The 49,749-nt window shown below is 41.4% G+C and carries 27 protein-coding genes; 15 read left to right on the top strand and 12 right to left on the bottom strand.

Annotation, left to right across the window (positions count from 1 at the left end; translation table 11 throughout):
* Nucleotides 1-209: 209 nt before the first annotated feature.
* A complete protein-coding gene (locus tag HMPREF0106_RS09615) occupies nt 210-2,273 on the bottom strand; it encodes an alpha-L-arabinofuranosidase C-terminal domain-containing protein (RefSeq protein WP_009040307.1) in 2,064 nt (687 codons plus the stop codon).
* 208 nt (nt 2,274-2,481) lie between these two features.
* Between HMPREF0106_RS09615 and HMPREF0106_RS09620 the strand changes: the two genes are divergently transcribed.
* Nucleotides 2,482-6,492 (top strand): two-component regulator propeller domain-containing protein, encoded by a 4,011-nt coding sequence (locus tag HMPREF0106_RS09620; protein WP_009040306.1) that lies wholly within the window; start codon nt 2,482-2,484, stop codon nt 6,490-6,492.
* Nucleotides 6,493-6,932: 440 nt separating this feature from the next.
* On the opposite strand, the gene HMPREF0106_RS09625 is transcribed toward HMPREF0106_RS09620, so the two are convergent.
* The 10 genes from HMPREF0106_RS09625 to HMPREF0106_RS09670 form a co-directional block, all read right to left on the bottom strand.
* Complete coding sequence (locus HMPREF0106_RS09625) at nt 6,933-7,835, bottom strand: BT_3987 domain-containing protein (RefSeq protein ID WP_009040305.1); 903 nt, start codon at nt 7,833-7,835, stop codon at nt 6,933-6,935.
* Between the two features lie 29 nt (nt 7,836-7,864).
* Nucleotides 7,865-9,661, bottom strand: coding sequence for a RagB/SusD family nutrient uptake outer membrane protein (locus HMPREF0106_RS09630; protein ID WP_009040304.1), 1,797 nt, complete (start codon nt 9,659-9,661; stop codon nt 7,865-7,867).
* 25 nt (nt 9,662-9,686) lie between these two features.
* Nucleotides 9,687-12,770, bottom strand: coding sequence for a SusC/RagA family TonB-linked outer membrane protein (locus tag HMPREF0106_RS09635; RefSeq protein ID WP_009040303.1), 3,084 nt, complete (start codon nt 12,768-12,770; stop codon nt 9,687-9,689).
* 22 nt (nt 12,771-12,792) lie between these two features.
* Nucleotides 12,793-14,679, bottom strand: a complete 1,887-nt coding sequence (locus HMPREF0106_RS09640) for a RagB/SusD family nutrient uptake outer membrane protein (RefSeq protein ID WP_032851445.1) — start codon at nt 14,677-14,679, stop codon at nt 12,793-12,795.
* A 20-nt stretch (nt 14,680-14,699) separates the two neighbouring features.
* Nucleotides 14,700-17,888 carry a SusC/RagA family TonB-linked outer membrane protein gene (locus HMPREF0106_RS09645; RefSeq protein ID WP_008023524.1) on the bottom strand — a complete coding sequence of 1,063 codons (3,189 nt, stop codon included), beginning with the start codon at nt 17,886-17,888 and terminating at the stop codon, nt 14,700-14,702.
* 140 nt (nt 17,889-18,028) lie between these two features.
* The gene (locus tag HMPREF0106_RS09650) at nt 18,029-19,018 is read right to left on the bottom strand and encodes a glycoside hydrolase family 43 protein (RefSeq protein ID WP_009040301.1); all 990 of its coding nucleotides are present in this window, start codon (nt 19,016-19,018) and stop codon (nt 18,029-18,031) included.
* Nucleotides 19,019-19,062: 44 nt separating this feature from the next.
* The gene (locus HMPREF0106_RS09655; protein ID WP_009040300.1) at nt 19,063-20,688 is read right to left on the bottom strand and encodes a DUF1735 domain-containing protein; all 1,626 of its coding nucleotides are present in this window, start codon (nt 20,686-20,688) and stop codon (nt 19,063-19,065) included.
* Nucleotides 20,689-20,700: 12 nt separating this feature from the next.
* Nucleotides 20,701-21,111, bottom strand: coding sequence for a hypothetical protein (locus tag HMPREF0106_RS09660; protein WP_004307741.1), 411 nt, complete (start codon nt 21,109-21,111; stop codon nt 20,701-20,703).
* Nucleotides 21,112-21,132: 21 nt separating this feature from the next.
* Nucleotides 21,133-22,791: a hypothetical protein gene (locus tag HMPREF0106_RS09665; RefSeq protein WP_009040299.1), complete on the bottom strand. Its 1,659-nt coding sequence runs from the start codon at nt 22,789-22,791 to the stop codon at nt 21,133-21,135.
* Between the two features lie 113 nt (nt 22,792-22,904).
* Nucleotides 22,905-24,431, bottom strand: a complete 1,527-nt coding sequence (locus tag HMPREF0106_RS09670; RefSeq protein ID WP_009040298.1) for a sulfatase-like hydrolase/transferase — start codon at nt 24,429-24,431, stop codon at nt 22,905-22,907.
* A gap of 875 nt (nt 24,432-25,306) precedes the next feature.
* Between HMPREF0106_RS09670 and HMPREF0106_RS09675 the strand changes: the two genes are divergently transcribed.
* From HMPREF0106_RS09675 to HMPREF0106_RS09730, 12 genes are all read left to right on the top strand, one after another.
* Nucleotides 25,307-26,713, top strand: a complete 1,407-nt coding sequence (locus HMPREF0106_RS09675) for an alpha/beta hydrolase family protein (protein WP_004307738.1) — start codon at nt 25,307-25,309, stop codon at nt 26,711-26,713.
* Nucleotides 26,714-27,014: 301 nt separating this feature from the next.
* Nucleotides 27,015-28,157, top strand: a complete 1,143-nt coding sequence (gene araJ / locus HMPREF0106_RS09680; protein ID WP_009040297.1) for an MFS transporter AraJ — start codon at nt 27,015-27,017, stop codon at nt 28,155-28,157.
* Nucleotides 28,158-28,273: 116 nt separating this feature from the next.
* The gene (locus tag HMPREF0106_RS09685; protein ID WP_004324097.1) at nt 28,274-29,896 is read left to right on the top strand and encodes a hypothetical protein; all 1,623 of its coding nucleotides are present in this window, start codon (nt 28,274-28,276) and stop codon (nt 29,894-29,896) included.
* A gap of 284 nt (nt 29,897-30,180) precedes the next feature.
* Complete coding sequence (locus tag HMPREF0106_RS09690; RefSeq protein ID WP_004324098.1) at nt 30,181-32,307, top strand: DUF4906 domain-containing protein; 2,127 nt, start codon at nt 30,181-30,183, stop codon at nt 32,305-32,307.
* A gap of 21 nt (nt 32,308-32,328) precedes the next feature.
* A complete protein-coding gene (locus HMPREF0106_RS09695; protein WP_009040296.1) occupies nt 32,329-35,649 on the top strand; it encodes a SusC/RagA family TonB-linked outer membrane protein in 3,321 nt (1,106 codons plus the stop codon).
* Between the two features lie 14 nt (nt 35,650-35,663).
* Nucleotides 35,664-37,346 carry a RagB/SusD family nutrient uptake outer membrane protein gene (locus HMPREF0106_RS09700; RefSeq protein WP_032851443.1) on the top strand — a complete coding sequence of 561 codons (1,683 nt, stop codon included), beginning with the start codon at nt 35,664-35,666 and terminating at the stop codon, nt 37,344-37,346.
* A gap of 1 nt (nt 37,347) precedes the next feature.
* On the top strand, nt 37,348-38,346 hold the full coding sequence (locus HMPREF0106_RS09705) for a putative zinc-binding metallopeptidase (RefSeq protein ID WP_004317346.1): 999 nt from the start codon (nt 37,348-37,350) through the stop codon (nt 38,344-38,346).
* Nucleotides 38,347-38,352: 6 nt separating this feature from the next.
* On the top strand, nt 38,353-39,714 hold the full coding sequence (locus tag HMPREF0106_RS09710; protein ID WP_255344239.1) for a DUF4302 domain-containing protein: 1,362 nt from the start codon (nt 38,353-38,355) through the stop codon (nt 39,712-39,714).
* A 159-nt stretch (nt 39,715-39,873) separates the two neighbouring features.
* On the top strand, nt 39,874-40,977 hold the full coding sequence (gene ychF / locus HMPREF0106_RS09715; protein WP_004298673.1) for a redox-regulated ATPase YchF: 1,104 nt from the start codon (nt 39,874-39,876) through the stop codon (nt 40,975-40,977).
* A 47-nt stretch (nt 40,978-41,024) separates the two neighbouring features.
* Nucleotides 41,025-41,942, top strand: coding sequence for a ketopantoate reductase family protein (locus HMPREF0106_RS09720; protein WP_009040293.1), 918 nt, complete (start codon nt 41,025-41,027; stop codon nt 41,940-41,942).
* A gap of 17 nt (nt 41,943-41,959) precedes the next feature.
* Nucleotides 41,960-42,796, top strand: a complete 837-nt coding sequence (lgt, locus tag HMPREF0106_RS09725) for a prolipoprotein diacylglyceryl transferase (RefSeq protein WP_009040292.1) — start codon at nt 41,960-41,962, stop codon at nt 42,794-42,796.
* Complete coding sequence (locus HMPREF0106_RS09730; protein WP_009040291.1) at nt 42,793-43,449, top strand: chloramphenicol acetyltransferase; 657 nt, start codon at nt 42,793-42,795, stop codon at nt 43,447-43,449. The genes lgt and HMPREF0106_RS09730 overlap by 4 nt, the downstream gene beginning before the upstream one ends.
* Here the strand turns inward: HMPREF0106_RS09730 and mutS are convergent, their stop codons facing one another.
* A complete protein-coding gene (gene mutS, locus HMPREF0106_RS09735) occupies nt 43,450-46,038 on the bottom strand; it encodes a DNA mismatch repair protein MutS (RefSeq protein ID WP_032849410.1) in 2,589 nt (862 codons plus the stop codon).
* Between the two features lie 773 nt (nt 46,039-46,811).
* Here mutS and HMPREF0106_RS09740 point away from each other — a divergent pair.
* Nucleotides 46,812-49,070: a GH92 family glycosyl hydrolase gene (locus HMPREF0106_RS09740; protein WP_009040290.1), complete on the top strand. Its 2,259-nt coding sequence runs from the start codon at nt 46,812-46,814 to the stop codon at nt 49,068-49,070.
* Between the two features lie 6 nt (nt 49,071-49,076).
* Nucleotides 49,077-49,541, top strand: coding sequence for a metallophosphoesterase (locus HMPREF0106_RS09745; protein WP_009040289.1), 465 nt, complete (start codon nt 49,077-49,079; stop codon nt 49,539-49,541).
* Nucleotides 49,542-49,749: the final 208 nt, after the last annotated feature.

The following is a 49,749-nucleotide window of genomic DNA, read 5'->3' as shown; positions in this document are numbered from 1 at the left end:
AGCGTAGGGCAACGCCCTACGTAAAAACGACAATCTGAATTTGCGCCCTGAAAGGGCATAATTGTATACAGTTCCGCCCTTTCAGGGCTTGTGGCTGGTGTGTCTTTTTCGTAGGGCGTTGCCCTACGCTATATAATTAAGCCCTTTCAGGGCACCCCAATAAATATATAATTGTAAGGCTTTCAGCCTAACTGCTAAATTCCCATTTATCATTTCAATTTAAAACGGTATACAACCATGGAAGCGGCTTCCAATTCGAACGGCTGATTCAGGTCCAGTCCGACTTCCGTCTCTACCGGTTGGACTTCATTCGGGGTAAACGGGGTGTTTTCTTTTCCCGGAACCAGTATCAGGCTTGTTTTATGTGCCTTGACGGGACGTTTAAAGCCGGAAACTTCCGGTTGTAGAGTGACTTTTTTATCCTGCAGGTTTATCAGTTTCAAGATATATTGTTTGCTGGCCGTATCATATCCCATCGTAACAAAGATGTTCTGCAAACCTTCTATATCCTTGATCGCTGCATCCAGACACACGTCAAACGTGTTATCCCTGAACATCTTTGCCAGGTAGAAGAAGGAAGTCTTTACGCTACTGTCTACTCCATTAATCAACATCGGCAGGAAGATACGGTGTTCCAGAAAGTCCCAATGCCTCATCACCGGACGTTCAGCAAACAAGGGATTCAAATCGCCGTTGCGTTCTATTGACATACGGATGGCTCCGGTAGCCAGCAGGTTATAAGGATATTTTCCGTTGATTCCCAATTCGCCGATAAATAGATCGGCAACACCCCGTTTGTAGTTATCAAAACGATAATGCTGTTCGCAAGCCCATTCGATTGAGTTATAATAATGTTCGTCGAACACTTTCACATTCTTCGGGTTGACAAAATTGGGAATATCCTTCCGTTTGTCATCATTCTCTCTTCCGACTACACGGATGACACTATTGGCTATATAAATCAAGTCAGGATATTTGGCGGACAACGCCTGATAGATTTTCTCATAACGCTCCCAATACACAGGTCCGAAATCTTCATTTCCAATCTCGATATATTTTAGCGGGAAAGGAGCGGGATGACCGTTCTTTGCCCGTTCAGCTCCCCATTTCGTAGTTGTATCACCAATGGCATACTCGATGGCATCCAACGCATCCTGGATATAAGCGTCCAGATCGACATCAATGTGTCTGAAATTCCACTGTGGACTTTGCTTCACCCAACCACTGCAAATCATACCCGTAGGCATCACATACATCGCATCAGCTCCCACATATTCGCACAATTCATAAAACTCATGATAGCCGATTCCGTCGGTACGGTAATAAGGCGCCCATTTGCTCCACTGTCCCGGACGATTTTCAATCGGTCCGAGCGTCTTTTTCCAGTGATACATCGTTTCTTCATTGACTCCGTGCACGATGCATCCGCCCGGGAAACGGATAAAGCTGGGAGAAAACTCTTTCAGGTTCTGAACAATGTCTTTACGGAATACGGATTTTCCATCGTTCCAGGTATCGGACGGGAACAGGGAAACGACATCTATCTGAAATTGCCCTTTCGACATCGGTTGTATGGCAAACATTCCACGCCGGACGTTCTTTTCCGGTTTCAGTTCACCGGTATATTTTGTCCAGTCCCGATTCCCTACATTCACTTCGATCACATTGCTCACCCGTTGTCCCCATTCGTCAACTAGAAATACACGTAACGGAGCGGAATAATTCCTGTTCTTCAGAAACAAGGAAAGACGGTAAGACGTATCTGTCTTCAGGTTCATTCCATAATATCCACGGTTGAGAATCAGGGCATCCGGATGGTTCGCAATATCTTCCGTGACATTAACCAGCATCGAATACTTATTTTCCCCGCTCATCGGATTTTCATCCGTGCGACTGATAAATACAGGAGTATATGATAACGGATAAGTCGTCCATCCAATCAGCGGATCGGCCTGAAACACTTTTTTCTCTTTAACGCGGGGAGCCGGAACATTTTCATAAAGACCGTTCTTCACAGATAATCCGGCAGGCGGTGTAGCTTCTTCAAACGAACGGTTACGTATCAGTTCGGCGTGCAGGGCACCCTCGCCCATCATTCCTATTTCTTCATAATGGAAACCGTACTTTACGGGAGCCACTTTGTGGGTTTTCGATTTATTGATATACAACGTTCCATCGGAAGAAGACGGAGAGGAACTATTCCCATATACCAGAGGTAATGTGAAAAACAGACCGATACCAAACGTAAAGGATTTGAATGTCGAATGATTCATAGCATTTGTTTTTAGAGTTTCACATTGCAAATGTGGTCTTTTCTATCCAAGAAAAACAGAAAAATAATGCTTAATACCTGCAATCATGTATAAAAATCTGTAGCGAAGCGGCAAACTGAACATGAGTGCTGCCCGTTTGAACAATTCTACGACTGTTCAAAACAAAAAAAGACGTATCTTTAGGTCGTGAAAATCAATCAGAAAAGCCATGAGAACCACCTTACTTAAATTCATACTCTTATTTAGTCTCGTGCTCTTAAATACAAGCTTGTCGACGGGACAGATTCAATATAATAATATACGCTTCAAACAGCTAAGTATAGCTGAAGGACTCCCGCATAATACGATCAATGCAATCACCCAGGACAACCACGGGTTCATCTGGTTTGGTACACGCAACGGATTGTGCCGATATGACGGTTATAATATCAACCTGTTCGCACATAATGAAGCCGACAGCACCTCACTCCGCCACAATTTCATCACGCGCTTATATAACGATTCGCTCCGTAACATTCTATGGATCTCTACCGATCAGGGCATCTGCAGCTATAACTACGAGACAGAAGATTTCAGTCGTTACCAGATTAAAGGGAACACTAAGGATGATGTTTGTTTCCTGAATACCAGCGATGGTATGCTTCTGGCAGCTTGTAGCAACGGACTTTATCGCTACAATGAACAAGACAGCTTGTTCGTTCCTTTTCTTCTCGATAAAGAAAAACCTCATGTGAGATACTTTGCGGAGGACGGAGACAAAACCTTATGGATAGACACCAACAAAGGGCTGATGCGATACAGTCTGGACAAGAAACAGTTCGTTTCCCTCCCGACTCTCATCCAGCCTTTTACACTGCAATGCAACAATGCCGTCCTGATCTCGTCCAACCAGCTGTTATTTAATACTAACAACGATTTTTTCGTCTATCATATACAAAGCAATACCCTGTGTAATCTCTCGAAAGACCTGGAAGTAAAACACTTCCGCTGTGCGGCAACCGACCATACGGGGAATATATGGGTAGGCACAGAGTATGGTATCTTTGTCTTCAACAAACTCTACCAACTGATTGCACATTACGAACAATCGGAACGGGATTTAAGTGCGCTGAACGATTCTCCCATTTACAGCCTTTATCAGGACAAGGCTCATAATATGTGGGTAGGAACCTATTTCGGAGGAGTCAACTATTATATATTCGGTTCCGACCAGTTCCAGATATATCCATACGGAGCCAGTTTCAATCATTTGAGCGGAAAGGCTGTCCGCCAGATTATCAATGCTCCGGACAACGGTCTGTACATCGCCACCGAAGATGGCGGATTGAACTACCTGGACAATAAGAAGGAAATCACCCGTGCCGAACGGCTGCACAAGCAAATGCAAATCTACGCCAAGAACATACATTCTTTATGGCTCGACAAAGATAACAGCTTGTGGCTCGGACTGTTCCTGAAAGGAGCTCTTCACTATATACCGCATCTAAACCGCACGGTGGACTATAATCTATTGTCGGATGAGGTTTCTTCCGGCTTCTGCATCATCGAAGACAAGAACGATCATATCTGGTACGGAGGCCCTTCCGGCTTATTCCTGATCAACAGGAAGAAAGCAAACTCCCGCCCGGAAAAAATTTCATCTCTCCGTGTCTTTAACCTGGTACAGTTTAATGACAGTATACTTTGGGCAGGAACCCGAAAAGGCAGTATATTTCAGATCAATACCCATACACTGAAAGTAACCTCGCTCCCTATCCTGCCGCACACCAATCTCTACATCACCTATATCTACCCCGATTCACATCAACGGATATGGATAGGTACAGACAACAACGGGCTTTATGTATCAGACCGCAACGGTAACATTATCGCCTTTTACAGTAAAGAACAGTTGGGATCCAACGCCATCAAAGGTATCATTGAAGATGAGATGAGTAATGTTTGGGTAGGTACCGGAAACGGACTTTGTTGTATCAATTCCCAAACAGGAAGCATTGACCGATATACCACGGCCGACGGATTACCCATCAACCAGTTCAACTACTCCTCCGCCTGCAAGAAGCCTGACGGAGAATTGTATTTCGGAACTATCAACGGTATGATTTCTTTCTACCCGGAACAGGTACGCTCCGTCAATCCCCGTTTCAACATTGCACTGACTGCCATTTGGAGCAACAGCGAATATATGTCACCCAACAATGAGAAAGCATTCATCCCTTCCTCTATCTCCGAACTGACAGAGATCACCCTGACGCACGAACAAGCCCAATCCCTGCGTCTCGAATATTCCGGCCTGAATTATCAATATACCGACAACACTCAATATGCGATGAAAATGGAAGGTATCGACAAGGACTGGCAGTTTGTAGGCAACCAGCATCAGGTACGCTTCTCCAATCTGCCTTCAGGAAGATATATCTTAAAGATCAAAGCCAGCAAAGATGGTATCCACTGGGACGAAACGGGCCAAAAGGACCTTGCCATCAGAGTCCTTCCTCCTTGGTGGCTCTCACCGGGAGCATATTTAGTTTATGCACTACTCTTCCTATTAATCATTTACGCCGCATACAGATATACCAAAACGCGTATCATCCTGCTCATGCGACTGAAAACGGAGCATGAACAACGCGTCAACATAGAGAATATGAATCAACAGAAGATCAATTTCTTCACTTACATCTCCCATGACCTGAAAACACCGCTGACCCTGATTCTATCGCCTCTGCAACGATTGATCCAGCAGCCACAAATCAGCAACAACGATAAAGAGAAACTGGAAGTCATCTACCGAAACGCCAACCGGATGAATTATCTGATTAATGAACTATTGACGTTCAGTAAAATCGAGATGAAACAGATGCGTATCAGCGTCCGGAAGGGAGACATCATGCACTTTCTGGAAGAACTGTCGCACATCTTCGACATTGTAGCCGGGGAACGGGAAATTGACTTCATCGTCAATCTGGAAGACACCGAAGAGGAAGTCTGGTTCTCGCCTTCCAAACTGGAACGGATTCTTTATAACTTGCTCTCAAACGCATTTAAATATACCCAACCCGGCGGATACGTCAAGTTGAGTGCCAAACTAATAAAAGAAGAGAAAGAAACATTTGTGCAAATCTCCGTCAAAGACAATGGCAGGGGGATTCCTAAAGAAGCTCAGGAACAAATATTTGAAAGTTATTACCAGGTTGAGAAGCGCGACCATCGCGAAGGATTCGGACTGGGATTATCGCTTACGCGTTCGCTCATACACATGCACAAAGGGGAAATCCGGGTAGAAAGCGAAATCAACAAAGGTTCGGATTTTATCGTTACCCTGAATGTATCCGAGGATGCTTACAACCCCGATGAACGCTCGTCCGAGAACATCACGACCGAAGAAATACAGAAATATAACCAGCGAATCAAGGAAACCATCGAACTCATTCCTGAAAAGCTGACCAACAAAGAAAAAGATCCTGCCCGGGAATCTATTATGATTGTAGAGGACAATAAAGAAATGAATGATTATCTTGCCAGCATATTCAGCGAGAAATATGATATTATACGGGCGTATAACGGTGCGGAAGCCTGCAAGAAGATAGCCAAACAGCTGCCCAACCTCATTATATCGGATTTAATGATGCCGGTGATGGACGGCCTGGAATTCACGGAACGTGTCAAACAGGACGTAACGACCAGCCATATCCCCGTTATCCTCCTGACTGCAAAGACCGATGAGAACGACCATACGGAAGGTTATCTGCGGGGAGCCGATGCGTATATCACTAAACCTTTCAACGCCAAGAATCTGGAACTGCTGGTACAGAATATCCAAAAGAGCCGGAAACAGAGTATTGAACACTTCAAACAGGCAGAAGAACTGAACATCAAGCAAATAACCAACAACCCGCGGGATGAAATATTCATGAAAGAACTGATGGAACTGATTATGGCGAACCTCACCAAGGAAGACTTCGGAGTAACGGAAATCACAGCCCATCTCCGCATCAGCCGCAGCCTGTTGCACATGAAGCTGAAATCACTCACCGGATGCTCCATCACTCAATTCATACGGACCATCAAAATGAAAGAGGCTAAAACTCATTTACTGAATGGTATGAATGTCTCCGAAGCATCATTTGCCGTCGGTATATCAGATCCGAACTACTTTACAAAGTGTTTCAAGAAAGAATTTAATATCACTCCGACAGAGTTTCTCAAGCAGTTGAAATAGAAAGCAAAAGCAACTGCTTCAGAAATTCAACCTACCCTTAGACAACGTGTCAACTATTAATAGAAAAGTTCTTTTGCTCCCTTTGCAAAGATCTCTTCCCTTCATAGTAAAGTTGTCTTTGCCCTATTTCAAACTATAAACGCAAGTTCCGTTTATATAATTGCAAGCTTTGTTTTTATAAACGGAACTTGCAATTATAAAAACAAAGCTTGCATTTATAGTTTGGAACGAAGGAAGAGAAAGTTATCTAACCGGAGAAAGATAGTTTGGTCTATAGCAAAAGGAAGTTATCTATTAATAGTCAACAGGTCAAGTAGGTATATCTTGTAAATCAACTACGCCCAACAGAAAAAGATATCGCCGGTAATTAATCTACAACATTCACTGATGCAGCTAATTACCGGCGAGCAATAGAAATCTATAATCAACTCATACCTATTCTACCACTCCTGGAAGCGTAAATCGGCTTCCGGATTCTGACGACGAATCAGTTCCTCGTCAACCTGATAAGTGACGCCACCTTTCGTGTACTTATAAGAAAGGGTAAACTTAGGCTGTTTCCCTACAAATTCCAATGATTCGGCAGCAGGATCTAATGTAGCGGATGCATCTGTGATAGCGACACTTCCTCCGGCTTCAATATTGACGCTTCCATCCGGATTGACTGTCAGATTCACCGATTCATTGTTTTCCAATGTGTTTCCGAAACCCGGTCTGCGTACTTTGTTTCTACCTAACGAAACAAAGTCGCGGGTCATATTCTGACTCAAATCCTTGTTACTGTATTCAGTAACCTGCTGGGTGGACAAATTGGTAACTTTTCCTTTCACAAAGTAGGTACCATGATACTGGCTGACAAATTTGACAACTACAATACTGTAATCCTTCAAATTGCCATTCACATCAGTACTTATTTCATCCTGATTATGATCGACCAACCGGAAAGGGATTGCATAGTGCTTGTCCAAGGCAGCATTGTCATTATAGAAAGCATCGGAGAAAGTCACTTTCACATCTGCTATTGCCAGATTCGGATTGCTAATTGTCATCTTATTCGGATTAGCCAACTGATAATAGTTTTCCGGCATCAGTGTCAAGCCCGTACCATCCAGTAAAGACGGATCAATCTCAAACGTAGCCCAATCATCGATATGCACCTCTCTTTTACCGCCAATAGCCACTCCCACCTTTATCGACATATCTGTATCGGCTACCAGTGTCCGCAGAGGTTTTTGCGAAGCAAAGTACACAGAACTCTTATCGTAGTCCTTTTCATAATCGTCATAACAAGCAGTCATCAGAACGCTTATCAGCCCTATCCATAATATATTTAGTCTTTTCATTGTAAATAAGTATTTATATCAACAGCACGTTATTCCCAACCCTGATTATTCATTAGATTCTTATTCTTTTCCAGCTCTGCATACGGTAGCGGCATGAAATAGTTTTTCACTTCATATTTCCGTTGTTCCACTTTCTGTACTTTGAAGCTGAATGTACCATCTTCCTTGCGGGTAACGGCAACACCCTCCACCTCTTCGTTCAACGGCAATACCCAACGACGCATATCAAAATAACGATGATTCTCGAAAGTAAATTCCAAGCGACGTTCGTTCTGAATCAACTTTCTGAACGAGTCCTTACTTTGAGCCATTTCATCCAGATAAAGATCAAAATTGATACCCCCGGCTTGCGAACGGATTGTTTTCAATATTTCGTATGCAGAATACAGGCATCCTTCGACTTTCACCGTCGGGTTGCCCCAAGCCTCATTGGCAGCTTCGGCAAAGTTAAGAAGAACTTCCGATTTTCGTAACAAAGGATTGTAATGAACCGAGTTTAAGGTCTGAATCGGATTCAGCATAGCCGATTTCTTGGAAACGAATTTAGCCAAATAATAACCCGTACGTGTAGCATTCTCACTAAACGAAGGAGAATCTTTTCCACCCTCGGACATATCCAGTGGCTGGCCGGAATCGCCAAATGTAGCACTATGATAGTAGACATTCAGCGCAAAGCGATTATCCAGTACGGCATAAAGCTGCGTCAGATCGAAATCAGGATCAGACAAATCGACGCCGGAACGAACATCGGTTGCCGGATAACCATTCTTCGCATAAAAAGCCTTTACCAGATTATGAGAAGGAGTGGCACGGGCACTTCCATAATAGAACGGCGGGAAATGAAGGCCTTCCAGTAGATTACTATTAAAATATTTGCGGAAAGCATAATCGGAACTTTCGGTCTGAACATCGGCAATGGAGGAAGCTGTAACAGGAACATAAGTTCCGAAACCTTCCATGCCCAGAATCTTATTGATCTCTTTGGCTACCGCTTCCCATTTTGCCTGGTAAACCGTAGGGTTCAGTATTTCGAATTGTCCCATGCCGGTGATCTTCGTCACGTCATCATCCTGCATGGCAGGGCTTGCGCTATATAAAAGCGCACGACTTTTCAAAACAGCTGCCGCCGCTTTCGTGGCACGGCCGATTTGTGTATTACCAAACTCCAAGTCATCTCCCTGATACACGTTCGGTAATAACTCGATGGCATTATCCAAATCGTTTACGATAAAATCGACTGTTGCCTGATAAGTAGGACGAAGAAATTCACCGTTCTGCGCGGCCTCATCCTGCGAAATAAAATGATCTGCCAACGGAATACCCAACGCTTTTCCATTCTTCGCCTTTCCGCCGTACATCTTCAATAGCTCAAAATGCCACCATGCACGCAGGAAATACGATTCACCTTCCAGACGCAGCTTGATTTGCTTGTCCACTTCCGGGTCGGTGCGGTTGTACTGCACCTGGTCGGTCAAGCCGTTTTCGAGGAAAGAGTTTACATAGTTCAGCATGTTGTACGCATTACTCCAGTTTCCGATTGGGTTGTTAAACGCTGTCATCCCACCCATATTTAATTTATAGACAGAAGAGCTGCGCAGATTAGTCACTGCATTATCGGTAGCACAATCCAGAAAGTTATCTTCAAAACAATCCGGACGGTTGGCTATGCCATTATAAGCTTTATATAGTACGCCTTGAGCAAGTTCCGGCACTCTCCAGGTATCAGAGTCTCCGATCTGCCATGTCACCTTTGTATCCAATGTGTCGTCACAAGCACAAAAGAGAAACAGACCTGCTAAAACGCAACTTCCTAATATATGTTTCATATTGCCATCTATTAATTGTTCAAAATTAAAATACAAAAGAGACTCCGCCTGTAAAAGTACGCGTCACCGGGTAGTTTGTCACACCGGCATTCAGCAATTCAGGATCCAAATCTTTCACGGAAGAAAGCACAAACAAATTTGCACCACGAGCGAAAACCTTCATCTTCTTCACGACCGAACTTGGGGAGAACTGATTGAACGTGTAGCTCAATTCAACATTCTTCATACGGAAGAAGCTTGTATTCTTCAACCAGAAAGAAGAATTGCGGAAATTGTTCTCACCGGCAGTGGTTGTCAGGCGCGGATAACTTCCGGTCGGATTGTTTGCCGGATGATAACGATCTAATGCCAGTTTAGAGTATTTACCTTCTCCATTGTTCCAATAATAAGCATTTGTTGCCCAAGTGTGAACGCCCAGTTCGGAATATCCCTGAAGATACAATCCCCAGCCTTTGTAACTTACATTGAAATCGATGCCCAATGTAGTACGTGGGAATGAGTTTCCGAGTTCCTTTACGTCACGACCGTCAATGATCTTATCGCCGTTCAGGTCTTTGTAGGCGATGTCGCCTTCCTGATAATCGGCAAACGTCTGGGGGGCATGTCCGTTGATGGCTACATCTTTGCCAAATAATCCTTCGGCAACCAGTCCCATCATAGCATCGGTAGAACGCCCCACTGTATAACGGTATTCTTCACCATGTTTCACCTGGTTCCATTTCAATACTTTATTCTTAGACCATACGAAATTAGCTCCTACCGAATAAGACCAGTCGTTGATACGGTCGCTCCAAGTGAACATTCCTTCTATACCATGATTCAAGACGGAGCCCATGTTATCCTGGTAGGTAAAGTTGCCTGTATAATCCCCGTAAGAGGCATCGACAGAACCGATGATGTCCGTATGTTTCTCACGGAAATAGTTTATTTCGGTATATAAGCGGTTGTTCAGGAACAGGCCTTCCACACCGATGTTCCATTCTGCTGCCTTTTCCCATTTCAGGTTCGGATTGCCTGCACGGACAAAAGTGGAATAGTAAGCCGTAGCACCGTTGTTCGTTGTTCCGAACCGGAAGCTGCCGTCTTGCGACCAGGCGCGTTCATACAATAAATGTTCCGTGCTTCTGTCATAGCCCAATATACCGGCGCTGGTTTTCAGTTTCAGGAAGTTCACGTATTCATTGTCTTTCAGGAAATCTTCATTGCTTAGAATCCAGGCTAGGCCGCCTGCTGCCGAGAAGAAGTATTTATCTCCCGATTTGAAACGGTTGCTTCCCATCAATGCCATGTCGGCTTCCACAGCATAGCGGTGGTCATACATATAGTTCAGACGCAATGCGTAGTTTGCATTGATGATGTCTTGGGTCACTCCCTGATTCGTTGTTTTCGAGTACATGTAAGTCAGCCGTGCCGATACATCATGCTTTTGGTTGAATGTATTCTCGTATGCGGCAAAGGCATTCCAACCCAATGTCTGCTGCAAGGTAGTCGACTTCCGGCTTTGTGAAGTGGCTACATCTGTTTTCTTCATCTGGGTGTACATGATCTGTTCCTCACCGGCAAAGTCACGATATGTTTTGATGGCATACGTCGGATAGACTTTGCTCAAAGAGAGTTGCAGGTAATCATAGTTGTCGAAAGAAAGGAAAGCACCGGCTTTCAACCCTTTTGTCAGCATATCAAGATCGAATTTCAAACCGATATTGGTCTGGCTGCGTGTATAACGCTCATCCGTATATCCTCCATACATCGTTTCCGCGTATACATTCATCGGACGCAGCAGACTTGCGCCAAACAAAGGAATCCCGTCCGAGCTGGCCAGTCCGGTTTCTTCCGGTGACATAGTCAGCGGGTATTCATTCGGACGATGCGTAGACAGGGCCGTAAATACCTGACCACAGTCCAATTGCCCCCATTTACGCATTTCCATACGTCCGGCAACGTCTGCGGATATAGTCAGGAAATCCGTTACATTGAAGTCGAGGTTTCCGCGAAGAGTCAGGCGGTGCAATTGCGGAGTATAGGTGACGTCTTCAAATCCGCTACCTCCTACATATCCGGCAATCAGGGCATAACGCACTCTGTCGGTACCTCCCGTCATATCGAACGATACTTTCCGATAGTTGGCATTTTTGTTCAACAACTGATCGTACAGATCGACGTTCGGATACAATAGGTCATTGGCTCCTTTGGAGTTTTTATATCCTTCCAGTTGTTTCTGATTATAGTAAGGAGTCAGTCCGTCGTTTGCACGCGCTTCATTATACAGATTAGCATACTGATAAGAATTCAGAAAATCAGGAGTACGCGTCATCTGTACCACACCTGCTTCGGCGGTTGCGTTATAAATGCGGCGGTTGGCCTTTCCTCTGCGGGTAGTCACCCAAAGTACGCCATTCGCAGCACGCGCCCCATAAAGAATCTTGGCAGTGGCATCTTTCAGCAACTCGATACGTTCGATTTCTTCAGGAATCAAATCCGCTGCCGGACGTTCCACACCATCGATGATAACAATAGCTGTATTCTCCGACATGCCATGCTGGCCACGGATAAATAAATCAGGCGTATTATTACCCAATCCGCTGACTGTGGAGCGAACTTGCAGACCTAACATTTTACCTTGCAGCATATTAGTCAGCGTCAAATCAGGGAAGGTTCCAAACTGTCCGTTCTCCAGTACGCTCGTTGCGCCTACTTCATTCCCTTTATATGTCTTGCCACCATCGGCTCTATTCACTAGCGATTCTTCGGTCAGGAACAGAGGCTCTTTCTTCAGGACAATCTTTTCAGGAACGATATTGCTGCCTGTCAGCTTATACACTTTATCTTCATATCCCAAAGCCTCCACCATGACGGTTGCGTCATTCTCGACCTTCGTCTGAAAACGTCCCTTTGCATCTGTATATAGAACGACTGCGCCTTCTCCACAAATGATAGAAACATTCTTCAACGGGCTACCTTTCTCGTCGGTAACAATAGAAACTACTTCCACCAAAGGCTTCTTCGCCGACTTTCTCTTTGATTTATTTTGTGCGAAAGTCAGGCTAGAGCCAACGATAAGGACAAATATGAGCCCTATCAGTCTTATATATCTAATCTTGTTTCTCATATACTTTTCTTTATTTTAGGTATCACCATCCGGGGTTCTGTTGAAGATTATCCAAAGCCGCCACTTCATCCATCGGTAGCGGATACCAATAATTACGCTTGTTAAACGTCCGCACGGCTGTCCTCACCGGAACATACTCGTAAGTAAAGTCGGTCAACTTATAAGTACAGGCTTTTTCCACTTTCAACTGGTCGGCCGTATAAGAATGATTGATCGGGGTTGCTTTGACACCCATGATCGGATATTCACCCTTAAACAGATCTTCAGCAATCATCCAACGGCGGATATCATACCAGCGGTGTCCTTCGAACATCAATTCCACACCACGTTCCCGACGATAAGCTTCTCTAAAGTCCACTCCATCCGGTAGTTCGCCGATTCCGGCTCTTACACGGATTTTATTCAAAGCCTGACGGGCCGACATCGTACAACCCGTAACGACTGCATCCGGATCACCTGTCGCTTCGTATGAAGCCTCTGCCATATCCAGATAAACTTGCGAAACACGAATGTACACAGCCACCAAACGATATAATTGGAAACCAGCTTCGCCAAACAAAGGTACACTTGCTTCCGGCCAAATGAACTTCTTACACATATATCCGGTCTGTTGAGAGCCTCTCGTAAACTGATTGGTAGAAATGAAGTTCTCGGAGTAACCGCCCGAATAAGTAGTCAGATAATAAGGAACACCCTGTAAATTCTTCCCCCATTGCTCACCGGGCACGAGGATATTATTAGTGAAGCGAGGGTCTCTATCCGAGTAAGGATTGGTAGTCTTTACCGCATCATAGCCGGAACGCGGATCAGTGATCGGATAGTAGTTGCCGTCAGCTCCCTTACGTTCGTACATATCTACCGCATTTTGTGTCGGAGCATTATAAGGAGTACCTTCGGCACCGGTTTTATTATCGTATGGTTGTGTCAGCCATTGCGCTCTGACGAAAGCAGACCAGTTGCCATGATGCCAACGCAGGAACCATAAGTATTCCGGCTGTGCGAATTGATTGGAATTAGGCATTAATTGAATACTACGATATTCATCGTGATTCATCAAGCGGTAATATTCGTGGCTTTCAATGGCATTGATTGCCTTTTGCGCACTACGGGCAGCTTCGGCAGCCATCTCTTTTCCATATCCTTTGTTTTCAATAGAATTCAAGTCGTTCTGCATCAAAGGGCTGGCAGCATAAAGCTGTGTCATCGCTTTTAATGCCATGGCGCTTACTCTGTCAGGCCGTCCATGTTCCTCGTCAGGCCAGCTTATAGGTAAATATTCAATGGCTTTATCCAGGTCTGTCTGCATCCAAGCATTGGATTCCTGATAAGTTTTACGGGGAAAGTCAAAGTCGTCCGATGCTCCCCAAAGCTGGTCAAAGATGGGCATTCCGCCATATCGCTTGATAATCTCAAAATAGAAGTAGGCACGCAGGAAATGAGCCTGTCCCAACAGTTTTCTCCTTTGGTCGTCTGTGATGGATTTCACTTGATCTACTCCGCTAATTACACGGTTCACGATACGAAGTCCGGTATAAGCACGAGAAATAGCACTTTTGAAATTCGCTCCATCACTTTTACTTCCGATTTCGAAACGCGTACTGGCATTCTCCAGCCAGTTACCTGCATTGACAAACTTCGACGGATCATTATCGCGGACAGATGCATATTCGTCCGATAAATTACCTACCGTTACGTATGTATTCGAATAAGAGTTGATACCATGTGTAAAGATTAATATATCATCATTTTGAAAGATGCGGTCCATGAACCCTAACAAACTGCTATAATCTTTATAAACATCATCTTCGGAAAGTCCGTCATCGGGAGAGCGGTCCAGATAGTCCTCACAACTTCCTACAAACAACCCCAATAGAATGATCCATATCCAATTCAACTTATGTCTTCTCATATCAGTAAATTTAAAGTGTCTCATAATCCTAATCTAAAACCAATGTTATAACGTCTCACCACCGGATAAACATTCTGTCCCGAATGTTCGGGGTCACGGCGGGAATCACCTTTCGAGAACGTCAACAAATTGGTACCGTTGACATATACTTGCAGTTTTGTCAGACGTAAAGGCTGCAACCAACGCTTCGGAATCTGATAATTCACTTCCAGGTTCTTCAAGCGAAGATAAGCATGGTTGGTATATGTGTATGTACTAGCCACCGAATTATAACTTCTCTGAACATGAATACTGGGGCGAATCGGACCGCCTTGAATCGGAGCATCGGCTGTCCATGTATTCAACGTATTTGGTTGAGCCTTGATATTACCTTCCGGGAAATCCCATAAATAGGAAGGAATCGCTTCTTTATAAACGTCCATAGCACTGTACCACAACATATTGAATCCGATTCCTTTGTAAGAACCTCCCAATGTAAATCCGAGGGTAGTAGTCGGATAGTTCAGGTTTTTCATCGGAACCATATCCTTAGCATCAATCATGCCGTCACCATTATAATCGATGTAATACAAGTCTCCCGGAATCAATGTATTATGTGTACCATTGGCAATAGTGGACTGCGCCGAGTTATAAATATCATCCAATGACTGGAAGTTTCCTGTTGCCAGGTATTTATTCACATATCCGATTGACTTTCCGGCTTTTTTCAAATATTCGCTCTGATTCTTCGGGTCATCAATAAAGACAACACGGTTCTCACTGGTTGCAAAATTAAACTTCGCGTAATAATTAAACTTTCCAATACGGTCGTTCCAAGCAATATCCAGTTCAAGACCGTGATTTTTAGTCTTACCCAGATTCACCTGCGGAAAAGCAATACCACTATCGGCCCATGACGGAATCGTATTACGTGTCATCAAAATGTTATTACGCTTTTCATCGAACAAGTCCACAGTAAAGTTTAGTTTACCCCACAAACCTATTTCGATACCGATATTCTGCTTAATAGATTCTTCCCAGGTAGCATCGGGGTCGGCCAATTTTCCTTCTTTGTATAAAGGTCCCCAGTTACTGGTCTGATATTTACCAAACTGCGCATTGGCAGATAGTTGCTCAAACTTCTGAATATAGTTGAAACGGGTAGCACCTTTATCATTACCAACTACTCCATACGAATAGCGCACTTTCAGGTTGGTCAGTACACCTTTGGTCAATTTCTTTACCCATGGTTCTTCACTGATACGCCAACCAATAGAGGCAGAGGGGAAGAATCCGAAACGGCGTCCCGGAGCAAATTTTTCCGAACCAGTGTAGGCACCGTTAAATTCAGCAAGATAACGCTCTTTGAAGTTGTAAGTGACACGGCCTACCCAGTCTTCTTCGTAAGCCGGGAAGTTCATCACACCCGAATTAGCAGTATTGGTTGATTCGTTCATCTTACGGTTAAACACAAATAAGGCGCTTACATCGTGATCGCCAAACTGGCGACTATAATTCAATGCTAATTCGTAATAAAGTTTACGTCCGTAAGCCTTGAAACCGTCATAAACACCACCAACAGGCAAATCTCCGGGAGCATTTTCATCCGGATAGCGTTTCTCGGTATAATTATAAGTAATTGTTCCGTCAGCATTATAAATAGGATTGGCGTAATCATACACACGATTAATACGAATATGTGTACGTTGGGCAACCAAATCGTCTTTACCTAAAATCTTACCCGGCATGATCTGGGTAGTCCATGAAGAAGAAGTAGTGTAAGACAATGATGCTTTCAATGACAGTCCCTTTGTAATAAAGTCCAGCTTCTGATTCAAGATTACATCGTAGAAACCTTGATGTTGCTTAATATTACGACTACCTCCTTCGTTCATCAGACAGGCTATATTTTGATCGGAGCTTAACCCGTCTCCCCATATTCCATTACTATATTTAATCGGAAATTCATTACTTGGAGCCGTAAAGAACGTTTTAAAAAAACGTTCATCCGGAGAATCGACATTCTCATAATAAGACGGTTGGTTCTGATAACCCATCTTACCGGCCACATTGAATGACAATTTGGTGGTACTTGTGATATTGAAGTCGAAATTACTACGCCAGTTATAACGACGGTAAGAGAAGGAAGGATCGAAATCCTCTTGTTTGGTAGTATTAAAAATATCTCCGTCATGCAAATAACCCAAAGATACGAAATAACTCATTTTCTTCGTACCACCGCGTACATTAAGATTATAAGCCTGTTCATAACCTACATTCTTTACCAGTTCTTTCCACCAGTCCACTTCGGGAAAGACATCGTTATACGGACCATAATTTCCGGTAGCATACGCATTTTCCCATGCGGTAATGGTAGATTCGGGAACCATTGCTCCCCAGTTACCATCATTAGCCTGGGCTCTGTTATACTGTTTCATAGAGGTCACATAGTCAGACCATTCAGGAGCAGCAGAAGGTTGTTTAAAACCGAAGTTAGCTGTGAATGAGATTTCCGGTTTCTGTTCGAGTCCGCGTTTGGTTGTCAACAAGATAACGCCGTTCGCACCTTTCACACCGTAAACCGCAGTTGCCGAAGCGTCTTTCAGTACAGAAATAGATTCGATTTCGTTCACATCGACATCGTTGAAGTCACGTTCGATACCATCCACTAATACCAGTGGCTCCGCTTCTCCCCAAGTAGACTTACCACGAATCAATAAAGAAGCTTTATCGGCTCCCGGCTTTGAAGTGGAATTGATGGCAACCACACCCGGCATCTGACCTTGCAAGGCTTCGGAAACGGAGTTCACGCTACCTATCTTTAATAAATCATCTCCTTTTGCAGTAGCAATGGAACCGACACTGGATACCTTTTTCTGTACACCGTATCCAACCACTACTACTTCTTCCAGTGTCTCCGTATCTTCTCCTAAAGAGATTACTCCTAAAGTCGTTTTATTCTTTAAATCCAGTTCCAGAGTTTTATAACCCACATAAGAAATGACAAGTATGTCTCCTTTCGATGCCTTCACAGTAAAATTACCGTCAAAATCAGTAATCGTACCGCTTCCCGTACCTTTCACGCGAACACTGACGCCAATCATCGGTTCACCAGATACTGCATCCTTCACTTGTCCCTTCCAATAATCTTGTTGTGCCTGCACGTCCAGCGCACAAAACAAAAAGCAACAAAGACATAAGAAAGAAAAATAAAGTCTGTCTCTTTTCATAAACATTATTTTTAACTGTTAACAAATTCTTTATCTCAAGACACAAATTAAGCGGGAAAATCTTCAAATGAAAAGGAAGATTATCCTCAAAACCCGTACAAATGTGCAAAATAGATTTCTCTACTACATTTCTGAACAAATCATTTCCACATTGGCTTTATGACGTGCTCTTTGTCTACGGTGATGTTGTATATGCCATCGTTTCCTTTCTTCAGGATGAGCGGAACAATACGTGTTTTACGAGGGGACACGGTGGAATCTGAACGATGAACGTGGTAAACATAGTAATATTTTCCATCCAGCCCTTTAAATACATCTCCATGTCCTGATCCGTTTTCTCCTACGAGGCTGCGATGAATGATCGGACTGTTCGGGTGCTTCTTCCACGGACCGAAAGGGGAAGAAGCAGTAGCATAGCCTACCGAATAGTCGATATTCATAAAATGATTGGCAGAATAGAAGAGGTAATATACCCCGTCCCACTTCATAACAGTCGGTCCTTCCATCACCGGTGCAGACTTATAGTTCGGAGTCTTTTCCCAAGGCTCCGTACAGTCCATACATTGTTTCAATGTTTCCGGTTTGATACTTCCCTTCTTTATGTCAAACTCGGCTACCCAAAGATAATTGCCTTTATTAAAGCGGACATGATACAGGTAGTATTTTCCATCATCATCCTTAAATAGGAAAGAGTCTATATTCTTAGCGGAAGCGTCTATCGGTTTGACTTCCTTCTGCCGGAAAGGACCGAACACCGATTTGGAAGAAGCGATCACCGTTTGCTCATTGGCGGTATAAGTGAAATAATAAGTTCTTTTATCCTTAAAATATTGAGGTGCCCAGAAGCCTTTTTCACCATACGTTCGATCTCCTTTCCGAAGTATCAGTTGCAGGGAGGTTCCATCAGGCACCGTCCAATGCTCCAGATCGGTCGATTCGAGGATAGCAAAGCCCTGCGGTTCCTGATTGCGTGTGCCGGTGAGGTAATACTTGCCGTTTTCCACATAAATTGTAGGATCGGCATAAGTGATCTCCTTCTCATTAACCGAATCAGCCCGTACCCCAGTGACAGACAAACCAATGATTCCTAATGCGAGAATAAGTCTTTTTGTCATTTTATATTTTTTCATACCTATTTTATTCTATATCTGATCTTTATCTCATCTACAAAATTTCAATCTAACATCCAAACCAAACCGGGTTTCTCCCCTGCGAGATTCCATATTGCTTCATCCCAAGAAAGAGCCTTGGCAGCATCTATCGGGGTACTCATCGTAGAAAGACCATTGTAACGGTCGGCACCAAATGTTTGTGCTCCGTAATCGGGTATTTCTTCGTCTACGATAGCGGGCGTATTGGCAGAGAAACGACATTCCATATTTGGATTCGCATAGCAATTATTAGCCTCATTCTTGTTAAAGCGTCCGCAAATTCTTCCCGACTTAGGTGCACCGTTAGAGAATAATTTCTGGTTCCAAGCCACACAATGTGTTACGGTGATTCCTGTCGCCTTGTTAGCAAATCCCATAATACCGCCTACCTGATTTTGAGCGGAAATCTCGCAATCGGAATAACAATAAGAGATCACAGCTGTCGGACTAGGATCTACAAATCCGGCAATACCACCCGCAGGATTCGCCACTTTCATCGGGAAAGCTTGTGCAAGACCTGAAGAATAACACTGCGTAACGATAGAATATAACATACGTCCAACGATGCCTCCTACACATGATTCAGTCACAATATCCCCAGTGGAAGAGCATTGAGAGATCGTTGCTCCGCCTCTCGTTTCCCCACAAATACCGCCGGCGCACCATACGGCAGTAATATCTGTTGCCGATGTACACTGATGAATTTTACTATCTGCACCATGAAGTCTTGCACAGATACCACCAGCCTGACCGTTATCCCAGGCAGCCGCTCCCGTTCCCGAAGTTAAAGAAATCGTACCGGATACCCGAACATTCTCCACAATACCCGGAGAAGTAGCAGCTCCCACCTGTCCGGCAAGGATGCCTGCCATCTTTGTATTGGCTGTAATCTGCGCATTTTCAAAGTTTATATTGGAACACTTACCAACCAACAATCCAAAGAATCCCTGATTAACAGAAGAGGAAGTATTTACTTTCAGATTACGAATCGTATGTCCGCCTCCATCCAATACAAGTTGTTTGGAAACCGAGGTCTCTATCGGTTGCCAGTCTACACCTTGCAAATCAATATCATTCTCTATCTTGGCATAGATCGTCTTACCATCTTTGAGTTTCTCTCCGAGAGTTATCAAGTCGTTCGTTGTCGCCACGGTATAAGGGTTGTCGATTTCTCCCTGTTTCTGTTGCAGGAAGAAAGTCATTGTACTTTTCTCTTGATTGACTGCAAGATCGTCGGAAACCAGTTTCAAACCGAGAACGTATTTCTTTGATCCGTCAAGCGTACCTAAATCATGGAAGCGCAAATTTACCATACGCAGGACATCGTCCCCCTTAAAATTAAAATTACTTCCATCCAGATCATAATATTCCACAGGTAAGAGGTGATATTCTTCACCAAACTCTTTGGCATCGACAACAGCCAATTTCGCCTTTGCTTCTTTTTCGCAATGGCTTTTCTCCACCATAATGTTATATTGGTATTCCGGCTCATCCAGATATAAATCATATTTGCCTGTCTGATAAAGCGACAAGGTAATATTGGAATAGGTAACTTCAGCCTTTTCCGGCTGTGTCAGATCCATGACTTCATCACATGATATCAACGAAAACACCATTAATGACGCTACAATAGGAATGTATCTTTTCATAATATCTTTCTTTTAATTATTAAAAACAGGGATTACTATACCGACGTTATCTCCTGACAACCAAACTTTATCTCCATCTATACGAACTACTTCCATCTCCATCCCTTCTTTGAGGAAAGAAACTCCTTGGAATGAGAATTCAGTCTTTATCTTTTGACCAACAGCCGTGGGCTTCCCGTCAAACTTCACATGAATGTATTTGCTTTGATCCGAATTTTGCAGGCGATAAGTCAACCGTTTAGGATTAATTGCAGCCTGAAGTTGTTCCTGCTCTGTAAAAGTACAAATTCCATCCAAACTATAAAACCCAACTTCGGTATATCCTGTTATATTCTTCTTATCAACCCCGTTTTCGGCATATTCCGTCTCCGCACAAGAGGTGAAAGTCAACAAACATACCAACACTACATATATTACTTTCATAAGCGAATAAATTTAAGATAATTACTTTCTAATAGTTGTCGACAATATTTCTACCGATCCATCCTTATAAGTCACTTCGGCGGTAAGTATTTGTCCGTTCAGGTTCTTATTCACTATATTGATTTCCTGTCCATCCAGCTTTACTTTATAAGATGAGACATCAGCCGGCAAATTTAATAGTTGTACTAACATATATTCATCCACTTGTTGATATTTCAACAAAGGAAACTTTCCTGTTACAGATTTGGTCTTAACATCATCCTTCCACAACACGGCATCATCCGATTTCAGCAATGCTACATGGTAGGCAGTTCCGGGAACAAGATTTTCAACCAATGTATAGTCATTCTCTGAATCAAGCGACCGACGTACTACCTCTGTTCCATTTTCATCTGTTACTGACAATATACCTGTTTTATCGGCTCCATTTCCCCAACGAATGAACAATTCCCGTTGTCCTCCGACAAGGCTGGAAACTGCCAATCCATCCCGAGCAGCGATGAAATCGGGATACAGCAATGGATTGGGATTGTAGAATCCGTCTGCATCCAGTCCTAAATAACGGGAAAAATAAATTCCTCCAAGTTCCCACATTTCAGTCTTCGCATCGTAAACAGCTCTCGCTCCACCGGGAACCACACTAAAACGTCCGGTAATGGCATACGTATCATATTTCTTGAACACCTCATAAAAAGTTTTATACCAATTCTTCGGATACCAGGAATAACTCTCAAAAAGGCTCTTGAACTCGGTTGCACTGACCGGTGTACCGGCATTAGCTTTTTCAGCTATCAGATTAAGGTATTCGTAAATTTTCATCCCGGCCGTATAACCATGCTTGGTTCCCCATTCTCCCAGTGCGTCGGCTACATGAGGATTTAAAGCACGTACCATAGAGAATTCCGTGCAAATCAGTTTCTTTGTTACACCATATTTATCGCGGATAATACGGAAATCATCTTCCGCCTGGTTGATTTTCAATGCGTGAACGTGTAAGTCGAGCCCTACAACATTAGGATTGTTATTAACCACAGAGACTACCGCAGGTACCGTTTCGCTCTTCGGCAATTCGGATACACGGTTCAATGCTCCGGCATAAATATCAAATGTCCATCCATTAGCCTGTTTCCAGGCAGTCAGCCGATTGGCAAACTCATTCAGAAATGCCCGATAATCCTCACCGTCCGCATGACAAAGATCGGTATCCAATGCATTCTCCCATTCCGGTTCGTTACCCATGACAAGTATTTCAATATTCTTCGCCATATCATAGGTTTTCAGTAATACTTCAGTTGCCTGAAATATGTACTCCATCTCCTTAGTTCCTACTTTGGGAACCGTGTCGGTATATAATTCAAAAGGTATTTTCAGGCTCAATATAAATTTCACACGGTCGCCCAAGGCTTTCTTGGCCTGAATAAATTTCAGTGTAGGAATATGTGTCCTGATGGCATTTTCTTTCACACCAACAATCTTCCCGTTTTCATTCTGAAGAAACAGATTGGGGATATTGACAAATCCTCTCACCCAAGTCACTTTCGACTGTTTCAACATCTCTATTTCCGTAATCGGGTAATCTATATTTTCATTATAGTTCGCCCCCAAATCCTGCGCCTTTGTTCCCATCGAACATAAGAACAGCAATACAAACATTAAAAAAGCTTTCATTTTCATATACATACTTCAAGGTTAATTGTCCGACATCGAACAGAACAAAGGTAGAGAAATAAACTCCGGTAGAATAGAACGATTGTTTTATCAACGGGATTTATGTTCAGAATAAACATTTGACCTTATTTTAATGGTTCTTCTTCTACTTCACTGCGATAATAACCGTCCACTTCAGCAAAGAAATTCTGCTTCAGGGAGTCCAGAAGTTCGGGCTGTTGTGCCGCCACATTCTGTTGTTGAGTCCGGTCGGCTTTTACATTGAATAAACCGTATTCACCCAGATTACCCAATTCATTTCCCGTCAGATTTCGTTCGGAACCTTTATAAGGAGGCATCATAATCCAGTCGCCCGAACGATAAGCCATACGCCCTTGCGCTTCCAGCACTACATCCTTGCGGGCATTCTGCTCTTTTCCGAAGAATGCATCCAGATAGTTCCGACTATCCAAACCTCCCGGCAAATCGGCATGTATCATCGAACCCAAAGAAGCGAGAATATCTACCTGACAAACCAGTGCATCGGACACGACCGGCTGAATCTTTCCTTTCCAATAAACAAACAGAGGAATATGCGTACCACCGTCGAACAAACTATATTTACCTCCGCGCAGACCTCCTGCAGGAAGATGATCGCCTGCCAGTTCGGGAGCACCGTCTTTGTAACCGTCATTCAGAACCGGCCCGTTATCGCTGGAGAAGATAATCAGTGTCTTTTCCAACAAGCCTTCTTTCTTCAAGTGGGCAAGCAGTTCGCCGACACACCAGTCTGCCTCAACGATGGCATCGCCACGAGGCCCCATCGTTGTTTTACCCACAAATCGCTGGTGGGGAGCACGAGGGACGTGAGGTTCGTGCAAGCCATAATACAGGAAGAAAGGAGCATCTTTGTGTTCAGTAACAAAGTTCTTTACCTTATCTACAAAATAGTCGGCCATATCCTCGTCTTTCCAACGGGCTTTCTGTCCGCCTTTCATATATCCGATACGGGGAATTCCGTTTACTATAGAGTTATTGTGTCCGTGTGCCCACTGCATTTTCAGCAGCTCCGGATGAGAGATGGCAGTCGGTTCGCCCTCAAAATTATGCTCGTAACTCACTTCGATAGGGTCGGCCGGATCGAGTCCTACTACATCACCGTTTTCCACGTAAACCGTCGGGACACGGTCGTTGGTTGCCGCAATCAGGCAAGAGTAGTCGAAACCGATTTCTTTGGCACCCGGTTTGACGGTTTCGTTCCAGTTGACATTGCCGTCTCCCATCCCCAAATGCCACTTTCCGATAGCTCCGGTCACATACCCGCATTGCTGCATCATCTTCGGCAAGGTAAACTGATTTTCATTAATGATAAGAGGGGCATCTCCCGGCAGGATTTTTGCATCCTTATTTTTCCACGGATACATTCCGGTCATCAAAGCGTAGCGGCTGGGAGTGGAAGTTGCCGAAGTGGCATATCCGTTCATGAAACAAACTCCGCCATGAGCCAGACTGTCGATATTCGGAGTATGAATCGTAGTAGAGCCGTAAGCGCTGACATCACCAAATCCCAGATCATCGGCAAGAATCACAATCACATTCGGCTTTTCTTCTACGTGCTGTGAGGTACAACCTACTAAAGACAACGTAGGAACTAGATAGATTATCTTTTTCATAATATTATGTAGTTAATAACGATGCAAATTTAGCCACCACTTATTTATTTATGTAGAACAAATGTTTAATAATGGGGAGAAATGTCCATCCTGCAACTATTCCAGAGAAATAAGGTATGAAAATGCGTGTGATGAATTAACTCGAAATGATAGCATAGGCCTGTCAATGTTCTACTTTTAATATTCTACAGGAAAATAGCCAGTTAGAAAGTAGCAAACTAGAAAATAAACTGTATAAATAAACGCATGAGCATACAAAAAACAGTCTAATATTGCATAAAGCCAAACAAGATATACATCTTTCTCTATTCGGGAACCGTTCATTGCCTTAAAACCAACGAAGTGTTCCTCGGTGTGCATCGACTTGTTCCTCACCGAGGAAGCTATCGTTCCCCGGTAAAGAAGATAAAAATGGACTATTAAGAAATATTTTCTCCTTAGTTTATCATAATATATTGGAAAGGAGAAAATAATAAAATGATTGGTTATTCAGGTATCTACTCTCCAAATAACAAAAAGAATCAAGAATCTATCACAATTCGATTAGTATATTCTCAAAACAGCGAAAATAGAGAATCATGTAATTACAAATGCATGGCATTTTCCGGCTTTTCTTTACCAAACTGCGATTTATGTCCTTCTCCGATGATTAAATATTCCTTTTTTAAGAATCATCGTTTTTTAAGGGAGGCTATATAGTTTGGAATAGAGGTTGTGCTTAACAATAAAAACTGTAATAGTATACAGGAACAGCCCAATAAGATATTACCGGATTCTGACAAGATTAGGTAATGTCTTATTTTTATAATGATGAAAATTGTTACCTTTGTATATATCTTATATTTACAATTAAGATTAAACCTAATTTTTCGCTTATGAAAATAGTTAAGGCTACCTACATCGTTATATTCATTACCGGACTATTAGCCGGAGTGTTCTTCTCATCCTCTGTTTCCGCCCAAGATATTTCGGGAACCTGGCACGGAAAACTTTCCATTCCCACCGGTTCGCTGACTATTGTATTCCACATCAGTCAAACGGAACAAGGCGCTTATGTGACCACACTGGACAGTCCCGACCAGGGAGCCAACGGTATCAAGACACAGACCACTTCTTTCAATGATTCTACTTTAATTATCCAGATACCTGTGATTCATGCTTCGTACAAAGGAAAGCTGAACAGTGATAACACAATCAACGGAACATTTACGCAAGGGATGCCCCTTCCGTTGAATTTGAAAAAGGGAGAAGCCAGCCGCCCCAAACGTCCACAGGAGCCTCAACCGCCTTTCCCTTACAGAAGTGAAGAAGTCACCGTGAGGAATGAACGGGATGGAATTAACCTTGCCGGAACATTGACTCTTCCCGAAAAAGGAACTAAATTTCCGGCAGTGGTAATGGTGACGGGAAGCGGTGCGCAGAACCGGGATGAGGAAATCATGGGACACAAACCTTTCTTTGTCATCGCCGATTATCTGACCCGAAACGGAATTGCTGTGCTTAGATGTGATGACAGGGGTACTGCCGCTTCACAAGGTACTCACGCAACAGCTACCAATGAGGATTTTGCCACAGATACGGAAGCAATGGTGAATTATCTGCGCAGCAGAAAAGAAATAAATGCAAAGAAAATCGGAATTATCGGACATAGCGCAGGCGGAATCATTGCATTCATCGTTGCTAAAAAGGACCCATCCATTGCATTTGTCGTTTCATTGGCAGGAGCCGGCGTGAGAGGCGACAGTCTGATGCTGAAGCAGGTAGAGTTAATCTCTAAATCCCAGGGAATGCCGGATGCCGTCTGGCAAGGGATGAAGCCTTCGATACGGAACAGATATGCCATACTGCAACAAACAGACAAAACTCCCGAAGAGTTGCAGAAAGAACTGTATGCAGACGTTACAAAAACAATGTCTCCCGAACAATTGAAAGACCTGAATACCATCCAGCAACTATCCGCACAAATCAGTTCGATGACTTCTCCGTGGTATCTTCATTTTATGAGATATGACCCGGCCCAGGATTTGAAGAAACTAAAATGTCCGGTTCTGGCTCTGAACGGAGAAAAGGATATTCAAGTGGATGCCGCCATGAATCTTGCTGCCATTCAGGAAAGAATCACCGGAAATGGAAACAAAAATGTAACAGTCAAAGCCTATCCGAACTTAAATCATCTGTTTCAGACTTGCGAAAAAGGAACATTGGCTGAATACGGGCAGTTGGAAGAAACAATCAATCCGGAAGTCTTGAAAGATATCATTGAATGGATAAGGAAACAATAAGTCTATTAATGATATTACTTAGCAAGTACACATTTCTCAATATCACATTCTTTTCTTGCTAATTCTTGCAAATTCTTCAAATATTTGCAAGAATTGGAAAGAAAGTAAATGGCTACAATTTACATATACTACATAAATCTCCCGTCATCAGCTTACACCAACATTGTCTAATTTGATTTAAATCAAAATCTATCTCATCGAACTCACCCTGAAAGATTTTGTTTTACCTTTGCAGCCGAAATAAATAAGCGGCAAATAATAGTAAGGTAAAAAGGTAACAGGTATTAAGGTTAAGTTTTGTATGAAAAAGAGTCTTATTGCATTGGCGTTCGGCACACTAGGATTAGGTATTGCCGAATTTGTAATGATGGGAATTTTGCCCGATGTGGCAAAAGATTTAGGTATTAGTATTCCTACCGCAGGGCATTTCATTTCTGCTTATGCATTAGGCGTCTGTGTCGGTGCACCTGTATTAACATTGGCTCGCAAATATCCGCTAAAACATATTCTGTTAGTATTAGTTACCGTAATTATGATAGGTAATATCTGTGCGGCTATGGCTCCCAATTACTGGGTGTTGCTCGCTGCCCGTTTTATCTCCGGCTTGTCTCATGGCGCATACTTCGGAGTAGGCTCTATTGTTGCAGAGAAACTAGCCGACAAGGGTAAAGGTTCGGAAGCCGTCTCCATCATGATTGCAGGAATGACCATTGCCAACCTGTTTGGTGTACCTTTGGGCACTTCCCTAAGTACCATGCTTTCCTGGCGTGCCACTTTCTTGCTGGTCGGTATCTGGGGAATTGTTATCCTATATTACATCTGGCGATGGGTTCCGCATGTAGAAGGCTTAAAGGATACCGGCTTTAAAGGACAATTCCGCTTTCTTAGAACTCCGGCTCCGTGGCTGATTCTCGGTGCTACGGCACTAGGTAATGGCGGTGTATTCTGCTGGTATAGCTACATCAATCCGATGCTTACCAATGTGTCCGGCTTCTCCGCTGAAAGCATTACGCCTTTAATGATCCTTGCCGGCTTCGGTATGGTGATGGGAAACCTGATTAGCGGACGTCTCTCCGACCGCTACACCCCCGGAAAAGTAGGGACTGCCGCACAAGCACTTATCTGTATTATGTTATTGCTCATTTTCTTCCTTTCTCCCTATAAATGGGCAGCAGCCCTGTTGATGTGTCTTTGTACGGCAGGACTGTTCGCAGTATCCAGTCCGGAGCAGATATTAATTATCCGCGTATCAAAGGGAGGAGAAATGCTGGGAGCAGCCTGCGTGCAGGTTGCATTCAATCTCGGAAATGCCATCGGTGCTTATGCAGGCGGACTGGCTGTTAGTGGTGGATACCGTTATCCGGCTCTGGCGGGTGTACCATTTGCTCTAATTGGATTTACTTTATTCTTGATTTTTTATAAGAAATATCAGGCAAAATACTAAATAACTAGTAAAAGCTGCCCTACTTTCTGCTGCAAGATAAAATTCACTTTAAAGTCTTGTAGAATTATATTTTTACTCATACTTTTGTAAGGTCTGTTAAGTCTTGATAAATGGGAATGAGGAAAGATACACTTATCACAATTATTATGGGAGTAATTAGTATATTTACTTCTTGTAATCCGCATCCCAATCTATCAAAGGCTGACCAACTAATAAATTTTTATCCTGATAGTTCCCTGACATATTTGAAAGCTATCCAGCATCCTGAAAATATGTCCCCAAAGGATTATGCAAAATGGTGCCTATTAGTAGCTCAAGCAAAATATAACAATGCTCAAAGCTTAGTTCCGGACTCATTTGTTTTTAAAGCTTTTGATTATTTTTCCAAAGACACATCCGACCCGATACTAACAGCAAGAACATATTTTTATACTGCACTTATCAGTAAAGAAATAAGAAACATAGAAGAAGCTGCTCAATACTTATTAAAAGCAAGAGATTTCGCGGAGAAAGCAAATGACTACAATCTAGCATTCAAAATTTCCCATGACTTGTGCGACATCTACTCTAAACAAGGATTATTTGATTATAAGTTAACAGAGGCATGGAGAGGATATAATTATGCACAGATTTCTAAAGATAGTCTGTCTATTTATTATGCATTGGCAGATCTGGGACATGCTTATTCTACCAAAGAGCAAATCGATAGCGCACTTTATTTTTTCGAAAAGGCATTCCCTATTGCTCAAAAAGTACATCCCAAAGCCACCTCTTCTGCTTTAAACGATATATGTTATGCATATATAAATAAAAAAGATTATATTTCCGCACTAAAAATCTGCAATGAGGCCATTGCATGTGAAAAGGATTCAATTGACCGATATAACAATTACATTATCAAAGGAGTAATCTTTCAAGATATACAACAATATGATTCTGCTATCCATTATTTTACCCTAAGTAGTAAAAACCAATATATATATGCAAAAGCACTCAGTTATAGCTATCTGGGAGAAATTTATGAAAAAAAAGGGAACATTCTTAAAGCGTTAGAATTTATCAAAACCTATGAACTATTAAGAGATTCAATAGAAGATCAAAACCAAAGCGTGGCAATTATTAAAATGCAGAATCTATTTCAAAACGAAAAACTGCAGAAAAACAACAAAGAACTATCTAAAAAGATGGAAGAAATTAGTTCTCTTGTATATAAAATAAGTGCAATTGCAGCTTTCGCGTTACTAATTACAGGATTATGCTACTTCATAACCTACAAAAAGAAGAGTGAACGTATACGAAAACAAGAAAGAGAAATATCTCAAGCCAAAGATAAACTACAACAGCAAGCTATAGAAAATCTTCAAAAAGAAGAAAAACTATCTTCACTACAAGCAGACTTTTTACGCAGATTAGTGGCTATCAACATTCCATCTCTAAATAATAAAGCAAACGATCTCGTTATCAAACTTTCTAATGAGGATTTTGCTAATCTGGAAAAAGATATTAATGCTACTTTTGATCAATTTACAGTAAGACTAAAGAAAGAATATCCACTACTCGACAAAAATGAAATTCAGTTCTGCTGTTTAATAAAAATACAATTAGATTTAAATACCCTTGCCAATATCTACTGCAGAAGTAAAGCTGCAATTAGCAAAAGAAAACTTAGAATCAAACAAGAAAAACTAAACATTACAGATAAAAACATCTCTTTAGATGATTTTATTCAAAGATTCTGAAATATCCCTCCTTACATTAACATCTATTCATAATAAAAGGATTTAATTGCCATTTGTCCAATGGTAATCTATACCTATTTACATTAACACATTAATTATTAGCGATTTATATAATATCTATTGTCCAATGCTTTTTTTGTATTCATAAATCATATTCCATAACTTTGCAATATCAAACGTAAGCAAAATCAGATTCTATAATAACATCTTGATTAAACTATTAATATATAATATAAAATGTGATATAGCAAAAAAATCAATATTAATTATTTAAAACTAGAATTATGAAGAACCTAATTTGGCTTAGCGCATATCTTATCATAAGCGCAATTTTCAGTTCTTGTTCAAAAGACGACGAAAACACCTCTATTATTCCGGAAGGAGAAAAAACAAATGTAAATGTATCATTAAATATTGCTCCTATCAACGCAATGGGAACCAATATAAATGATAACAGAACTTCTATTGAAAACTTTTGGTTATTAGAATTCGATCAACAAGGTAAAAATGTTGCAGTTATAAAAGAACTACGATTCAGTATCAACTCTGCAGAAACAGTAGAATTAGTAGCAGGGGCTAATATGAAACTGGTAGTAATTGCTAATGTAGATAAAAGCATTGTTTTCCAATTAGGAAAACAAAACTATGAAGCACTAAAGAATACTATTTATACATTACCAGTCAATTCATCTAACGCAATTCCGCTAGTAGGAGAGCAAGTAGTTTCTATTACCAAAGAAAATCAGACATTAGATGCTATCACATTAGAACGAATTGCAGCTGAAGTAAAATTCACTATCAATAATACCTCTTCTGATTTCCAGTTAACTTCCATAGCATTAAAGAATATATATAAAATGTATTACTTTAGTAAGGGAACAATATCTCAAAGTAATATTGCAGACTATAGTGAAATCCCATGTACTATCGGTGAAGAAAATTATACCCATTACATAGCTGAGAACCTGATGGGAACAAATTCTAGTATCACAACAGACAAAGACAAGGTAACAGATAAACTAGCGACTTTCATTGAAATTGTTGGTGAAAGAATGAGTGAAGGCAATAAAGAAATAGCAACTTTCAAAATGTTCATTGGGAAAAATGAAAAAGATTTCAATGTAACAAGAAATAATGCATATAATTACAATATTAATCTTAATCTGGCAGATGCCAGTGATAAACGCATCACTATTGAAAAGATTCCATTAGAAGGCATTGCAGCTGAAGCTAACTGCTATATACTGAATCCAAATTCAGAACATGAGCTACTGGTTCCTGTGAAACGAGTAAATGCATTTTGGGGAACAGAAGAAGGCGGCTTCAAAACAGATCATATGTTGAATGACGGAAACAACCAAGGAAAAGTAACTAAATGGGTTGCCCGTATCATAACAAAAGATAGTTCTAAGGAATTACTGAAATTCACCACCCAACAAGGAAGCTCCGCCAATGATTATATAGGAATCAAACCTACAGGAAACGAAGGTAATGTATTAATAGGAATCTACGACGCAACAGCAGGAGAACCTGCACAAGACGCTAAACCATTATGGAGCTGGCACATTTGGATTACAGATTATAATCCGGGAGGAGATATTAATGGAATAATTCCTGCAATTTCTCAAAACCCAGGAAAAGCAGATGTTACAGGAGGAGCTATCTACCGTTTTGGGGGAGTTGATAACAATCAAACGAAAGATGGATCCACACAGGCAATGATGGATCGTAACTTAGGCGCACTAAGTGCAACACCAACTGACGGTGCGAAAACGATCGGTATGTATTATCAATGCGGTCGAAAGGATCCGATAATGACTGATTGGAGCCAAATCACTAAGTTAGGAACCAGCTCTTTAGGGGGAGACGTTTACTCCATTCATATCAAAACAGCAAAAGGTCCCGTATCTAAAGAAACAGCTGTGAAAAACCCGGATACCTATTTCTTGGGAGATGCAGACCATTTTACTTATAAAGATTGGTTAATTGAAGGCAGCGGTAGTACTGAACTATGGTACAAAAAGAGTGATGAAAAAACCAAAACACTATACGATCCATGTCCGGCAGGCTGGAGAGTGCCTTATAAGATGAACACTTATGGTGAAATAAACGGAGAAGATGTTGACAATGGTATTTATCTTTGCCCTAATAGCTCCATAAAAATATTTTACCCGTTTGGCGGACATTTAAATGCCATTACCGGTCAATATCCGGGAGGAAGTTTGTTTGAATACAAAACTGCACAAAATGGTTGGCTGGGCAGTTATCCGGACAATCCTAATAATGCCTATAGTTATCATATATTCTCTGCAGCATTAGTAGACGAATATGACGGACCATTCTATCCCATCATGCCTAACAATGCAGACGGCAGATACTTAGGTTATAGCGTACGTTGTGTAAAAGAATAAATCACCAAAGAAAACAGGTACATGAATAAACACATTATTCTATTATTTATCATATTGTGCATTGGCCTTACAAGGGCCAGTGCACAACATAGTATTACTGGTAAGGTGCTAGATGCTACTAACCAAGAACCTATCCCATTTGCCAGTGTTACTATAAAGAACGTCAAGAGCGGAACAACTACGGACAATAATGGAAATTTTACCTTGAAGGTCAATAATAACGATATCCTTATCGTCAGTTTTATGGGATACGAGACTAAAGAGGTTAACATTGGAACACAAAAGAAAGTAACGATATTATTATCAGAATCTTCTGTTTTATTGGATGCGGTAGTAGTCACCGGGTTTCAGAATCTTAAAAAAACAACCTTTACCGGCTCTTCCGTTAAAATCAAAGCTGATGATATTAATTTGCCCGGTGAAACAGACATAAGCCGTATGCTGGAAGGCAAAGCAGCCGGAGTATCTATTCAGAATGTATCGAGTACCTTTGGTAGTGCCCCCAAAATACGTGTACGTGGTGCCACGTCTATCAATGGAGAAAACAAACCTTTGTGGGTAGTAGATGGAATCGTATTAGAAGATGTGGTAAATGTATCCAACGACCAACTAGCAAGCGGTGACCCTACCACCCTGTTAGGCTCCTCCGTAGCAGGTATCAATACTAACGATATCGAAACAATTGACGTATTAAAAGATGCTGCTGCAACAGCATTATATGGAGCCAGAGCTATGAATGGAGTAGTTGTAATTACGACTAAAAGAGGAAAAGAAGGAAAACCACGTATTCATTATAGCGGAAACTACACAGTACGGACCAAACCACGTTATTCTGAATTCAATATTATGAATTCAGCCGATCAAATGTCTGTGTATGCAGAAATGGAACGAAAAGGTTTATTAACTTCGGACATTGTAAATAACCAGTCTTCCGGTATTTATGGAATCATGTATAATAGAATCAACACATGGGATGAATCAAAGCAACAATACCTTTTAGAAAATACATATGCAGCCCGTCACAACTTTTTAATGGAACACGCAGCAGCTAATACAGACTGGTTTGATCTGCTATTTACCAATTCCATAATGAATGAACATACATTAAGTGTATCAAGTGGTTCACAAAAGTCGAAATCCTACATTTCATTAGGCTTTTTGAACGATCCGGGATGGACTGTTGCCGACAAAGTGAATCGAATCACAATGAACTTCCGAAATGACTACCAGCTAAATGACAAAATCGGATTTAGTTTTCAAACGGTAGGTTCTGTCAGAATGCAGAACGCTCCCGGTTCATTAAGTCGTTCCAGTGACGTTGTAAGTGGTATTTCCTCACGTAATTTTGACATAAATCCGTTCAATTATGCATTAAACACAAGCCGTGCATTACGAGCATACGACTCAAATGGAGAACGGGAATATTATACACTCAACTTTGCCCCATTCAATATTTTAGAAGAACTCGATAATAACTATATTAAATTGAATGTGATAGATTTAAAAGCTCAAGCCGAATTTAACTGGCAAATTATTAAAGGATTGAAATACAATTTTACCGGAGCTATCCGCTATGTACGTTCAAAGCAAGAGCATGAAATACACGAAAATTCTAATATGGCAAATGCTTATCGTGCAGCTGGCAATTCTACCATTCGAGAAAACAATCCCTACCTCTACAAGGACCCTAGTGATCCGTCAGCCGAACCGATTGTTGTTCTCTCTAAAGGGGGATTCTATAATACTGCCGAAAACTTATTATTAAATTATGATATAAGAAACTCTGTTAGTTTCAGCAAAATATGGAATGAGAAACATGAGTTCAACGCATTATTAGGACAACAAATCAAATATTCCGATAGACAAACGAACAGCAACACCGGCTACGGATTCCAATATGACATGGGAGGCACTGTTAGTATGAACTATCTTATAATGAAACAAATGATCGAGCAAAATTTTGATTATTATTCAAGAGCTTTGACATACGATCGTTTTGCCGCTTTTTATGCAAATGTTGATTACACCTATGACAGACGATATTCCATCTCCGGAACAGTACGGTATGACGGCTCCAACACAATGGCAAATTCCAGTTCAGCCCGCTGGCTGCCTACCTGGAATATCAGTGGGAAATGGAATATAGGTAATGAGACGTTTATGAAAGACTTTGTCTGGCTGGATGTATTAGCGCTACGTGCCGGCGTTGGATTAACAGCCAGTATGCCTCCATTATCAAATGCAACACCTATTTTTATAAATTCTAATACTACGCGCCCAAGTACGGACATCGAATCAGGCATTGAAATTTACACATTAGGTAATTCTGATTTGACATGGGAAAAGAGTTATCAATCTAATTTTGGTTTTGATGCCACTTTCCTTAAAGGAAGACTCGACTTCTCTTTTGACTATTTTATCCGAAACAGTTTCGACTTGTTAAGTGTAATAAAAGTCTCCGGAATTGGAGGAGAAAGATATAAATGGGCCAATAGTGCCGACTTAAGCGCCTCCGGTTTCGATATAACATTGTCAGGAAAACCTATTGTAACAAAAGATTTCATGTGGTCAAGTTCTTTCACTATGGGATATTCCAAAAATGAAATCAAGAATTCAATGCAACAACCACAAGTCAACACGTTGGTAGGAATCACAGGAGGAAATAAAAACGGGTATCCGGTGAACGGGCTTTTCTCTATACCATTTGCCGGTCTGAATCCGGAAAATGGTGTACCGATGTTCTATGATGAGAATGGCACTATCACCAGTGATATCAATTTCCAAAGTACTTCAACAGATTACTTAAAATACGAAGGACCGACAGATCCCAAATATACAGGAGGATTTAACAATTCCTTTACTTGGAAAGGTATCTCATTAGATATTTTCTTCACTTTCCAAGCCGGAAATGTAATCCGGTTGAATCCTGTATTTAACAGCAGTTATAATGATTCTCAAGCAACCCCCAAAGAGTTCTTTAACAGATGGGAATTCAGAGGAGATGAGAAACATACTAATATCCCTGCAATAGCTGATAAAGATCTGATATCAGATTTGAGCAGTACTTATCCTTATTCAGCATACAATTATTCAGATATACGGGTAGCAAAAGGAGATTTCATCCGTCTTAAATCATTATCTGTAGGATATACCATTCCGCAGAAGCTTTTTAAATCGTGGAAGTTGTTCTCTGATATTCGTTTACGAGTAACCGGCAAAAACTTATGGTTACTATACTCTGATAAAAAATTGAATGGACAAGACCCTGAATTTGTCAATACCGGTGGCGTAGCCCAACCGATACAAAAACAAGTTATTTTTTCATTAGATGTCAGTTTCTAAATCATCCTTATACAATGAAGAGAATTAAAATATACTTATATATTGGAATCATGTCCTTTTGTACCAGTTGCTCTGACTTTCTGGACAAAGTACCCGACGAACGTACTCAAATAGATTCTCCGGATAAAGTATCCGCATTACTAGTAAATGCGTATCCTAAAGTTTCTTATGCGGCTATTGTCAATACCCGTTGTGATTACATAACCGACTTCGGAAGTGTTTACTCTGGTGCGCAACCAGGAGCATTATTCAGCTTTATGGGTGAAAATTTCTTATGGAAAGACGTGATAGAAGATGGAAATGATTCCTTCGAAAACTTCTGGACAGGATGCTATGCAGCTATTGCAGTATCTAACCAGGCGCTTATTTCTATCGACGAGTTAGGAACACCTTCAAGCACAATCAATCAAAAGGGAGAAGCACTCATGACCAGAGCCTTCTCACATTTTTGTCTTGCTTCACTCTTTGCCCAACAATATGACGAATCGACTGCATCGTTATATCCGGGTATTCCTTATGTAGAGAAACCAGAAACACAGCCAGTAGAACAATATGACCGGGAGACAGTGGCAGACACTTATAGAAAAATCACACAAGATTTTGAGGACAGTTATCCTCTTATGACGGATGGAAGCATTTATACAGCTCCCAAATATCATTTCAATAAGAAATCAGCTGCCGCCTTTGGTACCCGTCTTTATCTATTAATGAAACAATATGATAAGGTACTTGAATATGCCAATCAACTCATTTCCATACCGTCACAATTTGAAACATTGACGGATAGTAAAGGAGAACCTCTTAAAAATCAAGATGGTACACCGCAACAATATATCTCAAAAGATGATCCTGCATTTTCGTTTGTAAGCAACAACTTTCATCCTTTTGCAACAACTTACATGGATGCAAGCGGATATATTGAAATGCGTTCGTATTTCTGCAGTTCTTCCACCAATGCCAATTTATTGATTACAGAAGCATTGTCTTCAATCGCCTGGGGAGAATTACCCTTCTATTCAAGATATGGTTTATCTTCTACTGACATTGGCAAGACAATCAATGCAGATAATGTTACAAATGGCATGTGGGCTATTCCCTATTACGGTACATCCAATTTCTACTTCATACCTAAATTTACCCAATTTACTAAACAAGAATCTTTAGACGCATCCAACTTTTTGCCGTATGCCAATATTCCTGTTTTGAGAATGGAAGAAGTGTTATTAAACCGTGCAGAAGCCTACCTAATGCTTAACCAATATGACAAAGCTATCGCTGATCTAAATTTATATGCCAGCCAACGTTTTGTTATAGCAAGAAGCCCGGCATCAAGCAGATATTATGATTCTAAAGAATTATGTATTACACGCGATAAGATACTCAATTTCTATAAAACCAAACTTAATAATACTGATCACTTCATCAATAAGTACAATCAGACAGACTCTTGGAGTGATTTGAAAAAAGGTATCCTACTTGCAATACTTGATTTCAGAAGTATAGAGTTTTATAATGAAGGACTTAGATGGTATGATATTGTACGCTGGAATATCCCCGTCACCCATACCCAAGCTAACGGCAGCAAGTCCAGCTTAATGCCGGACGACGACCGAAGGGTACTACAAATTCCGGAAATGGCAACTATTTCGGGAATAAAACTTAATCCAAGAAATAACGTAAATAATACATGGGAATAAAATGAAAACAACAAATCACATTGCCAAATGGATACAAGCATATTTCATGCTACTATTCTGCATTAGTACTGTTATTTTCACTGCCTGTAATGAGGACAAACTCAATCTTGACCAAGAGATTTATGGATTGGGTGGAAATGACGAGCAAAAAAATGAACTGGATAAATGGTTATATGAAAACTATACCCAAGCTTACAATATCGAAGTGAAATATAAATGGAACAGTTATGAACTGAACACTACCGCCCAACTAGTCCCCATTATGGAACGCTTCGTAAAACCTTCTATGGATATGATTCAACGAGTGTGGTTTGAGCCTTATAAACAATTGGCAGGAGATAAATTTCTTAGAGAAATGACACCTAAGAAAATCATTTTGGTAGGTAGCCCGGAATATAATGCAGATGGCAGTCAAGTATTAGGACAGGCTGAAGGCGCTCGTAAAATTACACTATTTGATGGTAATAGCTACAATCCGAGTGATGCAGACTGGATACGTTCTATCATGCATACCATTGAACACGAATTCGCTCATATTCTCCATCAAACCAAAATGTATGATTCCAGTTTCAAAGATATATCCGCCGGAGATTATAATCCGACAGGATGGACTTCTGAAACGGAAGTAAGCGCATTACTTGCCGGATTCTATTCCGCATACGCAATGTCGGGAGTTGATGAAGATTTCGTTGAAGTGGCATCATTAATTATGGTGTATGGAAAAGAATGGCGTGACTATCGAATTAATTTGCTCAAAAGTTTAACAACGTCTCCTCCTTCAGAGGGAGAAACAGCAGAAGAAACAGCACAGCGTATAGCCCTTGCCAATCAGGCACAAACGGCTTTAACCAGATTACTGGCTAAAGAAGAAATTGTGATCAATTACTTTAAAAATGTATGGAACGTACAGTTTTATGACGACGCAATGGGAAATAAAGGATTAGTATCTTTAGTACAAGATGCTATTAATCAAATTGTAAATGAAAACACTCCAGAATAAATAATTATGAAAATAGTTTATACATATTATCTTCTAACCTGTGTAGCATTGTGCAGTATATTTTCATCTTGCAATAATGAAACCGACATTTATATGGAAAACCCGGATAAACGGATTCAAACTAAAATGCAGGAATATACTGATATACTCACAGGAGCTCCCGATGGATGGATTGCAGAAATAAATACCCAATTAGGAGGTATTCACACCTTATGGATGCAATTCACTGCAGACAATCGAGTATCTATGATGTTCGATTATGTAGAATATTACCGCGACTTGAAAGCAAGTCCGTTTGAAAGTAGCTATATACTCAAGCCACTACAAGGACCAACTATATCATTTGATACATACTCTTTCTTATCTATCTTTGCAGATCCCAACCAGCTGATGAATGGTGCAGGACAAGCAGGAACCGGATTAGGAGCAGACTACGAATACGAGATTATATCCTACAAAAACGATCAGTTTCTCCTAAAAGGAAGAAAAAACAAAATGGAAGCTACACTGACTAAAGCTACCAATGAGGAAAGAGAGGCCATCAAAAATGGCGCCTTAATGGAAAATCAGGATCAGGCTCCTATCTATCAAAAAAAATACTTCACTTTCAGTTATAAAGGACAAGCGTATGATTTTGTATCTAATGGTAGAAAAACTGGTTTCTTATCCGCTAACAATGGAAATCCGACCCTACAAATAGAAGGTTCTAAAATAGACCTGAACGGAAATATCGTAATGATGAACCCGTTAATCCTTGATGGTTACGAAATTTATCAATTCAACAAGACATCCACCGGATACACTACACAAGTAGGCAATGATATACTTGAAATTAAAGGAGGTACTACACCAATTGTTCCTCTATTCAATGCACCTCCAGGAGCAATTCATCAGACAATGGTAGTGTACAACGATATGCAAAATCAATGGTCATCCGAATATTTTGATAAACATAAAGCTGCTGTTTCGAATTTATTTGCATTCACTCAAACTCAATTCTATATTGTGTATGTTGCCATACACATGTACACAGACGGAAGTATAGTGGAGATTGGTTATAAAATATATCAAAACGGTTCATTAGGAGCCGATACTTACGGATTCTATTATACATTCAATTATCAGAAGAATTCAGATGGTTCTATCACTTTTGGAGATTATACACCGTTCGATACAAGCAATCCTAATCACGAAGAGTTCGACAAATGCCTGTCACCTATTTTAGATGGTTACTTTAAAAAACACAAATTCTTCATTAAAAGCTGGCCGGCTTTGTACAACAATTCCAGCCAATATGTGATGTCCTCGCTAATTCCTGCAGAAGATAAGACACTTGGTGTCATGGTAGGCGTACCTATGACGTTCTAAAGTTTACTTTACATTTATAGGGATGCCTGAAAACGGCATCCTTTACTCATTAAATAGATATAAGAAAGAAGTATTTGTTTTCCAACCAATGTATATAATCTAAAAATGCCTATCTTTGCAGTCAGATTATCGATAACTAAATAAAAACGAAATAGATAAATGGCATTGCAATGTGGTATTGTAGGACTACCGAACGTGGGTAAGTCGACACTTTTCAACTGTTTGTCGAATGCGAAAGCACAGGCGGCAAATTTCCCTTTCTGTACAATTGAACCCAATGTAGGTGTAATCACTGTTCCTGACGAACGTCTGAACGCACTCGCTGAATTGGTGCACCCCCAACGAATTGTTCCTACAACTGTAGAAATCGTAGATATCGCCGGACTGGTGAAAGGCGCAAGCAAAGGTGAAGGACTGGGAAACAAGTTCCTTGCCAATATCCGTGAAACAGACGCAATTATCCACGTACTCCGTTGCTTCGATGACGACAATGTGACACACGTAGACGGAAGCGTAAATCCCGTCCGCGACAAAGAAATCATTGACTACGAACTTCAATTGAAAGACCTGGAAACCATCGAAAGCCGTATCCAGAAAGTACAGAAACAAGCACAGACGGGCGGAGACAAAGCTGCAAAGTTAGCTTACGATGTACTCGTTCAATATAAAGACGCACTGGAACAGGGAAAATCTGCACGTACAGTGACTTTTGAAACAAAAGACGAACAAAAGATTGCTCACGAACTGTTCCTACTAACCAGCAAACCGGTAATGTATGTCTGCAATGTTGATGAAGCAAGCGCAGTAAACGGAAATAAATACGTAGATATGGTACGCGAAGCCGTAAAAGACGAGAATGCTCAAATCCTGATTGTTGCCGCCAAGACAGAAGCCGACATCGCCGAACTGGAAACGTATGAAGACCGCCAGATGTTCCTTGCCGAAGTAGGACTGGAAGAGTCGGGCGTGGCACGTCTTATCAAATCGGCTTATAAACTCCTGAACCTCGAAACTTACTTCACAGCCGGCGTACAGGAAGTACGTGCCTGGACTTACGAAAAAGGTTGGAAAGCTCCGCAATGCGCTGGTGTTATCCACACCGATTTTGAGAAAGGCTTTATCCGTGCCGAAGTTATCAAATACGATGATTATATCAAATACGGCTCGGAAGCAGCTGTGAAAGAAGCCGGAAAACTGGGTGTGGAAGGAAAAGAATATGTGGTGCAGGATGGCGACATCATGCATTTCCGTTTCAACGTGTGATTATCGGTAACTACCGACGACTTATTAATTACTAATTCGCTAACAATATGAAATATCTCATTGCAGGAACGGGAGGTGTAGGCGGCAGTATCGCAGGATTCTTGTCGCTGGCAGGCAAAGATGTAACTTGTATTGCCCGTGGAGCTCATTTGCAGTCGATTCAAACGAACGGTTTGAAACTGAAGTCGGATTTAAAGGGTGAACATACGCTCCGAATCCCGGCTACTACGGCTGAAGAATTTAGCGGGAAAGCAGATGTGATATTTGTATGCGTGAAAGGTTATTCGGTCGATTCCATCGTAGAACTGATAAAAAGAGCAGCACACAAAGACACGGTTGTCATCCCTATTCTGAATGTATATGGCACAGGGCCGCGCATACAGAAGCTAGTTCCGGAAGTTACCGTTCTCGACGGCTGCATCTATATCGTAGGCTTCTTATCCGGCACCGGAGAAATCACCCAAATGGGAAAAATATTCCGTCTGGTATATGGTGCTCATCACGGCACGGTTGTGAAGCCCGGATTGCTGGAAGCCATCCAACAAGACTTGCAGGAAGCAGGCATAAAGGTAGACCTGTCACCAGACATCAACCGGGATACGTTTATCAAATGGTCGTTTATCTCTGCAATGGCCGTAACGGGTGCTTACTACGACGTTCCGATGGGAGAAGTACAGAAACCGGGAAAGATACGGAATACATTTATCGGACTTTCTACGGAAAGCGCTGCCTTAGGAAAGAAACTAGGCGTCGAATTTCCCGAAGACCCAGTCAGCTACAACCTGAAAGTGATTGACAAGCTCGACCCCGAAAGTACCGCTTCTATGCAAAAAGACCTGGCACGCGGACACGACTCGGAAATACAAGGATTGCTCTTCGACATGATTGCAGCAGCCGAAGAACAGGGAATAGATATACCGACCTACCGGATGGTTGCGGAGAAATTCAAAAAATCTAATCATTAACATTAATCCAATATAGAATGAATACCATGCTATTATCCATCAACTGGAACCCGAATCCCGAACTATTCAACCTGTTCGGCATTTCTATCCGTTATTACGGATTACTGTGGGCAGTAGGAATATTCTTTGCTTATGTGGTTGTTCACTACCAGTACCGGGATAAAAAGATAGAGGAAAAGAAGTTTGACCCGCTTTTCTTTTACTGTTTCTTTGGTATTCTGATTGGTGCCCGCCTGGGACACTGTCTGTTCTATGATCCGGGATACTACTTGTCTCATTTTTGGGAAATGATTCTTCCTATCAAATTCATGCCGGACGGAAACTGGAAATTTACCGGATATGAAGGACTTGCCAGCCACGGCGGTACATTAGGATTGATAATCGCCCTTTGGCTATATTGCCGCAAGACGAAGCTCCATTATATGGACGTGCTGGATATGATTGCCGTAGCTACTCCAATCACCGCCTGCTTCATCCGCCTTGCCAACCTGATGAACTCCGAAATCATCGGCAAACCGTCTGATGTACCTTGGGCATTCGTTTTCGAGCGTGTAGATATGCAACCCCGTCATCCGGGACAGCTCTACGAAGCCATCGCTTATCTTATCCTGTTCTTCATCATGATTTACCTGTATAAGAATTACAGTAAGAAACTGCATCGCGGCTTCTTCTTCGGCCTTTGTCTGACTTATATCTTCACCTTCCGCTTTTTCATCGAATTCCTAAAAGAAAATCAGGAAGATTTTGAAAACAGCATGATGTTCAATATGGGACAATGGTTAAGCGTTCCGTTTATCATAATAGGCGTCTATTTCATGTTCTTTTATAACCGGAAGAAAGTAGAAAAGAAATGAAACAGATCATAGATATAGAAACTTGGGAGCGGAAGGAGAATTTCAATTTCTTCCGCCGCTTCCAGAATCCACAATTATCCATAACCTCCGAAGTAGAATGCGGAGGAGCAAAAAAACGGGCCAAAGAGGCTCACCAGTCTTTCTTCCTCCATTACCTTTATGCGGTGCTTCGCGCAGCCAACGAGATTCCAGAATTACGCTATCGCATTGATCCGGAAGGTCGTGTAGTACTCTATGACCAAATAGATATTCTATCTCCGATCAAGATAAAAGAAAACGGTAAATTCTTCACCATACGTTTCCCTTATCACGAAGATTTCGAGACCTTTTATCAGGAAGCCCGAAAGATAATTGATTCCATTCCCGAAAATGGAGATCCGTATGCAGCCGAAAACGGAGAGGTAGCCAACGGAGATTATGGGCTGATTCTATTAAGCGCAACTCCCGATTTATATTTTACTTCAATCACTGGGACACAGGAAAAACAAAGCGGCAACAATTATCCGCTACTGAATGCTGGGAAAGCAATCATCAAAAAAGGCAAATTAGTAATGCCTATCGCCATGACTATTCATCACGGATTTGTAGACGGGCATCACCTTTCATTGTTTTACAGGAAAGTGGAGGAGTTACTAAAATCAAAGGGGAAATAATTATTTCCCCCTGACTATCTTCTTAATATCATTCAGTTTATTCAGCGCTTCAATAGGAGTAAGATTATTCACATCAAGATTCAATATCTCATCGCGAATCTGACAGAGAATCGGATCGTCCAACTGGAAGAAGCTTAACTGCATACCTCCACGATTCTCGCTCACTTCTGCCAACGGTTTACCTGCTATGCCCTGTTGGCGATTATCAGATTCAAGCTGTTTCAATATCTCATTTGCACGTTTCACAATGCTTTTCGGCATACCGGCCATCTTTGCCACATGAATACCAAAAGAGTGTTCACTACCGCCACGTTCCAGTTTACGAAGGAAGATTACTTTATTATCAACTTCTTTCACCGATACATTATAATTCTTGATGCGCTTGAAAGATTTCTCCATCTCATTCAATTCATGATAATGCGTAGCAAATAATGTACGTGCTTTTGCTTTCGGATGTTCATGGATATACTCTACAATTGCCCAAGCAATGGAAATACCATCATAAGTAGAAGTACCACGACCCAATTCGTCAAATAATACCAGACTCCGGGAAGAAACATTATTCAGGATATCAGCCGCTTCATTCATCTCTACCATAAATGTAGATTCACCGACTGATATATTATCACTCGCTCCTACACGGGTAAATATCTTATCAACTAAACCGATATGCGCACTTTCCGCAGGAACAAACGAGCCGATTTGAGCCAATAGCGTAATCAATGCTGTTTGGCGCAAGAGTGCCGACTTACCGGCCATGTTCGGACCTGTAATAATAATAATCTGCTGTGTATCGCTGTCCAGCATTACATCATTGGCAATATACTTCTCGCCTATTGGAAGTTGTTTTTCTATTACCGGGTGACGTCCCTGACGAATATCCAGTACGTCATTATCCTCAATAATCGGACGGATATAACGATTCTCACGGGCCACATTGGCAAATGACAACAAGCAGTCCAGACGTGCAATCTGATTCGCATTAATCTGTATCTGTGGAATAAATTCCATCAATGCCTGTACTAAGTCTGTATATAGCTGCGTTTCCAGAACCAGAATCTTATCCTCCGCTCCCAAAATCTTCTCTTCGTACTCTTTCAGTTCCTGCGTGATATAACGCTCTGCGTTGACCAACGTCTGTTTGCGAATCCATTCGGGTGGAACCTTATCCTTATGCACATTACGGACTTCGATATAATAACCGAATACATTATTATAAGCTACTTTCAAGCTCGGAATACCCGTCTCTTCGCTCTCCCGCTGTTGTATCTTTAGCAGATAATCTTTTCCTGAATAGGAGATTTGCCGCAATTCATCCAAGTCTGCGTTCACACCGTCCTGAATCACTCCACCTTTATTTATCAGTAAAGGAGGATCATTTTTAATCTCTTTGGCAATCCGGTCACGAATAGAAATACAAAGATTCAACTGTTCGCCAATGCGATTCAAGCTCGCATTATCAGCTTCCATACATGCCTGTTTTATCGGCTCAATTGCTTGCAAGGCAACTTTCAACTGAACGACTTCACGAGGCGACACACGTCCTACAGCCACTTTGGAAATAATACGTTCCAGGTCACCTATCAGATGCAACTGTTCTTCAATCAGCTCCTTAAAATCAGGTTGGCGGAAGAAATATTCCACTACATTCAAGCGTTCATTGATCGGCTTCTCATCCTTCAACGGAAAAACCATCCAACGTTTCAACAGACGCGCTCCCATCGGGCTGATCGTTCTGTCGATCACATTGATTAGACTACTGCCTCCATCATTCATATTGCCAATCAGCTCAAGGCTACGCACCGTGAACTTATCCAGACGGACGTATTTATCTTCTTCAATACGTGCCAATGAAGTGATGTGACCAATCTGCGTATGCTGCGTCATTGTCAGATACTGCAGGATAGCACCGGAAGCAATGATACCGTTTTTCAAGTGCTCCACTCCGAAACCTTTCAGATTCTTCGTTTCAAAGTGTTTCAGCAGTTTCTCACGGGCAGTCGTTTCTGTAAATACCCAGTCGTCCAGCTCGAATGTAAAGAACTTGTTACCGAAATTACCTTCAAACATCAGGCGTTTGCCACGTTCAAAAAGAATTTCCTTAGGGGCAAAGTTATTCAACAGTTTGTCTATATAATCAAAAGGTCCTTCTGCAGTAAGGAATTCACCGGTAGAAATATCGAGAAAAGCAACTCCACAGGAAGCCTTTCCGAAATGAACGGCAGCCAGGAAGTTATTCTCTTTATAGTTCAGAACATTATCATTGATAGAAACACCAGGAGTAACCAATTCGGTAATACCACGCTTCACCAGCTTCTTCGTCATTTTGGGGTCTTCGAGCTGGTCGCAGATAGCGACACGTTTTCCAGCGCGAACCAGTTTCGGAAGGTAGGTATCAAGGGCATGATGAGGAAAACCTGCCATCTCGATAGTTTTTCCTTTCCCATTGGCACGTTTTGTCAGTGTGATCCCTAAAATTTCGGCTGCAACGATGGCATCCGTAGAATATGTTTCATAAAAGTCACCGCAACGAAACAGCATCACTGCATCCGGATGTTTTGCCTTCAAATCCAGAAACTGTTTCATCATCGGGGTGAGGACGATCTCTTCTTCGTTCACGGGTGTCTCCTTTTCTTTTTTATTGAGTGCATAATGTGATTATCCTTGCAAAGATAACGGTTTTTCGGCAGAGAATCAACGGTATGCTCCGATTCAATTTTCAAAATTAATGTTACATACCTTGAAATAAGGAGGACTGATTTCTTAACAAGTAGGGAAAAACTATTAAAACGTGTTATAAAACATGCTATTTTTCTTGGATAATTTGCTAATTTCCCAAGAGTCCGTATCTTTGCAATGTGTTTTTCATAGTATTAGATTTAAGGTTAACAAAGGTTGGAGCAAGGCGTTGCTCCTTTTTTTATGCCTATACGCTTCGTCCCTATTTGATATAAACCAGCAGAACTCTCTCTTTTTCAATCATCAGATTCTTTTGGCCAACCTGAAATCCTAGAGATTCGGTTCAGAGCAGCCCCACCTTTAAAAATAGATTCATTCCGGTGCTCTAATGAACTAAACTAAACAGTAGCTTCCAATAGCCAGTAAGAGATAACCTGTTTTAATACTGTATTTAGTTTTTCATAATACTTAATTATTAAATTAAAAAATACAGTATTGATTAATGCATTAAAGATGAACCAAAGATATTTTATGGTGATTAATATTCTCTTAATGGCGAAACTTTACAAAAAAAATATTTGTAGAAGATAGATTTTAAGGTTACATTAAGTTTTCATTAATCAAACTATCCTATATTTACAGCAAATCTAATTAAAACCATCGAAAAATAAAAAAATCTGTTTATGTACAAGAGAAAATTCATTCCGTTAGTACTGTTAATGATTTTAATCGTCAATGGATGCAGCAACAAGCAAGAGGTAGTGTCAACTCCGGTTGACTATGTAAATCCTTATATGGGGAATATCAGTCATTTGTTAGTTCCTACTTACCCAACTGTTCATCTTCCCAATAGTATGCTCCGCATCTATCCGGAAAGAACAGATTACACTTCTGATAAAATAAAAGGCTTACCGGTCATTGTCACCTCGCATCGGGGAAAGTCTGCATTCAGCCTGTCTTTCTATCAGGGAGCAGAGATCGGATTACAACCGGTATATTACTATTGTTATGATAATGAAGTGATAAAACCCTATTCCTATTCTTCCTATTTTGAAGAAGAAGAGGTTTCCACTAAATTCGCTCCTTCCCACCAGGCAGGAATCTATGAACTAAGTTTCCGGAAAAACAATGCTCCATATTTAATACTTAGTACCACCAATGGTGAGCTTAAAACTACGGAGAATACCATTTCCGGTTATCAGAACATAGATCATCAAACCAAAGTATATGTTTATATGGAGACTTCCGCACTGCCGGAAAAAACGATGACTGTCAGCAAAGAAGAAATAAATCACAGCCACACTGCCATAAAAGGCAAGAACGTGGGTATCGCTCTCTTATATTCAACAGATATAAAAACAATCAAAGTTCGCTACGGTATTTCCTTCATTGATGAAAAGCAAGCAAAAGCCAACCTACAGCGGGAAATAAAAGATTATGATGTGGAAAACCAGATGAACATTGCCAAAAACATCTGGAATCAAACATTAAATAAAATCAAAGTGGAAGGAATAGACGAAAATGCAAAAGCAATATTCTATACTTCCCTCTACCGGACTTACGAACGGATGATTTGCCTTTCGGAAGACAACCGCTATTACAGTGCTTTCGACAATAGTATCCACAAAGATTCTGTCCCATTTTATACCGACGATTGGATTTGGGACACGTATAGAGCAGTCCACCCCTTACGTGTTATCATCGAACCACAAATGGAAGCTGACATGATTCAGTCTTTTATCAGAATGGCACAGCAAATGGAACATAACTGGATGCCTACATTTCCTGAAGTTACGGGAGACAGCCGTAGAATGAATTCCAATCACGGTGTAGCCACTGTTATTGATTCATATATAAAAGGAATCCGTAACTTTGATTTATCAGCTGCTTACGAAGCCTGCAAACTTGGTATTACAGAAAAAACGTTAGCCCCGTGGTCAGGCATAAAGGGAGGTGAAATCACAAAATTCTATTGGGAAAACGGATATTTACCGGCATTGGCACCGGGAGAACAAGAAACAGCTGACGAAGTACACCCATTTGAAAAACGCCAACCGGTAGCCGTCACTCTAGGTACGTCTTACGATGAATGGTGTCTGGCACAAATAGCCAAACAACTTGGGTATGAGAAAGACTATAACTACTTTCTACAAGGGAGTAAAAACTATCGGAATATTTTCAATCCTGAAACAAAATTCTTCCATCCCAAAAATGCAAAAGGCGAATTCATAGAACCCTTTGATTATGCCACTGCCGGTGGATTAGGTGCTCGTGAAGCATACGGCGAGAATAACGGTTGGATATACCGATGGGATGTTCCCCATAATATTGCTGATTTAATTGAACTGATGGGAGGGAAAGAAGCATTCAGAAATAATCTTGAAACGATGTATAACACCCCATTGGGCGAAGCCAAATATGTATTTTATGCGCAATTACCGGATCATACGGGTAATGTAGGTCAATTTTCAATGGCTAATGAACCCAGTATGCACATTCCTTATCTGTACAACTATATAGGAGAGCCCTGGAGAACTCAAAAAAGAGTAAGGACATTGCTCGATGAATGGTTTAGAAATGACCTGATGGGACTCCCGGGCGACGAAGATGGCGGAGGAATGTCAGCATTTGTAGTCTTCTCCATGCTAGGTTTCTATCCTATTACTCCTGGTTTGCCTATTTATGTCATCGGAACTCCTATGTTCGAAAGAGCAGTTATTGAAACAGGAGCCGGCAAATCATTCGAAGTCATTGCGCACAACTATTCGCCGACAAATAAATATATCCAATCAGCCAAACTAAATGGCAAAGATTGGAACCAATCCTGGTTCGAACATAAAGAACTGATGAATGGCGGCAAACTGGAATTTACAATGGGAAACACTCCCAATAAGAATTGGGCGGCAGACAGTGTACCCCCTTCTTTTGAAATGAATAAATAACAGAATATGAATAAAATATTATTTGTCCTTTTATCGCTTTTGACTTCTCTGCAATCATACTCCCAAGAGCAAAATGAAAAAGAAGTTTCATTTCTCTTGTTGGGAGATATACACTATGATTTATTGGAAGATCACGATATGGAATGGTTATCCACCAAACCGGATGATCTGCGCCAAGTTACCAAAGAATATTCAGTATTCACGAAAAATACATGGCCGGAATTCTCCCGGATAATCAGCGGGCAAGTTCAAAAACACCAGCCGTCAATAAAAGCCGTTCTGCAAATGGGGGACTTGTCAGAAGGATTGGCCGGTTCCCCACAAAAAGCAATACAGATGGCTAACAGTGCCTTTAAAGCTGTCAACAAAATGAATCTGAAAGTACCTTTCATTATGACTAAAGGTAATCATGATATCACAGGGCCAGGGGCTAAAGAAGCTTTTGAAAAAGTATACTTAGTCGCCCCTTAGAATGTGCTTTTACGCCTAATAATCAACATATTAATATATAAATTGCTTTGATATATCTGCAAGTTTTTGTATCTTTATGGTTGAAAACTTGCAGATTATTATGATAAACAAGACCACCCCTCAGCCCTCCTTGTTCAGCTCTTTGACAGACCAGCTGAATCCCAGGCATCCCTTATACCTGCTTGCCAATAAGATAGACTGGCGTCCG

This window comes from Bacteroides sp. D22 (genome assembly GCF_000163675.1).
Classification (GTDB): Bacteria; Bacteroidota; Bacteroidia; order Bacteroidales; family Bacteroidaceae; genus Bacteroides; species Bacteroides xylanisolvens.
Note: the sequence above shows the minus strand (reverse complement) of the source record. Positions and strands in the feature narration are given on the sequence as shown.

Coding starts and splice junctions, on each gene's coding strand:
- HMPREF0106_RS09710 (WP_255344239.1), top strand. CDS start 38,353: ATGAAAATAGTTTATACATATTATCTTCTAACCTGTGTAGCATTGTGC.
- HMPREF0106_RS09660 (WP_004307741.1), bottom strand. CDS start 21,111: ATGAAAGTAATATATGTAGTGTTGGTATGTTTGTTGACTTTCACCTCT.
- HMPREF0106_RS09695 (WP_009040296.1), top strand. CDS start 32,329: ATGAATAAACACATTATTCTATTATTTATCATATTGTGCATTGGCCTT.
- HMPREF0106_RS09655 (WP_009040300.1), bottom strand. CDS start 20,688: ATGAAAAGATACATTCCTATTGTAGCGTCATTAATGGTGTTTTCGTTG.
- HMPREF0106_RS09625 (WP_009040305.1), bottom strand. CDS start 7,835: ATGAAAAGACTAAATATATTATGGATAGGGCTGATAAGCGTTCTGATG.
- HMPREF0106_RS09635 (WP_009040303.1), bottom strand. CDS start 12,770: ATGAGAAACAAGATTAGATATATAAGACTGATAGGGCTCATATTTGTC.
- lgt (WP_009040292.1), top strand. CDS start 41,960: ATGAATACCATGCTATTATCCATCAACTGGAACCCGAATCCCGAACTA.
- HMPREF0106_RS09620 (WP_009040306.1), top strand. CDS start 2,482: ATGAGAACCACCTTACTTAAATTCATACTCTTATTTAGTCTCGTGCTC.
- HMPREF0106_RS09705 (WP_004317346.1), top strand. CDS start 37,348: ATGAAAACAACAAATCACATTGCCAAATGGATACAAGCATATTTCATG.
- HMPREF0106_RS09690 (WP_004324098.1), top strand. CDS start 30,181: ATGAAGAACCTAATTTGGCTTAGCGCATATCTTATCATAAGCGCAATT.
- mutS (WP_032849410.1), bottom strand. CDS start 46,038: ATGATGAAACAGTTTCTGGATTTGAAGGCAAAACATCCGGATGCAGTG.
- araJ (WP_009040297.1), top strand. CDS start 27,015: ATGAAAAAGAGTCTTATTGCATTGGCGTTCGGCACACTAGGATTAGGT.
- HMPREF0106_RS09685 (WP_004324097.1), top strand. CDS start 28,274: ATGAGGAAAGATACACTTATCACAATTATTATGGGAGTAATTAGTATA.
- HMPREF0106_RS09650 (WP_009040301.1), bottom strand. CDS start 19,018: ATGAAAAAATATAAAATGACAAAAAGACTTATTCTCGCATTAGGAATC.
- HMPREF0106_RS09615 (WP_009040307.1), bottom strand. CDS start 2,273: ATGAATCATTCGACATTCAAATCCTTTACGTTTGGTATCGGTCTGTTT.
- HMPREF0106_RS09730 (WP_009040291.1), top strand. CDS start 42,793: ATGAAACAGATCATAGATATAGAAACTTGGGAGCGGAAGGAGAATTTC.
- HMPREF0106_RS09740 (WP_009040290.1), top strand. CDS start 46,812: ATGTACAAGAGAAAATTCATTCCGTTAGTACTGTTAATGATTTTAATC.
- HMPREF0106_RS09720 (WP_009040293.1), top strand. CDS start 41,025: ATGAAATATCTCATTGCAGGAACGGGAGGTGTAGGCGGCAGTATCGCA.
- HMPREF0106_RS09670 (WP_009040298.1), bottom strand. CDS start 24,431: ATGAAAAAGATAATCTATCTAGTTCCTACGTTGTCTTTAGTAGGTTGT.
- HMPREF0106_RS09665 (WP_009040299.1), bottom strand. CDS start 22,791: ATGTATATGAAAATGAAAGCTTTTTTAATGTTTGTATTGCTGTTCTTA.
- HMPREF0106_RS09630 (WP_009040304.1), bottom strand. CDS start 9,661: ATGAAACATATATTAGGAAGTTGCGTTTTAGCAGGTCTGTTTCTCTTT.
- HMPREF0106_RS09640 (WP_032851445.1), bottom strand. CDS start 14,679: ATGAGAAGACATAAGTTGAATTGGATATGGATCATTCTATTGGGGTTG.
- HMPREF0106_RS09675 (WP_004307738.1), top strand. CDS start 25,307: ATGAAAATAGTTAAGGCTACCTACATCGTTATATTCATTACCGGACTA.
- HMPREF0106_RS09645 (WP_008023524.1), bottom strand. CDS start 17,888: ATGAAAAGAGACAGACTTTATTTTTCTTTCTTATGTCTTTGTTGCTTT.
- ychF (WP_004298673.1), top strand. CDS start 39,874: ATGGCATTGCAATGTGGTATTGTAGGACTACCGAACGTGGGTAAGTCG.
- HMPREF0106_RS09745 (WP_009040289.1), top strand. CDS start 49,077: ATGAATAAAATATTATTTGTCCTTTTATCGCTTTTGACTTCTCTGCAA.
- HMPREF0106_RS09700 (WP_032851443.1), top strand. CDS start 35,664: ATGAAGAGAATTAAAATATACTTATATATTGGAATCATGTCCTTTTGT.